This window comes from Rhizobium sp. 01N424 (assembly GCF_056399485.1).
The window spans coordinates 1-57,671 of record NZ_JBFTRK010000015.1; the positions used below are offsets into that span (position 1 = coordinate 1).

Annotated in this window: 51 protein-coding genes; 30 read left to right on the forward strand and 21 right to left on the reverse strand. The window is 56.6% G+C overall.

What is annotated here, in order from left to right; all coding sequences use genetic code 11:
• On the reverse strand, nt 1-1,298 hold a 1,298-nt coding region (locus tag AC1DNK_RS26395; protein WP_477944057.1), incomplete at its 3' end, for a mannose-1-phosphate guanylyltransferase/mannose-6-phosphate isomerase.
• 31 nt (nt 1,299-1,329) lie between these two features.
• Nucleotides 1,330-2,751, reverse strand: a complete 1,422-nt coding sequence (locus AC1DNK_RS26400) for a phosphomannomutase (protein ID WP_477944058.1) — start codon at nt 2,749-2,751, stop codon at nt 1,330-1,332.
• Between the two features lie 536 nt (nt 2,752-3,287).
• On the opposite strand from AC1DNK_RS26400, the gene AC1DNK_RS26405 reads away from it, so the two are divergent.
• Complete coding sequence (locus tag AC1DNK_RS26405; RefSeq protein ID WP_477944059.1) at nt 3,288-3,524, forward strand: hypothetical protein; 237 nt, start codon at nt 3,288-3,290, stop codon at nt 3,522-3,524.
• 203 nt (nt 3,525-3,727) lie between these two features.
• Here the strand turns inward: AC1DNK_RS26405 and AC1DNK_RS26410 are convergent, their stop codons facing one another.
• Entirely contained in the window at nt 3,728-4,972 is a 1,245-nt protein-coding gene (locus AC1DNK_RS26410; RefSeq protein WP_477944060.1) for a polysaccharide biosynthesis/export family protein, read from the reverse strand.
• 414 nt (nt 4,973-5,386) lie between these two features.
• The gene (locus AC1DNK_RS26415) at nt 5,387-6,178 is read right to left on the reverse strand and encodes a metallophosphoesterase family protein (protein ID WP_477944061.1); all 792 of its coding nucleotides are present in this window, start codon (nt 6,176-6,178) and stop codon (nt 5,387-5,389) included.
• 63 nt (nt 6,179-6,241) lie between these two features.
• Here AC1DNK_RS26415 and AC1DNK_RS26420 point away from each other — a divergent pair, with 63 nt between their 5' ends.
• The 16 genes from AC1DNK_RS26420 to AC1DNK_RS26495 all read left to right on the forward strand — a co-directional run bounded on the left by AC1DNK_RS26420 (nt 6,242) and on the right by AC1DNK_RS26495 (nt 27,438).
• On the forward strand, nt 6,242-7,396 hold the full coding sequence (locus AC1DNK_RS26420) for a hypothetical protein (RefSeq protein ID WP_477944062.1): 1,155 nt from the start codon (nt 6,242-6,244) through the stop codon (nt 7,394-7,396).
• Nucleotides 7,397-7,710: 314 nt separating this feature from the next.
• Nucleotides 7,711-9,684 carry a hypothetical protein gene (locus AC1DNK_RS26425; protein WP_477944063.1) on the forward strand — a complete coding sequence of 658 codons (1,974 nt, stop codon included), beginning with the start codon at nt 7,711-7,713 and terminating at the stop codon, nt 9,682-9,684.
• Nucleotides 9,685-9,838: 154 nt separating this feature from the next.
• Complete coding sequence (locus tag AC1DNK_RS26430) at nt 9,839-12,157, forward strand: GNVR domain-containing protein (RefSeq protein ID WP_477944064.1); 2,319 nt, start codon at nt 9,839-9,841, stop codon at nt 12,155-12,157.
• 63 nt (nt 12,158-12,220) lie between these two features.
• A complete protein-coding gene (locus AC1DNK_RS26435) occupies nt 12,221-13,096 on the forward strand; it encodes an exosortase/archaeosortase family protein (RefSeq protein ID WP_477944065.1) in 876 nt (291 codons plus the stop codon).
• Complete coding sequence (locus AC1DNK_RS26440) at nt 13,074-13,604, forward strand: hypothetical protein (protein WP_477944066.1); 531 nt, start codon at nt 13,074-13,076, stop codon at nt 13,602-13,604. Before AC1DNK_RS26435 ends, AC1DNK_RS26440 begins: the two co-directional genes overlap by 23 nt.
• A gap of 346 nt (nt 13,605-13,950) precedes the next feature.
• Nucleotides 13,951-15,054: a GDP-mannose 4,6-dehydratase gene (gene gmd / locus AC1DNK_RS26445; RefSeq protein WP_477944067.1), complete on the forward strand. Its 1,104-nt coding sequence runs from the start codon at nt 13,951-13,953 to the stop codon at nt 15,052-15,054.
• Nucleotides 15,047-16,003: a GDP-L-fucose synthase gene (gene fcl / locus AC1DNK_RS26450; RefSeq protein WP_477944068.1), complete on the forward strand. Its 957-nt coding sequence runs from the start codon at nt 15,047-15,049 to the stop codon at nt 16,001-16,003. Before gmd ends, fcl begins: the two co-directional genes overlap by 8 nt.
• Nucleotides 16,003-17,283 carry a WcaI family glycosyltransferase gene (locus AC1DNK_RS26455; protein ID WP_477944069.1) on the forward strand — a complete coding sequence of 427 codons (1,281 nt, stop codon included), beginning with the start codon at nt 16,003-16,005 and terminating at the stop codon, nt 17,281-17,283. Before fcl ends, AC1DNK_RS26455 begins: the two co-directional genes overlap by 1 nt.
• Before the next feature lie 129 nt (nt 17,284-17,412).
• Nucleotides 17,413-18,753, forward strand: coding sequence for a lipopolysaccharide biosynthesis protein (locus AC1DNK_RS26460; protein WP_477944070.1), 1,341 nt, complete (start codon nt 17,413-17,415; stop codon nt 18,751-18,753).
• 63 nt (nt 18,754-18,816) lie between these two features.
• Nucleotides 18,817-19,935, forward strand: coding sequence for a glycosyltransferase family 4 protein (locus tag AC1DNK_RS26465; RefSeq protein ID WP_477944071.1), 1,119 nt, complete (start codon nt 18,817-18,819; stop codon nt 19,933-19,935).
• Nucleotides 19,936-20,072: 137 nt separating this feature from the next.
• Nucleotides 20,073-21,161, forward strand: coding sequence for a glycosyltransferase (locus AC1DNK_RS26470; RefSeq protein ID WP_477944072.1), 1,089 nt, complete (start codon nt 20,073-20,075; stop codon nt 21,159-21,161).
• A gap of 13 nt (nt 21,162-21,174) precedes the next feature.
• Nucleotides 21,175-23,361, forward strand: a complete 2,187-nt coding sequence (locus AC1DNK_RS26475) for a glycosyl hydrolase family 28-related protein (protein WP_477944073.1) — start codon at nt 21,175-21,177, stop codon at nt 23,359-23,361.
• Between the two features lie 190 nt (nt 23,362-23,551).
• Nucleotides 23,552-23,980 carry an LbetaH domain-containing protein gene (locus AC1DNK_RS26480; protein ID WP_477944074.1) on the forward strand — a complete coding sequence of 143 codons (429 nt, stop codon included), beginning with the start codon at nt 23,552-23,554 and terminating at the stop codon, nt 23,978-23,980.
• Between the two features lie 110 nt (nt 23,981-24,090).
• On the forward strand, nt 24,091-24,999 hold the full coding sequence (locus tag AC1DNK_RS26485) for a glycosyltransferase family 2 protein (RefSeq protein ID WP_477944075.1): 909 nt from the start codon (nt 24,091-24,093) through the stop codon (nt 24,997-24,999).
• Between the two features lie 379 nt (nt 25,000-25,378).
• Nucleotides 25,379-25,981, forward strand: coding sequence for a transglutaminase-like cysteine peptidase (locus AC1DNK_RS26490; RefSeq protein ID WP_477944076.1), 603 nt, complete (start codon nt 25,379-25,381; stop codon nt 25,979-25,981).
• A 104-nt stretch (nt 25,982-26,085) separates the two neighbouring features.
• A complete protein-coding gene (locus AC1DNK_RS26495) occupies nt 26,086-27,438 on the forward strand; it encodes a TIGR03790 family protein (protein ID WP_477944077.1) in 1,353 nt (450 codons plus the stop codon).
• Between the two features lie 90 nt (nt 27,439-27,528).
• Here the strand turns inward: AC1DNK_RS26495 and AC1DNK_RS26500 are convergent, their stop codons facing one another.
• Entirely contained in the window at nt 27,529-28,257 is a 729-nt protein-coding gene (locus tag AC1DNK_RS26500) for a sugar transferase (RefSeq protein WP_477944078.1), read from the reverse strand.
• A gap of 358 nt (nt 28,258-28,615) precedes the next feature.
• On the opposite strand from AC1DNK_RS26500, the gene AC1DNK_RS26505 reads away from it, so the two are divergent.
• Nucleotides 28,616-28,822: a KTSC domain-containing protein gene (locus AC1DNK_RS26505; protein ID WP_477944079.1), complete on the forward strand. Its 207-nt coding sequence runs from the start codon at nt 28,616-28,618 to the stop codon at nt 28,820-28,822.
• Between the two features lie 201 nt (nt 28,823-29,023).
• Here the strand turns inward: AC1DNK_RS26505 and AC1DNK_RS26510 are convergent, their stop codons facing one another.
• From AC1DNK_RS26510 to AC1DNK_RS26530, 5 genes are all read right to left on the reverse strand, one after another.
• Complete coding sequence (locus tag AC1DNK_RS26510) at nt 29,024-29,875, reverse strand: DUF6030 family protein (protein WP_477944080.1); 852 nt, start codon at nt 29,873-29,875, stop codon at nt 29,024-29,026.
• A gap of 144 nt (nt 29,876-30,019) precedes the next feature.
• Complete coding sequence (locus tag AC1DNK_RS26515; RefSeq protein ID WP_477944081.1) at nt 30,020-30,571, reverse strand: hypothetical protein; 552 nt, start codon at nt 30,569-30,571, stop codon at nt 30,020-30,022.
• A 246-nt stretch (nt 30,572-30,817) separates the two neighbouring features.
• Complete coding sequence (locus tag AC1DNK_RS26520) at nt 30,818-31,549, reverse strand: carbohydrate binding domain-containing protein (RefSeq protein WP_477944082.1); 732 nt, start codon at nt 31,547-31,549, stop codon at nt 30,818-30,820.
• Between the two features lie 793 nt (nt 31,550-32,342).
• Nucleotides 32,343-32,843, reverse strand: a complete 501-nt coding sequence (locus AC1DNK_RS26525) for a hypothetical protein (RefSeq protein WP_477944083.1) — start codon at nt 32,841-32,843, stop codon at nt 32,343-32,345.
• A gap of 374 nt (nt 32,844-33,217) precedes the next feature.
• Nucleotides 33,218-33,799, reverse strand: a complete 582-nt coding sequence (locus AC1DNK_RS26530; RefSeq protein ID WP_477944084.1) for an NUDIX domain-containing protein — start codon at nt 33,797-33,799, stop codon at nt 33,218-33,220.
• A 221-nt stretch (nt 33,800-34,020) separates the two neighbouring features.
• Between AC1DNK_RS26530 and AC1DNK_RS26535 the strand changes: the two genes are divergently transcribed.
• Nucleotides 34,021-34,884 carry an L-type lectin family protein gene (locus AC1DNK_RS26535; RefSeq protein WP_477944085.1) on the forward strand — a complete coding sequence of 288 codons (864 nt, stop codon included), beginning with the start codon at nt 34,021-34,023 and terminating at the stop codon, nt 34,882-34,884.
• A 530-nt stretch (nt 34,885-35,414) separates the two neighbouring features.
• Here AC1DNK_RS26535 and AC1DNK_RS26540 read toward each other — a convergent pair.
• A complete protein-coding gene (locus tag AC1DNK_RS26540; RefSeq protein ID WP_477944086.1) occupies nt 35,415-35,954 on the reverse strand; it encodes a hypothetical protein in 540 nt (179 codons plus the stop codon).
• A gap of 483 nt (nt 35,955-36,437) precedes the next feature.
• Here AC1DNK_RS26540 and AC1DNK_RS26545 point away from each other — a divergent pair, with 483 nt between their 5' ends.
• Nucleotides 36,438-37,544 (forward strand): PAN domain-containing protein, encoded by a 1,107-nt coding sequence (locus AC1DNK_RS26545; protein WP_477944087.1) that lies wholly within the window; start codon nt 36,438-36,440, stop codon nt 37,542-37,544.
• A 633-nt stretch (nt 37,545-38,177) separates the two neighbouring features.
• Nucleotides 38,178-38,861 (forward strand): hypothetical protein, encoded by a 684-nt coding sequence (locus AC1DNK_RS26550; RefSeq protein WP_477944088.1) that lies wholly within the window; start codon nt 38,178-38,180, stop codon nt 38,859-38,861.
• A 114-nt stretch (nt 38,862-38,975) separates the two neighbouring features.
• Here AC1DNK_RS26550 and AC1DNK_RS26555 read toward each other — a convergent pair whose 3' ends face one another.
• From AC1DNK_RS26555 to AC1DNK_RS26570, 4 genes are all read right to left on the reverse strand, one after another.
• Nucleotides 38,976-39,164: a hypothetical protein gene (locus AC1DNK_RS26555; protein WP_477944089.1), complete on the reverse strand. Its 189-nt coding sequence runs from the start codon at nt 39,162-39,164 to the stop codon at nt 38,976-38,978.
• Nucleotides 39,165-39,681: 517 nt separating this feature from the next.
• Entirely contained in the window at nt 39,682-39,990 is a 309-nt protein-coding gene (locus AC1DNK_RS26560; protein WP_477944090.1) for a hypothetical protein, read from the reverse strand.
• A 534-nt stretch (nt 39,991-40,524) separates the two neighbouring features.
• The gene (locus AC1DNK_RS26565; protein ID WP_477944091.1) at nt 40,525-41,553 is read right to left on the reverse strand and encodes an endonuclease/exonuclease/phosphatase family protein; all 1,029 of its coding nucleotides are present in this window, start codon (nt 41,551-41,553) and stop codon (nt 40,525-40,527) included.
• Nucleotides 41,554-41,783: 230 nt separating this feature from the next.
• On the reverse strand, nt 41,784-43,022 hold the full coding sequence (locus AC1DNK_RS26570; protein ID WP_477944092.1) for an ROK family protein: 1,239 nt from the start codon (nt 43,020-43,022) through the stop codon (nt 41,784-41,786).
• A 287-nt stretch (nt 43,023-43,309) separates the two neighbouring features.
• On the opposite strand from AC1DNK_RS26570, the gene AC1DNK_RS26575 reads away from it, so the two are divergent.
• The 6 genes from AC1DNK_RS26575 to AC1DNK_RS26600 all read left to right on the forward strand — a co-directional run bounded on the left by AC1DNK_RS26575 (nt 43,310) and on the right by AC1DNK_RS26600 (nt 49,876).
• Nucleotides 43,310-45,862 (forward strand): ATP-binding cassette domain-containing protein, encoded by a 2,553-nt coding sequence (locus AC1DNK_RS26575; RefSeq protein ID WP_477944093.1) that lies wholly within the window; start codon nt 43,310-43,312, stop codon nt 45,860-45,862.
• Complete coding sequence (locus AC1DNK_RS26580; protein ID WP_477944094.1) at nt 45,859-46,869, forward strand: ABC transporter permease; 1,011 nt, start codon at nt 45,859-45,861, stop codon at nt 46,867-46,869. Before AC1DNK_RS26575 ends, AC1DNK_RS26580 begins: the two co-directional genes overlap by 4 nt.
• Nucleotides 46,870-46,923: 54 nt before the next feature.
• Nucleotides 46,924-47,928 (forward strand): rhamnose ABC transporter substrate-binding protein, encoded by a 1,005-nt coding sequence (locus tag AC1DNK_RS26585; RefSeq protein ID WP_477944095.1) that lies wholly within the window; start codon nt 46,924-46,926, stop codon nt 47,926-47,928.
• A gap of 57 nt (nt 47,929-47,985) precedes the next feature.
• Nucleotides 47,986-48,750: a glutamine amidotransferase gene (locus AC1DNK_RS26590; protein WP_477944096.1), complete on the forward strand. Its 765-nt coding sequence runs from the start codon at nt 47,986-47,988 to the stop codon at nt 48,748-48,750.
• 66 nt (nt 48,751-48,816) lie between these two features.
• Nucleotides 48,817-49,167, forward strand: coding sequence for a hypothetical protein (locus tag AC1DNK_RS26595; RefSeq protein WP_477944097.1), 351 nt, complete (start codon nt 48,817-48,819; stop codon nt 49,165-49,167).
• A gap of 496 nt (nt 49,168-49,663) precedes the next feature.
• Nucleotides 49,664-49,876 carry a hypothetical protein gene (locus AC1DNK_RS26600; protein WP_477944098.1) on the forward strand — a complete coding sequence of 71 codons (213 nt, stop codon included), beginning with the start codon at nt 49,664-49,666 and terminating at the stop codon, nt 49,874-49,876.
• 639 nt (nt 49,877-50,515) lie between these two features.
• Here AC1DNK_RS26600 and AC1DNK_RS26605 read toward each other — a convergent pair.
• A complete protein-coding gene (locus tag AC1DNK_RS26605) occupies nt 50,516-50,710 on the reverse strand; it encodes a hypothetical protein (protein WP_477944099.1) in 195 nt (64 codons plus the stop codon).
• A 126-nt stretch (nt 50,711-50,836) separates the two neighbouring features.
• Here AC1DNK_RS26605 and AC1DNK_RS26610 point away from each other — a divergent pair, with 126 nt between their 5' ends.
• Entirely contained in the window at nt 50,837-50,959 is a 123-nt protein-coding gene (locus tag AC1DNK_RS26610; RefSeq protein WP_477944153.1) for a helix-turn-helix domain-containing protein, read from the forward strand.
• A 133-nt stretch (nt 50,960-51,092) separates the two neighbouring features.
• On the opposite strand, the gene ku (AC1DNK_RS26615) is transcribed toward AC1DNK_RS26610, so the two are convergent.
• Nucleotides 51,093-51,911, reverse strand: a complete 819-nt coding sequence (gene ku, locus AC1DNK_RS26615) for a non-homologous end joining protein Ku (protein ID WP_477944100.1) — start codon at nt 51,909-51,911, stop codon at nt 51,093-51,095.
• Nucleotides 51,912-51,925: 14 nt separating this feature from the next.
• Nucleotides 51,926-52,804: a non-homologous end joining protein Ku gene (ku, locus tag AC1DNK_RS26620; protein ID WP_477944101.1), complete on the reverse strand. Its 879-nt coding sequence runs from the start codon at nt 52,802-52,804 to the stop codon at nt 51,926-51,928.
• Nucleotides 52,805-52,880: 76 nt separating this feature from the next.
• Between ku (AC1DNK_RS26620) and AC1DNK_RS26625 the strand changes: the two genes are divergently transcribed.
• Nucleotides 52,881-53,132 carry a hypothetical protein gene (locus AC1DNK_RS26625; protein WP_477944102.1) on the forward strand — a complete coding sequence of 84 codons (252 nt, stop codon included), beginning with the start codon at nt 52,881-52,883 and terminating at the stop codon, nt 53,130-53,132.
• Nucleotides 53,133-53,686: 554 nt separating this feature from the next.
• Nucleotides 53,687-53,953 carry a hypothetical protein gene (locus AC1DNK_RS26630; protein WP_477944103.1) on the forward strand — a complete coding sequence of 89 codons (267 nt, stop codon included), beginning with the start codon at nt 53,687-53,689 and terminating at the stop codon, nt 53,951-53,953.
• Between the two features lie 319 nt (nt 53,954-54,272).
• Here the strand turns inward: AC1DNK_RS26630 and amyA are convergent, their stop codons facing one another.
• From amyA to ligD, 3 genes are all read right to left on the reverse strand, one after another.
• The gene (gene amyA / locus AC1DNK_RS26635; protein ID WP_477944104.1) at nt 54,273-55,760 is read right to left on the reverse strand and encodes an alpha-amylase; all 1,488 of its coding nucleotides are present in this window, start codon (nt 55,758-55,760) and stop codon (nt 54,273-54,275) included.
• A gap of 527 nt (nt 55,761-56,287) precedes the next feature.
• The gene (locus tag AC1DNK_RS26640; RefSeq protein ID WP_477944105.1) at nt 56,288-56,527 is read right to left on the reverse strand and encodes a hypothetical protein; all 240 of its coding nucleotides are present in this window, start codon (nt 56,525-56,527) and stop codon (nt 56,288-56,290) included.
• Between the two features lie 96 nt (nt 56,528-56,623).
• Nucleotides 56,624-57,661, reverse strand: a complete 1,038-nt coding sequence (ligD, locus tag AC1DNK_RS26645; RefSeq protein ID WP_477944106.1) for a non-homologous end-joining DNA ligase — start codon at nt 57,659-57,661, stop codon at nt 56,624-56,626.
• Nucleotides 57,662-57,671 lie beyond the last annotated feature (10 nt).

Here is a 57,671-nt window from a genome sequence, read left to right on the forward strand (position 1 = left end):
ATATAGACCGACTCGTTTTCACGCAGCATCTGCACATTCTCGCCGATCGTCACTTCGGCAGTGCCCTTGACGACGATCCAGTGCTCGGAGCGGTGATGGTGCTTCTGCAGCGAGAGTTTTTTGCCCGGCGTGACGAAGATGCGCTTCACCTGGAAGCGGTCGCCATTGAAGATCGAGGTGTAACCACCCCACGGACGGTAGGAGGTTGGGTGCGTTTCGGTGAGCTTCACGGTCTTCGGCCGTGCGGCCAGCGTCTTGACGATATCGCCGACGCTCTGGCTGTCCTGCAGGCGGCCGACATAGACGGCGTCTTCGCTGGCGATGACAGCGATGTCGTCCATGCCCTGGACCGCGAGGTGGACACCGTGGGTCATGACCAGTGAGTTCCGGCTGTTCATCAGCGTCGTGTTGGCGGTGGCGACATTGCCATGCTCGTCACGATTGCCTGACTTCCACACGCTGTCCCAGCTGCCGAGATCCGACCACTTGAAGGGCGAGGGGACGACGGCGGCGTTGGCCGTTTTTTCCATGATCGCATAGTCGATGGAGATGTTCGGCGCCTTGGCGAAGGACGCAGCGTCGAGACGGATGAAGTCAAGATCACGGACGGAGTTCAGAACCGCTTCCTCTGTGGCCTGAGCCACTTCGGGGGCACGACTGCGCATTTCGGAGAGCAGAGCGGACACCTGAAACATGAACATGCCGGAGTTCCAGTAGAAGCCGCCCGCAGACAGCATCTCCTCAGCCTTGGCCAGCGGTGGCTTTTCGATGAAGCGCTTGACGGTCAGTGCGCCGGTCGGAAGCGTCTCACCACCTTCGATATAGCCGTAGCCGGTTGCGGCCTCGGACGGTTCGATGCCGAAGGTGACGAGCTTGCCCTTGACGGCGGTCGCTTCAGCGGCGCGGACGCTATCGAAATAGCTCTGGTCCGCGACGATCTCGTAGTCGGAGCCGAGGACATGCATCAGCGTGTCCTTGCCGAAGAGATCGGCGATCAGCACGGCGGCGGCGGCAACGGCGGGAGCGGTGTTGCGGGCCGACGGCTCGAGCAGGATCGCCTTCAGTTCGTGGCCGAGTTCGCGGGCCTGTTCGGCCACCAGGAAACGGAATTCCTCGTTGGTCAGAACAACGGGCGCCTCGTAGAGAGCGGGATCGGAAACGCGCGCCAGCGTCTCCTGAAACAGCGTCCGGTCGCCAATGAACTGGATAAATTGCTTTGGCGCCGATGCGCGCGACAGCGGCCAAAGGCGCGTGCCCTTGCCGCCGGCCATGATCACGGGAACGATCTTGCTTGCCATAAAACTCTTCCTTGTGTCTTTTTTTGTCGGTTCAGTTTGCCATGACCCATTGCCTGATGCGGCTTAGCCCTGAGCGCAACAATTCATTGACGGCCGCGTCGTCCACTGCTTCCACGTAGCACCGCATTTCCGGTGCGTTACCGGAGGGCCGAAAGTGGATGACGCGTTCATCCTTAAGCGTTACCCTGAGGCCATCGATGTTGCTGGTTGATGCAGGCGCGCCGATCGGGCTCAGGAATTCGGACAGGTTGTCAGGAGAATGGCGAAGATAGGCCATCAGCTTGGCGCTGGTCTTGACCGGGAAATTCTCCAGCCGGTCCGCAGCGGCAACGGGAAGCGCGAAGGCGCCGGCGACTGCCGAGAGCGGCTTGCGCTCGGAGGCTGCCAACGACAGAACCGCCAGCATCGGAAGGAAGCAATCGCGCGTCGGTAGTGGGGCGAGCGCTGCTCCATTCACTGTGAAAGTCGAGCCAGTCAGCGTGCCGCCATTGGCCTCGAAGCCGATCACCCGGTCCTTGCCTGAGGCGCGGGCATCGAGCATGCCCGAGATGACGAAAGGTGAGCCGACTTTGGTGCGGGTGACGGAAAATGCGCCTGCCGCCTCGATGCCGGAATTCGACGTGATAGGTGTCACCACGACGGCGGCATCGACGAATTTTGCGGCTATGAGACCAAGCAGGTCGCCGCGCAGCGGAGTGCCGGTTTCGTCGGTCACAAGCGGCCGGTCGCCGTCGCCATCGGCGGAAACGATGGCATCGAGCTTTTCGGCCGGAGCCCAGCGCTTGAGAAGCGCGATGGTCTCAGGCGAGACGGCCTCGGTATCGACGGGGATGAAGCTTTCAGAACGGCCGAGCGGGACTGCGGTGGCGCCGTAGTGAGCAAGGATATCAATCAGCATGTCGCGGGCGACGGTGCTGTGCTGATAGACGCCGATGCGCAGGCCTTGCAGCACATTCGCGGGCAGGATCCTGGCGTTGCGGGCATTGAACAGTGCGGCGCAGGCGGCTGATTGGTCCTCGGCGGCTGCCGTAGAGGCCGGCATGGTGAAGGTAGCGTCAAGGCTCGCGGCGGCGGCCGAGATTGCCGTTTCGTCCGCCTTATCGATCTCGCCGTCCGGCCGGTAGAACTTGATGCCGTTGCGGTCAGCGGGAATGTGCGAGCCGGTGATCATCAGGCTCGCGGCCTTGTGCTGCAGGCCGAAGAGGGCGAGGGCCGGCGTCGGGACGGTGCCGCAATCGGCGACGCAGAAGCCGAGCGCGGTCAGCGCGGCAGTGCAGTTGTCCGCAATCTCGGGACTGGAATCGCGAAAATCGCGGCCGAGCAGGATGAGGTCACCGTTCCCGGCGCGCCCGCTTTCCAGTAGGTAATGGCCGAAGGCCGCCGCATAGAGCGCCGAGGCCCGTCCCTTGAGATCGGCGGAGAGGCCGCGCAGTCCACTTGTTCCAAACTTCATCGAACTTTCCGACTTGATATACTTGCGACATAGACAAACCATGCGCTGCAGTAAATCTGGAAAAATTCGGTATAGTTAAATTCCATGGATTGCTTCGACGTCTTCTAGTGAAAGAAATACAATTAAGGTTGAGAACAGCCGGTAGCTCATCTGTAAACGCTTAAGTCCTTCTCTCCGACTCCGGATCATGGTCCTGAACCTTTTGGTAGCATAAACTCGTTCTAATATTTGTGACACTTCTTTAGGCGTGCGCTTAGTCATCTAGAGGGCGAATATATCAGATTAAAGTCTCTCGCCGCCGTCGGAGCCCTGATGCTCGCGACGACCTCAATTTAATTTGCTGCAACTCCCATCGAAATAGGTCCGGTGCAAGGTCAGGTAGGTGGCCACCCTGGCAATGGTGTCAACCCACCGAACGGCCTTTCCGATATTTTCAACTGCCCTCCCTGGCCTCACGATTTCACGTTGACCGTCGGCCCCCATTCGTCGAGCAACGTCGGCGGGACAATGACGGCCGAATTGTTGAACTCGGTGTCGTGAGCAAGCTGGTTGTTTCGATCAGCGGTGGTTCTACGAACCTCGTGACGCTTGCGGCCGGGGACTACCGGATCAGATGGTCGGCGAGTGGCGTCAACAACGGGACGATCGAAGGAACGGCTTCAATCGCAGCTGTTCCCGGGCCGGAGGCTGGTGCTGGCCTCGGAGCGCCTGCGGCCGGCGGCCTTGTCTTCTGGATGAAGCGACGCCGCAAAGAAGATGCACCGTCTGCTTAAGAGCGATCGACAGTTTACTGCAGGTGGAGGCCGCAGCATTGCGGCCTCGCTTTTTTGGAGTTCGCGTTAGCCGCCGGGCTCGCGCACTTCGCCGCGCTTTCGTGCGAAGGGTTCCGCAATGGAAGATGGGGGTTCGCGCGCAACACGAACAAACAAAAAAGGCGGCTTTAAGCCGCCTTTCCGTACCAGACTTTCTGCGACTATCAGTCGAAGTTGCGAATTGCATCGTGACCACTGCGAACAGCCGTAACCGCGTTGGCGCCGCTCGTGACCGTCGATGTAACGTTGGTGATGAGCGAGAGGAACTTCGAAAGCTCATACGAGCCCGAGTTGTCGACGTAGAGGATGTCCTTGTTAGACAGGTAGAAGTTCTGGGCTGCGAAATAGGCGCTCGGATTGCGGAAGTCGATCTGGAAAATGACCGGGATCTGGTCCTGCGTAGCGGCAAAACGCTTCAAGTCGATATGTGCAGCGGCAAGCTGCTTGCGGTTCATGACGCGATAAATGAATACCTTCTTCGCGTCGGCGCGCGTGTCGTCGAGGCCGCCCATCTTTGCGATGCCCTCAGCCAGCGAGATCTTTGAGGATCCGAAATCGATCTTCGTAGACGCGCCAGTGTTGCCCGAATTGGTAGCGCCGAAGGCAAGGAAGCTCATAGCTTCACGGTAGAGGTAAATTGTGTCGTCCGGGTGGATGTAAATGTTTTCCTTGGCATCGGCGAGGATGTCGTCGAAGAACATGGTCGACTTGCTGCGGCCACGTTCAAGCGTGACGTATGTCTCGTAGCCAGGGCTTGCGGGACCTCCTGCACGCGCTAGGACGTCAATGATGCGATCGCCGGCCGGATTGATGTCTATACGGGAGGCCGCGCGTACATCACCAACGACAGAGACCTGGCTCGACCGCTGGTTGGCGAGCGTTATCATAACTTGTGGTTCGATGGCGCGGTTCGACAGCTTATCAGCAATTTCGTTTTGAACGTCGGTGACTGAGCGGCCAGCGAAGCGAATCGGGCCTGCGTAGGGCACGTTCAGGTCGCCCTGGCCGTCGATTTGCTGCGACGGGAATGTCACGAAATTGCCAGGGCGTGCGCCGGCGTCTGTCGGAATGAACAGGCCGCCCGTCTGGGCTTCAAAGACGGTAACCTGGACGATGTCGCCTACGCCAAGTTTCAACTGCGGCGCGATGCTGCGCGCGTTGCCAAACGTTCCGAACAGAGAGGTTTTGGGTGGGGTTCCGAACTCGTTTACCGCGTTGCCATCGACGTCGATCAGAACATAATCGAAGATAGTCTTAGTGTTTGCCCCGGGGACTGTGACTGCAGCTTTTGATTTAATCTCTTGTGCTGTCGGGCCTTCTTTGGAAAACCCCTGGCAGCCTGCCAGCGCGACACTCGTCATGAGAACCACGCTCGCCCGTGCTGCGTATTTCGGGAGATAGAACACCATAGTCCCCTTCACTTGCAATGCTTTAACCCTGTACACAAGCCTGCACCGCGAAACTGGTTATGTCCCTCAACCAGCAGCAACGAGCGTTGACTTGTACTGCCTCATTATTAACAAGCCTGGTCGAATCCAATCTAATTTGAAAAGGCTTCGAACAGTTCCCGCGACTTTTTCTGGGCGGAAAGCAAAAATGTCACGCATTTAAATTACGACCGCTGTGGCGTTTAAATCAAAACGCAAGTCGTGTCTTCCGGCCCTGAGTCAAAGATGCTTTGCGTGGCAGATTTGACACAGTTTCTCGCTGGAAGATTGTACAAATCTAAGGCCGTTCGCCATCCTGCGCGAGATTTGTTAACACTCGCCGCGCAGTCGGAGATCGCGATTATCAGTGGCGACCAGATGAACTTCAACACGATTTCAGTCGAGTAGGCTGGTTTCGCCACGGTAAAGCTTGAGAACGGCGAGCTTGCCGCTGGCATATGCGCCCGTATCGATGCCTATCCGTCCAGGACCGTAGGAGGCGGCATGGCCGGGGGTGTGCCCGTGGACGAGGGTTATCGGCAATTGCGGACCACGAGAGAGAAACGGTTCGCGGATCCACATCATGTCCTTGTCGGACTGGGCATCGAGCGGGACGCCGGGGCGAATGCCGGCATGCACGAACAGATAGCTTCCAATTTGAAGACTAACGGGCATCTGCGCCAACAGCGTGCGGTGATTTTCCGGAACCACAGATGCGAGCTGCTGTCTGATTTGATCGGCGTCATCCCTGCCATCGATCGAAACGTAAGCACCTGGAATACCGTATGAGGTCAGCGTTTCGCGCCCGCCCATCTCAAGCCAGGTTGCATAGGCTTTCGGCTCATCAAGGAACCTCAAGAACATATCGTCGTGATTGCCGCATAGCGTGATGCGGCGGATGTCGGAATCCGGTGCCTTCGAGAGGTGATCAAGTACACCACGCGAATCAGGGCCGCGATCGACATAGTCGCCAAGCATGACGATGAGACCTGCCACCTTCGTTCGCTGCACCTCACGGCTGATCTTATCCTCGGCGGCGCGAAGGAGATCCAGACAGCCATGGACATCGCCGATTGCATAAATGGCGAATTCCGGTTCTTCGGTGCCAAGCTCCATTCGCCATCGGCGCTGCTCTGCCGCAGCAGGTAGCGAGCTCTCCCGGCGTAAACCACCAAGCAACCATTTCATTGCCCGACTCTGTCCTTCTGTTCTCTTTTAACCTTTTTTTGTCGCTGCCAGCCTGGCGGTTCGATGTTAAGAAAGGCTGAGAATAGCGCGGTAATTTATCTTATGGGCAGTCCAAATGCCGGTCTTGCCGCAACTGACCTTTTTTGGGTTGGTTGGAATCTTGCCGGTGCAAAACGGATTGTGGCATTAACCTCTCCGTTAAGACCTTGTTTACTTTTGATGACAAGCCCCATACAAGCCAAAAGAAGTAACCTGTATTGCGTATTCTTTAGAGGGCTTGGGATGGRTCATTTTCGAATTGGCGCGATTGCTTTGTCGCTAGGGCTGGTATTTTCGCCGGGTGCTCATGCTCAAACGACGCCTGCTGCTGATCAGACCACCCCTGTTACCCCATCGTCTGCTGCGCCAGCGGCTGTTGCCGTACCTGCCGCGACGACCGAAGTTCCGGCTGGATGGACTTTGCCTGCCGAGCTTATATCAAAACGCTTATCCGATGATGCGCTGAAAGCTTCCAACGGCAATTTCGAAACGCTGTTGAAGAATACGCCAGGTGATGCCGGTCGCATTCCGGGCGTGACCCAGGGTTACGTGCTGACGAGCCCGACCGGACTTCCGCAGGTTATCAATTACGCGGTGCAGTCGACAACCAACGAGGAAGCCTCTGCAGTGGGCCTGGGGCTCTGCACGACGACCGCGTCTCTGATGAATGCTGCCAACAATCCGGCGTCACCGCCGGCGCAAGGGCAGGCGGCTCGCGATCTTGCGCGGACGATCCTGAGCAGCGTCGCTGCAGCATCGGCTACGAGTGCGCGGACCAACCAGGCCATTTCGACGAGCTTCGGCGTGTCGGTCAACGCAAATGGCGGTGTGGCAGTCACATGCAAGGCGCTGAACGGCGAAGTCGTTGCGACGACCGCCGTGTCGCCGGCGGCGGCCAGTTCAAGTGCAGGCCTTGGCTCTCCGGTCAACGGTGATGCTGATCCTGTTGCTACCGCCGGCTTGAACGGCGAAGCGAGCGGTGGAGGAGGCGCAGGACGCCATATCAGCTTCCCGTCGGCTGCGAGCGCTCTGCTATTTGCAGCCAATAATATTTCCGGTGCATCGCGCATCGCGGTCCCCGGGCCAGACGCCGGCGCAGGGCTTCTTCCCCTCTTTGCGCTCTGCAGCTACATCGCTTTCCGGTATCGGCGCAGGTCGACAGGGGCAGTCGCCTTTTAGTCAGATATTTCTGAGCACGGCCCGTTAAGCTTGCGCAGGCGCCCGCATCTCTTGATGCCGGGCGCCCCGTTTCGACTTACAATCTTCAGATTGCTTTGTCGCTATACTTCGTACTGGCCTGAATTAACTTAAAAAAGCCAATTTCAAGCACCATCGAAAAAAATGAAATATAAGGCCGCTACCTTATGACTTAGGCGTGAAGCGGTATCTCGATTGGTCATACATTGAACGAAGCAGTAAATGTCCAAGCATCTTGTCGATCGCCCATGTTGGGCAAGAGATGCGATTTGACATGCGGGAACCTGGAGTATCGGATGCGCTTGCTGTCAACTGTGGTACTGGGTTCTATGCTGGCGGCGCCGCTCGTAGCGATATTGCCGTCGATGGCGATCGCGCAGCAGTCAACTTCTCAGCCGTCGAATGGCGAGGCTGATTTTCGCAAATGGCTGAAGTCGTTCGAAAACGACGGTACAAAAGTAAGCTTTGGAGAGATGAAGTTCGATCCGGCGTCTGAAGCGCTGACCGTCAATAATCTCGTGATCACTTCGAAGCCAGCAGCGAGTGCGCCCAACGCCCCAAGTGCTGAGATCAGCCTCGCCAAGCTGTCGCTAACCGGGTTCGCAGCGGCCAACGATGGATATCAATTCAGCGCTGCGGCCGGTGAGGAGCTCGCATTTGGCGTCAAGGGAGCCCCGAGCGCGCTAACATTCGCACATATTGAGGCGGGGAAGAGCTACCTCCCGAGTATCGGCGGCTTCAAGGCCGACCCTGAGCGCCCGATCACAAGTCAGATCGGTTTCCTGACCATCCTGTCGAGGGCTTCGATTGAAAGCATAGTCGCCACGGACATTGCCGCTGGCGCAGGCGTTAAGGCGCAGAAGTTCTCGCTTTCAGGTGTTGCAGCAGGCAAAATATCTGACCTCGATCTGAGCGGATTTTTCTACGGCGCAGGACCGGCCACGCCGAATACACCGCCTGACAGCATCGGTCTTACCGCCAACGAGTTTGCGGTGAAGAATGTCGATATTGCTGCCTATATCAGGCTCTTCGACGAAAGTGCCTATCTTGCAGCGGGCGCAGCAAAGCCCTGGAGCAATTTTATTGAGGCCGTGACTTTGAAAGGCCTCGTGTTCAAGAATGGGCCCGTGTCAATTTCAGTCGACAGTGCTGATCTTGGAGCCCTGAAGGTTCGGCAGTTCCCGCAAAATATAACGGCGATCTTCGATAACGTCGCCCGTGATCCAAACTACCTGCGGGCCAATCCCGGGGACGCCCAGACGATATCTACCGCCGTCCGCCAATCTTTCGTCTTCGAAAAAGCGAGCCTTGCAAATCTGGCGGTCAATGCGCCGAACAAAAACGGCAATGTATCGATCTCCGCCGGCTCGGCAGCATTTTCCAACCTGACCGCGACGCATGTTGACCAACTAGGCGTCAGCGCATTCAAGATCACCGACGCAGGTGGAACGATCGACGTTCGCGCCCTCCAGCTTGGCGATATAAACCTTCCATTGCCGGCGCCTGGTGCCAGTGCGGACGCAGGTCCGCTTCCCATTGCTATCCCGACAGTTGGAAGCGTCAAGGCGGACGGGCTTGATGTTAACGCAGGCGGCATGACTTATGGCTTCGATCAGCTCGATGCCTCGATGTCCTATTTCATCGGAACGACGCCAACGAACGTCAAGGCGAGCATTCAGCATGTTCGCTTTCCTGTTGCACAGATCACCAATGCCGGTCTACGGCAGCTGCTGAGCGACTTCGGCTACACTAACGTCGATCTGTCGGTCGATATTTCCGGGGCCTGGCAGGATTCGGCCTCAGCGCTGGCCTTCGACACTATACAGATTGCAGGCGCCGAGATGGGAACGATCAATCTTTCCGGCTCGCTGACCGGCGTAACCCGCAATGGTATTGAGCATCCGGGAAGTGCGCTTGGCCCGGAGATCATGGCAGGCGGTTTGCAGAACTTCCGTCTGTCATTCGAAAACGCCTCAATCTTCGATCGCTTTCTAGTTCAGGCAGCCAAGGCAAACAATAAAACGCCCGACGAACTCAAGAAGATTTTATCGGCGAACATGCCCGCTATCCTGGCGCAGATTCCGTCGCCCGCAATCCGAAACAAGTTCGTCTTCGCTGCCGTCTCGTTCATCAATACGCCAAAGATTTTTGATCTCGTTGCGACGACATCAGATGTTACGCCAATCCAGGATATTATCGCGGCGACACGTGAGCCCTATAAGCTCCCGGTTGTATTGAAGCTCGATGCAAGTGCCAATGATAGAAAATGACGAATTTGATTTTGGCATTGGACAACGTAACTCTGACGCCACTATCATTCAGCTACAGCTATGCTGACGAGATTCTTACTGATCGCGGGAGGCGCTCGGGTTTTTTCTCGCAGATCGAAATGGTCGAAATCACGAACCGGGGTGCCTCCTAGCGATGCTTAACCAGCCGAAATTTCAGTTTGGAACCAACCTCGAGGATTCAGACCGTCCCCAGCGGGCGTTCCAGAATCCACTTTCTGGATTCGACCTTCTCGGCGCTGCAAGGCGTCAGGTTTGGGTGGTAGCCGGATGTGTGATTGCGATGGGCCTTATTGGTCTCGTGTATTTGATGCAGGCGATCCCTTCCTATACGTCTTCGGTGAGCATCCTGATCGATGCCAAGAAGGTCGGCATGACGGCGACGACCGCGCTTGAAGGCTCACTGACCTTCGAAACGGGGGCGGTCGACAGTCAGTTGCAGATCCTAACCTCCGACAAGCTCGCGGCAAACGTTGCACAGCGTCTTGGACTTCAAAACAACCCTGCTTTCATCGATCCTGCCGGTTCAGCGCTTTCGGAAGGAGTGCAAAAGGTAACCGGCGCCGTCCGCACCGTAATCCGCAAGGTTACGGGCGCTGAGAAGCCGGTGGAAATCAAGGATCTGCCCGAAAACCTCCGGCTTTTGATTGCGACCAACATTCTCCAAAGCAGAATGAATGTTCAGCGCGTCGGCCGCACCTACGTGTTCGCGTTGGATTACACCGACCCTGATCCCGTGCTTGCCCAGTCGATTGCCGGCCAGTACGCAAATGCCTATCTCGAAGACCAGCTCGATTCGAAATTCGACTCTACCCGCCGGGCGACGAACTGGATGGAAGAGCGCATTCGCGATTTGAAAGCCCGCTCGCTGGCCGCCGACGAGGCTGTGCAGAAGTATCGGGCCGATAACAATCTTATTGCTGCATCCGGCCGCCTCATCGATGAGCAGTCGCTGACCGACGCCACGACCCAGCTTACATCGGCCCGCGCCGCACTTGATACCGCGAGCGCCCGTTATCAGCGGCTGAAGCAAATCATCGATACACAGGATCTCGACGGAAGCCTGACAGAGTCCATGAGCAATCCAAATGTTGCCGCTCTCAGGTCCAAGTATTTGGAGTCCTCCAAGCTTGCTAGCGAAATTACCGCGCGATATGGCGCCACCCACCAGGCAGCCGTCAAGGCTCGCAAGGACATGGACGAATATACAAAGCTGATCTTTGGGGAACTTACGAATCTTCTTCCCGGTTATAAGAGCGATGTGGCCATTGCCCAGGCGCAAGTTGCAAGCATCCAGAACACGATTGACCAACTTCGCCAGGCGAGCACTGTCAATGACAGTGCGATGGTGAAGATGCGAGCGCTCGAGCAGGAATCGGACACGCTCAAGACACTTTATTCGACCTTCCTGCAGAAATCGCAGGAGCTCCAGCAACAGCAGTCGTTCCCAGTAACCGATGCGCGCGTCATCAGCGATGCATCGATACCGCTTGTCCCAAGCAGCCCCAAGAAGCTATTGACACTTCTTGCAGCGATTATCTTGGGGGGGCTTCTCGGCTGTGCGATCGGGCTCTTCAGGGAATGGCGTGACCGTGGTTTCCGTACTGCTGCACAGGTGCGTGACGAACTCGGCCTCGATTTCATTGCCAATGTTCCGATCTTGCGCGCAACAGAGGCGGTTAGAAAGGTGCCCGACAACAAGCTTGCAGCCGCTGACACGCGGCGCTTGACGCTTGGCATTGACGGTTTCCTTCAGAAAGTCGTCAACGAGCCTTTCTCGCAGTTTTCTGAAGCTATTCGCGCCCTGCGAACGAAGATCGGAGTTGAGTTTCCGCGCAAGAAGGGTGTTGTCATCGGTATGGTCTCGATGTTCCCAGACGAGGGCAAATCGACCATTGCCAAGAACCTCGCTTCGTCGCTCGCCCTCCAGGGAGCTTCAACGATCCTGATCGATGGCGACTTTCGAAATCCCAGCCTGACGCACAGCCTGCTCGGCAATCCGAAATTCGGAATCATCGATGTTCTGAACGGCCAGGCGAGCGGAGGCGATGTGGTCGCATACGAGCAGGAGAGCGGACTGCAATTCCTGCCAGGCGCCACTAAGCGTCGTCAGGCCAATGACATTTTCGGCAGCACCCGGGCTCACGAACTTATCGAGCTCCTTCGCCGACAATACGACGTGATCGTCATCGACTTTCCACCCGTCGGCGCCCTAACGGATGCGGTCGCCGCAGATTCGATCGTTGATGGTTACTTCTTCGTGGCTCATTGGGGCAAGACGCCGCGCAAGCTCGTTCGCGAGTTCATACAGAACCATCCGCAAATGGCGGATAAGACCCTTGGCGTCGTGCTCAACAAAGTGGACCTTCGACGGCTCGGACGATACGGCGCATATCAGGGCTCGTCGCAATATGCGAAATATAGCGACAAGTATTTCTCTGGCGCAGCCAACTAAGACGCGCGGCCGGCGGTTGCTGCCGGCTCCTTACCCCTAAGCTATATCGAGAAGGTTTGAAAAATGGCCACAGCTGGTCAGATCCAGGGTGATGCGAGCGCAGTGGGCGGGATCCGTCGGGCCGATGGTACGACCTTCGGACTCGATCGTGCGCAGGTCCTGACGCTGACATTTTCGCTTCTTGCAGCGAACGCCTTGCTGTCGAAGATCTTCAGCGGCATCGCTCGCGACGGTCTCATCTATTCGATACTGAATACATTCGAAGTGAGTGTCATCGTCTGGGGAGGGCTGTATCTTGGGCTCAAGTTTGCCCGTAGCGTCGAGCCCGAGCCGCTGACCGCAACTGACAAAGCTGTCACAGTCGCGGCGATTGTCGCCTGCTTCCTGCCGCTCAGCCCGCTGACCTGGCCGGTCATGAGTGCAACTGCGATCTACTTTATCTGGGCGAGCAGACAGCGCGCGCAGACGCATATGGGCTGGGTGATGCTGGCGGTGACAGTACCAATGTTTTGGAGCAAGCAGCTTTTCAGCGTGTTTTCGAATTTCTTTCTGGCGATCGATGCTTCGATCGTCGCGAGCATTACCGGCACTACGCGCGTGTCAAACGTCGTCGCGATGCCGAATGGCGCGGGCTACATGCAGATCGCTGCTCCGTGCTCCTCCATGGCCAACGTGTCACTTGCACTTTGCTGCTGGGTTCTCTTCACGCAAGCAACCGATACGCGTTGGAAGCCGGGCAATACCCTCTGGTGCGCGCTCGCTTGTCTGGCGGTCATGTCGATCAACATCTTTCGCATTTCCTTGATCGGATATTTCCCGCAGCATTTCGATCTGCTTCATGGACCGATAGGGTCTTCGGCCGCTTCATGGGCCTCACTCATCGTCGTGGTGCTCATCTGCAATTACGGGGTTGGCCGTGGCAAATCTGCGTCAGTTTAGCATTGTACTTGTCTCTGCGCTGGCGTTGACGTTGTCGATCAAGACATTCGTAGCTGCGTCCGTCATGCGTCCGAGCGGGAATGAGATTGCGCTCACAGCCGGAAAGCTCATTGAGGGGCAGGGGTTCCAGCTCGCGGGACTGAGCACCTTCGCCGGCCGCACTGCGGTGATGGCCCAGAAGGATAGTTGCCTCCTCTATGTGATCCCGGTGTCAGAACAAGGCTGGCATCAGGAGACCGTTCGCACGAGCGTCGTTGCTGGCCAGAAGCTCTATTTCGTCTTTGACAGCAAGGTCTATTACGACAACCAGCCCCGGTGGAAGCCGCTCTTCGAATTCTACTCCAGCTTTGCCTTGGCCCATGCCGGACTTGGGCCCGGATATAGCCCGGTCGTTGCGGTGGTTGCCTCAGACGAGTGCGACGTCAAAAGCATCGACTGGAGCGGCCTGAAGCCCGTTCCTTATTCTCGGGTAGCAGTTCTAATGCATCAGGAAAACGAGGACTATTGAGTGGTTCCCAAACGTCCTCGCCAGTCATTCCTTTCGAAAAAGGCCTCTCCAAAGAAAACCTTTGATGCGGCCCCACGGATAGCAACGTCCATTTCTGGGCCAATACGAACTGAGTGCGACGCAGTTGATTAATTTGTCACGTTTACCACGGGGTGCGCGTCATTATTCTGATCAATAACTGTGCAATTAACTAAAGCGAGCATTATTGGCACAAAATTGTTGCCCGATAACCGGTGGTGGGCTAGGTAAAATTCATGCAATGCAGCAATTAGCGCTTGAGCTGCTCACCGCGATCTTGAATCGCACGTTCAAAGATATTCAGAAATAGCTTCAACCGAGGGATGTGATGACTGATAAAGTTGCGAGCAATGGCAAAGTAGCGCTTATTACTGGCGTTACTGGCCAGGATGGAGCCTACCTCGCGGAATTGTTGCTCAACAAGGGCTACACCGTCCACGGCATCAAGCGCCGCTCATCGTCGTTTAATACCAATCGTATCGAGCATCTCTACGAAGACCCGCATGTCGAAGACCCGCGATTTATTTTGCACTTCGGTGACATGACAGATAGCACCAACCTTATTCGTGTGGTGCAGGAAACCCAGCCTGACGAGATTTACAACCTGGCAGCTCAGAGCCATGTCCAGGTTTCGTTCGAAACGCCGGAATACACGTCGAACGCCGATGGCACCGGTACCCTGCGCCTGCTTGAGGCGATCCGGCTGCTTGGGATGGCCAACCGGACGCGTTTCTATCAGGCTTCAACCTCTGAACTCTACGGTAAGGTCCAGGAAGTTCCGCAAAGCGAAACGACCCCATTCTATCCGCGTTCGCCCTATGCGGCAGCCAAGCTCTACGCATACTGGATTGTCGTGAATTACCGCGAAGCATATGGAATGCACGCGTCCAACGGGATCCTTTTTAATCACGAAAGCCCGATCCGTGGCGAGACGTTCGTCACGCGCAAGATCACGCGTGCAGCCGCAGCAATCCATCTCGGCCTGCAAGATCGGCTTTATCTCGGCAACCTCGATGCCAAGCGCGATTGGGGGCATGCACGGGAATATGTCCGCGGAATGTGGCTGATGCTGCAGCAGGACCAGCCTGACGATTACGTTCTTGCGACCGGTGAGACGCATACGGTGCGATCTTTCGTGGAAAAGTCCTTCAGCAAGGTCGGGATCCAGATCGAATGGCGTGGCGAGGGTGTGGATGAAAAAGGCTACGACGCCAGCAGTGGTGCGTGCGTCGTTCAGATTGATCCGCGCTATTTCCGTCCGACCGAGGTCGATCTTTTGATTGGCAATCCAGCCAAAGCCCACAAGCATCTCGGTTGGCACCATGAGACAACACTCGATCAGCTTGTGGCCGAGATGGTCAGGGAAGATCTCAAGGTTATGGCCCGCAACGTGCCGACCTTGAACGGTCTCAAGAGCTTCACTCATGCCTGAAGCGGTCTATAGTCTGAAGGGCAAGAAGGTTTTCGTTGCAGGCCATCGCGGTATGGTCGGCTCTGCTCTTGTGCGGCGCCTTGCTTCGGAAGATTGCGAAATCCTGACTGCGTCTCGCAGTCAAGTCGATCTCAAGCGTCAGGCCGAAGTCGAGTCATGGATGGAGGATCACCGTCCTGATGCCGTTTTCCTTGCCGCTGCCAAGGTTGGCGGTATCCTGGCAAACCAGACCTATCCGGCTGACTTCCTCTACGATAACCTCATGATGGAGGCCAACGTCATTCACGCGGCGAATGGCGTCGGCGTCGAAAAGCTCCTGTTCCTTGGATCGTCGTGCATCTACCCCAAATTTGCTGACCAGCCGATCGTAGAGGAAGCCTTGCTGACCGGCGCTCTCGAACCCACGAACGAGTGGTATGCGATAGCCAAGATTGCGGGTATCAAGCTCTGCCAGGCCTATCGCCAGCAGCATGGTGCAGATTTCATATCGGCTATGCCGACGAACCTATACGGTCCAGGCGATAATTTCGATTTGAACTCGAGCCATGTCATGCCGGCGCTAATCCGTAAGGCCCATGATGCCGTCAAGGAGAAGCGAAAGGACATGACGATTTGGGGTACTGGCACGCCCCGCCGCGAGTTTCTGCATGTGGATGATTGCGCGGATGCGTGTGTGCATCTCATGAAATCATATTCGGACTACACACATGTCAACGTCGGCTCTGGGACAGACATATCGATACTCGAGCTCACTCGCCTTGTCTGCGCCGCTGTCGGCTTTGCCGGCGAGATAAAGCATGACCTCACCAAACCGGACGGGACGCCGCGCAAGTTGATGTCCGGCGAAAAGCTGGCAGCTCTGGGGTGGTCCGCCAAGATCGGCCTTGAGGAGGGAATCGCGCATGCCTACGCCGCATTTCTAGATGGCGAGTTTCGGGAGGCGGTATAATGAAGGTCGCGTTGAACCGAAGCGAGCCTGTCGAGGCCGAACTTTCAAATCGTACGGCTGGCGAGCGTCACGGCAAGGTCCTTATCTACGGGATGAATTTCTCGCCGGAGATCGCGGGCGTTGGAAAGTACACCGGCGAGATTGCCGAGTATCTTGAGCAGGCCGGCGCAGATGTCACAGTTGTGACGACGCCGCCTCACTACCCTGGATGGCGCGTGCAGCCAGGGTACAGGAACCGGTATTCTTCGACGATTTCTGCTGGCATGAAGGTCATTCGTAGCCCTCTCTTGCTCCGGCAGAAGATGGGTGGAGTCTGGCGCCTCATCGCCCCAGTGACTTTCGCGATCACGTCTGCACCGGTCGTTGTCTATCAGATACTCGCCAAGCGCCCCGACACTGTTTTTTGTGTCGAGCCAACGCTCATTGCCGCGCCGGTAGCGCAATTTGCAGCAAAGCTTGTCGGTGCGCGGACCGTTCTTCACGTCCAGGACCTGGAAGTCGATGCTGCCTTCGCGGTTGGCCACCTCGGGTCGAAACGATGGTTGAAGGCGCTGGGCTATGCCTTCGAGCGATTTTCGCTACGCCGCTTCAACAAGGTCATTACCATTTCCAACCGGATGGCCGAGAAGCTGGTTGATAAAGGTGTTGCTCCAGAACGCCTTTCCGTTGTGCGCAACTGGGTGGATTTGTCGCATATCTATCCGATGGACAGCGTCAGCTCATATCGCGCCGAGCTCGGATTCTCGGGGAGTGACTTTGTGGTTCTCTATTCCGGAAACATTGGCGCCAAGCAGGGCCTGGACGTTCTTCTCGGTGCTGCCAAGGAGCTCACCGGAAACAGACATGTTCACTTCGTGATCGCTGGTGACGGACCCGCCAAGCAGGATCTGATTACAAAGGGCCGCGATCTTGCCAATGTTCGTTTCCTGCCATTTCAGCCCTATGCTCGTTTGAACGAGTTCATGAACCTCGCCGATTTGCATGTCCTTCCCCAGGAGCGCGGGGCAGCAGATCTGGTTCTGCCCTCCAAGCTTGGGGGTATGCTTGCGAGCGGCAAACAGGTGTTGATCACCGCTGACGAAGGAACGGAGCTTGCGGAGTTTGTGGACGGGACCGCAACCGTCATTCCTCCTGGAGACGTTGGCGCAATGTCGGCGGCGGTTACTCGCCTCAGCGCCGCAGGGGTCGATACGCAAAAATCGTCGCGTGCCCGCCTCGTGCAACAGATTTCCAAAGATGGCGAAATCGAAAAGTTGTCGGCGTTGCTGATGCCGGCATGACCGCCGTGACGTCCGCGGTCGCCATCTGAAAAGCAAATCTGGCACGCCCTCACGCGATGGCTGCCGAAATGTTGACATCTTCGACCCCGGCTACAAGCGTTGGCGGCGAAGAGTGCATAGGGGCTTGAAATGCTTCAGACTTTGCCTGGACTTTGGTCCACTGCCCGTTCGCAGACGCCGCGTGGGCGGCTGCTGCGCGGTGTGGTGGCCAATCTCGGCGATAAGGTCTCGATCCTTGTGATCCAGTTGCTGACCATTCCCGTGCTGACTGCGCACTGGGGTGCGGAGGGTTATGGGATATGGCTGATGTTGTGCACTATCCCGACCTATATTCAACTCAGCGATTTCGGGATCGGCACTGCTGCTGGGGTCGAAATAACCCAGCGCACCGCGAATGCGGAGTACGGCGAGGCGCTTGAAATCCTGCACAGCGCCTGGGTCTTCCTGATTTCGGTTGTTTCGGCCATCGCGGCTGTAGCTGTCGCGTACTCGGCTTATCTCTATCTGACGGCCAGTTCGACGGACACAGGTGATTTCGGCCAGAAGAACCTTGCGATCTCGATTTGTGTCTTTGTCATCTACTCGATCGTGGCGACACAGATGAGCCTCCTGTCGGTCGTCTATCGCGCCACGAACAAGTTTGCGACCTCAACGGTCATGAGTGGGACGCTGTTTTTCCTGGAAGGAGCTTTCGCGCTCGTTGCCGTCTTATGTGGCGGTGGGTTGCTGGCTGTAACTGCAGGCTATCTTCTGATCCGTCTGACGGGGTATATCGTCTATCTTGGCTATTTGAAGCGCCTCGAGCCTTGGGTGACATTCGGGTTCGGCTCCGCCAGACGCACAACATTGCGTCGCCTTGCAAAGCCTTCATTCGCTGCCTTGCTTTTGACCCTGTCGAACGCACTCATTCTCCAAGGCACGCTGTTGACGTTGGGCTGGTTCTACAGTCCGGCAGCCGTTGCTGTGTTCGGCGCCGCTCGAACGGTTTCACGCATACCTTTGCAGTTCTCGGGCCTCTTCATCAGGCCGAGCATTCCTGAACTGACCCGAGCAATCCTCAGTGGCAATCATTCGCTCGTGAAACGCATAACAACACTCAATATAGCCATTGCGCTGCTGACGACGATCCCATTCGCCGTTGCGGTCGTCTCCCTTGGCCCAACTGCTCTTGCCTTTCTTTCCCACGGAAAGCTCGATGCGCCGGCACACCTTTTCATTTTCCTTCTCGCCGCCGTTATTGCCAACGCGGTTTGGACCGCGGCCGCTACCCCACTTGTCGCAACAAACCGGCAGTCGGAGTTTTCACATCTCTATGCAGCCGTAGCGCTTTGCGTCGTGCTAGCGCCGACGCTCCTGCAGACCGATCTGGCATCGGTTGGGGCGGCGATCGCCGTTGGAGAGGCAGTGCTTCTCGTTGCAGTTCTTCGAAAACTCATGGTCAGGACCGTCAATAATGGCGGGGATTCCTAGGCCTTTGAAGGAAACGATCGTTAGAAAATGGCTGCCTCGGCGCCAGGAACGGAGAGTTGAAGTTTGAAGGGCCTTGGATTTGTATGGGAAAATTTTGGCCCGATGCATGCAGACAGGTGCGATGCGGTTGCCCGGGAGATCGGCGCGCACGCAGAAGTCATCGGTCTTGAACTCTTTGCCACAAGCAAAGACTATGCTTGGGAAAGTGAGAGCCGGCACAGCTTCCGCAAGGTAACGCTTTTTCGCGACAAGAGCTTCAGTGACGTCCCCGCTCTGACGCTGGCTCTCACCATCGTGCGCGCTTGCAAGAAGAACAAAGTAACAGACGTGTTCTTGTGCAACTACAACGAACCCGGGATCTTCTTGGCCGGGCTTATGCTTCGTGCACTGGGCCGGCGGGTCTATGTCATGGGGTGCTCAAAATTCGACGACCTTGACCGGCGCCTGTGGCGCGAGGTTGCGAAAACGGCGTTTTTCCTCCCGTACCAGGCTGCCATTGCGTCGGGCAAGCGCTCGCGCGACTATATGCGGATGATGGGAATTCGCGAGGAGCGGATATTCACGGAGTATAATACACTTTCGATTGAGCGCATTCGACAGATGGCAGGCAATGTGCCAGCACCGGCGGGGGTATCGTTCGCCGACCGTCACTTCACGATCGTGGCACGCTTCGTTCCAAAGAAGAACCTGTTCGTCGCTCTTGAGGCCTACCGGCTATATTGCGCGCAGTCGGAGCAACCGCGCCCCTTGCACCTTTGCGGGTCGGGCCCCCTGGAGGCGGAGCTTCGTGAGAAGGCCGCGACAATTGCGAGGGGGAAGGTTGTTTTTACAGGTTTCCTTCAGAGCCACGAGATTGCTGGCCAACTATCCTCAACGCTTGCTTTGCTTCTGCCGAGCGTCGAAGAGCAGTTCGGCAACGTCGTAATCGAGGCGCAGGCGATGGGCTTGCCGGTGGTTTTGTCAGACGTATGCGGCGCACGCGACAATCTGGTCAGGTCAGGAAAAAACGGGTTCATTGTCGAGCCCGATAATCCTGAAGGAATGGCCTTCTTCATGAAGTTGCTTGGGACGGACGAGGCTCTGTGGACCAGATTTTCACAGGAAGCCAGCCGCTCGGCCGAGCTTGGAGACGTCAGGCAGTTTGCAAAAGCATCGGCAGCAATTGTGCGCCCCGCTGCTTAGTTGCGCTTATGGAAGTTACAGCTCGCGCAAGCGGGGAATGATGGCATAACGTGGATGGAATAGCGCAGTTGAACAGTCAGTCAAAGCCATTGGACGTCTTGATCGTGGTCCCCTCGATCTCCAGGATTGGAGGTGGGGTGTCCGAAGTCGTCCGGCTCGTCAACTCTGCGCTGCGCCAACATAGTGAAGTCACGACCGAGATCTGGGCATTCGCCGACGCCGAAAGCGAAGCAAGTCTTTCGCTCTACGAGGGAACGCAAATTCGCTTGTTCAGGCCGGTGATCTCACAACGGTTTGGCTTTTCTCCGGAGATGATCGCAGCACTCATCCGCAGACGCCCCGGCTTTGTCTACGTGCACGGTGTGTGGATGTTCCATTGCCTTGCGGTTTACCTGTGGTCGAGGTTGACCGGCGGGAAATATGCCGTCGTGCCGCACGGCATGCTAGAGGGCTGGATTCTTGCACGGTCGCGGAAACTCAAATCCGTCATTTCGCGGACCTATCAAAATGCCTTTCTGAAGCGCGCCGCGTTTGTACAGGCCCTGACAACCAAAGAGATTTCAGATGTGCATGCGGCAGTACCGGGCTGCCGGGATATTCTTATCCCTAATTTCGTCGATATACCAGGCTCGGAGCCCGAGCTTCCAACCTGGTATGATGACAGTCTCAGAGGAAAGAAAATCTATCTCTATTTTGGCAGGATCCATCAAAAGAAAGGCTGTCTTGAACTTTTGCAGGCGTGGCGCAGGGCCTGCGACACGTCGGCTGCGTTCAGGGAGGAGTGCGCGCTGGTATTTGCCGGTTGGGTCGATCAGCTCGACGGCTTTGAGGCGTCCGTTGCTGAATTGTCTTCCAGCTATGGCAACGTGCGCTATGTTGGCCCCCAATATGGAAATGACAGGTTAGCGACGCTGTCGGCTGCCACCTTCGTCATTCTGCCCTCCCACAGTGAGGGGCTGCCTATGGTGATCCTGGAGGGTTGGGCAGCCGGCCGGCCGGCCCTGATGACGGCTGCATGCAATCTTCCCGATGGCTTCACAAAGGGTGCCGCTATAGAAATTACCAATAACGAGGACGAGCTCGCTCACGCGCTAGACGCCTCCTCACGATTGGCGGCCGAGGAAGTGGCAGTGATGGGAGCTGCAGCTCGCGGCCTTGTCAGTTCAAGTTACTCGCGCAGGACCGTCGCAACAGCGCTGGTCAACGCGTTCGGCTCGTATTCATAGCGAGGTGGCGAGGTTGAAAACAGGACATCCCTCCGGCGCCCATCTTTTCTTCCCTGCGGGAAGGAGAAGGGCTTGGTTTTTCTATTTGCTCGCAAGTCTTTTCTTTTCGCTAACGGGTCAGGCCGCTTGGGCTCGAACGCCGGAAATCCATTGGGCGAGCGATCCCGTAAAGCCTGGCGAAACCGCTATGATCATTGGCGAAGGTTTCGGCCGCAGCCCCGTTGTTTCGATCCGAAACTTGAATGACAGACAGGATGAGAGGCACGCGGTATCCATCGTTCAGGGAACAGATACATCGTTGAAGTTTCAAGTTCCGGGGAATTTTCTTTCCGGACAATACGACGTTGAGGTCAAGACGACAGATGGCGCGTCAAATGTGACACTCAATGCACCAGCAGTTTACTGGTCCCGCGCCGAGATTGGCGCCGACGGTAGAGGACTGGTCAGGGTCTTCGGCCGCAACATCGCCCGGACGGCGAGTGCGGCACTTGTTCTCGAAGCAGCAGATGGGCGCCACACCCGGTTGCCGGTCTCGCAGGCAGATCTTTGGGACGGTCGCTTCACTGTCGATAGTCCGATCCCGGCCGGTCTTTACCACGCCAATCTGTGGAATGGTGATGGGTCTGAAGCGGCCGCGCCTGCCATCGCAGACATAAGTATCCAACCACAGCCTGCCATCTCACAAAGGCTCATCACAGTGCCGGCCCGCGACGGAAAGACCGACGACACAGGGCGCATAAATGATGCACTTGCCGCTATGGCACGCGCGGGAGGAGGGACAGTTAGGCTGACGCGCGGGATATTTCTCGTTTCGCAGACCGTTTCAATACCGTCCTTGGTCACTCTGCAAGGCGAAGGAGAGGACCTGACCTCGATCCTTCTTGACGACAAGCAGCCTGCGCCTGATGTCATGATCTCGGGGCGGACTGACTTTGGCATCAGTAATCTTTCGATCGCGGCCGGCCTGCACAACCACATCATCGCAGGTGGCTTCGACGGCAAGCAGCCGATTGCCGACGCGCGAAACATTCAGATCGATCGGATCCGCATTCGCGCCAATCAATATTACGGTCATTTGTCCGGCGAAGATATCAAGCAGCGCCTGGCAACCGCGCTTCGCTGGAGTTCCGGCGGCCCTGATGCCATCAGGCTAAGCGGCAGCAACCTCAGCGTCACAAACTCGGACATTCTGTCCTCCGGGCGCTCGCTCTACCTGAATTCGGCGCGCGACAGCCGCGTTGCCGGCAACAAGCTCTATAATGGGCGCTACGGGTGGTACTCTATCTCGGTTTCGAACAATCTCGTCTTCGAGAACAACGCCGTGATTGGCGCCGATCTGCAAAGTACCGGCGGTGGCATCAACACGTTGTTTTCTGCCGGCCAACCTTTGTCAAAGAACATTATATTTAAAGACAACAGCTTCACGCGGTTAATGGGATGGGACCGAGAGGCGATGACATCAGATGGGCCGGGCGGCTGCTATGCCGGGCCAGTGCAATCCGATGGACCAGACCGCTTGCAGATTTCCAGCGCCAGCATCGATCCGGCAAAGCTTGCGCAGTGTATCGGCGGGGACGTCATATTTTTGACTGGTCAGGGACGCGGAGTTGTGAAACGGATAGCCGCCACAGATGAGACCGGTGGAATAGTGCTTGAAGAGGGCGTCCCGGCGACTGATCAAAGTACTCAGGCCGTGGTCGGGCCAGCGCAAGAAAACTATCTCATCATCGGAAATCACTTCGAGGACACCGGCGCGCTCCAGTTCTTCGGCACCTCGATCAACCACGTCATCGCCGACAACACATTTGAGCGAAGCGATGGGATCTTCCTGCGGGGTCTGAAATATCGAGAGCTCCAACCACTGATCTATGTTCAGATTTTGAACAACACAATTGCGAGCGCCCCTATCGGGCGGCGAGGTCTGATTCAGATCAGGACGCAACCGCCGAGGGATGCCAGCGCGCCGTTGATCATTGGCGTCGTCGTTCGTAACAACAAGCTTTTAAGTAATGGCTCCATTCAGCTATTGGGATCTGACAATAAAGGGTCCGGCCTTGAGGATATTCTCATCGAAGGAAATTCGATCGCGCAGTCGGATGTGGGCATCCTCGCTGACCAGTCGGTCTCGCGCATGCTTCTGGCCGGAAACCTGTTCGACCAAGTTAAGAACAAGATTGTAGACAAGTCACAAAAGCCATGATGATCAAGCGTTCAGCGACGGCAGGCTGGGCACCCCATAGTTACCAAATAAAGGGTTTACAGTGTCACCTTTAGATGCGTCAGTGATAAACGCCCGTGAGGGTGGTCCGAGCTTCCCGCTTCGCCACCGGATGACGAGGCTTATCTGGATTGCGGTTTGGGTTGTCTTCGCTCAATGGACGCCAGCACCCATGTTCGCCTGGCGGCGATTTATCTTGCGCCTGTTCGGCGCGAAAATTGCTTCGACCGCAAAAGTCTATCCTGGCGTTAAAGTCTGGTACCCATCAAATTTAACAATGCACGATCACGCCTGCCTGGCACCGGACGTGATTTGCTACTGCATGGACATGATCGAACTTGGGCCCTATGCCCTCGTCTCTCAGGGTGCGTATTTATGCGGCGGCACCCATAACATCGACGATCCAAACTTTCAGTTGCAAACCAAGCCGATCGTGCTCGGGGCGAACTCCTGGGTCGCTGCGCAAGCGTTCGTTGGTCCTGGAGTTCGGATCGGCGAACATGCGGTCCTTGGCGCGCGCGGTGTGGCTTTCAAGGATCTCGAGCCTCATATGGTTTACGCTGGCAACCCTGCCGTTCCCCTTAGAAAGCGGAAATCCTAACATCTGGGCGGAGACGTTGGAAAAAGCGTTTCTGGACAGTTTGCCTGAAAATCGTTGCATCATATTTCACAAATGGCTCGAAAGTGCCGAATCTTCCGGAGACTGCTAGAATGGCCGACATCGCTGTCGTCATACTGACCTACAACGAAGACCAGCACATCGAACGCGCAATCCATTCGGTGAAACGGATTGCTCGCTCAATTCACGTCATTGACTCCTTTTCGACCGACCGGACAGTAGAAATTGCGGCCAGTCTCGGAGCAGAGGTGTTGCAACACCCCTTCAAAAACCAAGCGGATCAGTTCGAATGGGGCCTGGAGCATATTGCAACCGAAGCCACCTGGATTTTCCGCATGGACGCGGACGAGTATATTGAACCGGACCTGGCCGCTGTGATTGAAGCAGATCTTGTAAAGCTGCCTGGGACCGTCAACGGCGTTACCTTTGATCGCAAGCACATCTTCCTCGGACGGTGGATCAAGTGGGGCGGGCGTTATCCTCTGCGATTGCTCAGGACGTTTCGCCGGGGGTTTGGGGTGACTGAGCAGAGATGGATGGACGAGCACATATTCGTCACAAGCGGTGACGTCGTTCATTTCAAAGGCGGTTTCGCAGACCATAACCTGAACGACATTGGCTTCTTCGTGGACAAGCACAACAAGTATGCAACCCGTGAAGCGATCGAAATACTCAATCAGAAATACGACTTTCTCGGTTCCGGCGCGGCCGGCGCCGGCTCGACCTCGAAGCAAGCCGCGTTGAAGAAATGGGTCAAATACAAGGTTTATAACCGCTTTCCCTACACGCTATCGGCATTGAGCTATTTTTTGCTGCGATACGTTGTGCAGTTGGGTTTCCTTGATGGGAGGGAGGGTACGACCTATCATTTCCTGCAGGGCTATTGGTACCGGTTCCTGGTCGGTTCCAAGGCGATGGAGCTCGAGCGGTCGATAGCGAACCTCAGGGACAAACAGGCGATCAAAGGTGAACTTAGGAAGCTCACGGGCCTTTCACTTTAGTTGTTGGATGTCGGATAAGTCCGCCGGTCATTGCACTTTCGCAGGCGCGTAGCAACAGATCACAAGTTTGTGCTTCACGAGCCCATCGCGTCGCATCGGCAATGAAGCCACGCGTGTGAGACCTAAGCTAGGTTTTTTAAACACGCGTTTTCCTAATACAACAAGATTAGCGATTGGCCCTAAGTGGCTAATTGTTGCTCTGCGCCCCGGGGGATTATCCTGTTCGATGCAGCAGAGGGAGGCTGCCGGGGCTGGATCTCGCTGATCGAACAAAAGTGCATCAATTCACAACATCGATAAAATTGTCGCCTTTTGCTTCAGCCGATTTCAAGCAGGCCCCGTTACGTTCGATCCAACAGAGATGAACAGGGGTAATCAAATGGCAGCTTTGTTTCGGAGTGCGCTTGCAACAGGACTGATGATTGCCATGATGGCGTCGACGGCAGTGGCCTTGCCCCGCCTGCCTTCGCCCAAAGCCAACCTCCCGGTCAAGCCGGCAAGCCGACTGCTGGAAGCGAATGAACAGCCGACCCCGATCGGTTACGTCATGTTCTGCATGAATTACGCGGCGCAGTGCAAGCGCGTTGCGGGCGGCCGGCGACTTACACTAACCGACCGCACCTGGAGCCTGATCAGTGGCGTGAACCGAAGCGTTAACGAACGCATCGCACCTGACGCCCAGAAAGGCACAGTCGATTGGTCTTTGACTACGACATCGGGCAACTGCAATGACTATGCGGTCCAGAAGCGCGACGAATTGATCCGTCTCGGTGTCGCGCCCGCGGCCTTGTCGCTCTCGGTGGTCGTCACCCCACGCAATGAAGGCCATCTCATTCTCACGGTCAGGACGGATCAGGGCGACTTTGTACTCGACAACCTCCGCAACAGCATCGTGGCATGGAACCGCACCGGCTATCGCTGGGTCAGCGTCCAGTCGAGCAGCAATCCGAACGAGTGGGTCAAGGTCGTCTCCGAGACCTGATTGGATCGCCAGCGCCGCCTCAGATGGAGAGGGCGATTGTGCCTCCTCCCGCCATGGCCTAATCTGCTTCTCAATCGAGTCTGATTTTGAGGGCATCCAATCGAATGCGTTCGGCCATATTGGCATTTCTTGCCGTGTCGAGTTCCCTTTCAGGTGTTCCGGCTTTCGGCCAATCGGACCTGCCCGTCCTTCCCCTAGCGTCTCCACAGCAGCGTGTCATAGTGCCCGCCACGATGGGGGTGATCGTCAACGGTAATGATCCGCAGTCAGTCGAGCTCGGAACCCGATATGCAGAGCTGAGAGGCATTCCGCCCTCAAATATCATCACGCTAGCTCTACCGCGTGTAAACTATATCGCGCGCCATCTGTTTGTGCGCGAAATCGCCAAGCTGCAGAGCGCGCCCGCCTATCCCGGCCTTGCAGCCTATACCTTGGCTTTCGACAAGCCTTACCGCGTCGATTCCAATCAATCGATCACCTCGGCTTTCTCGCAAGGGATCGAAACAATGTCCTGGAAAGGCAATTGCAATGTCACGCCGCGCAATGCGGACGCGGGCGCTGCTGCGGGGGCTTCGCTTCAGGCAAGGCCATCAATGCTTCTTTATGGCGGCGGCGGGGCCAGTGATAGTCTGGCCCTCGCCGAGCGCGGCGCAGCGGCAGACATGACTGACCCCGAAGGCACTGTTTTCCTGGTCAAGACAGGCGACAAAGCCCGCTCCGGTCCTCGCGAAGCGTCCATGGATCGTACGTCGGCCGAACTCGCCAACGAGGTCGCGATCTCGGTCGTCAAAGCGCAGACGCTGTCGGGAAAAACGGACGTATTAGCCTACCAGACCGGGCTGGCCGTTTTGAAGGATCTGGAGACTCTTCGCTTTCGTCCAGGCGCCTACGCAGACCATCTGACATCATACGGGGGAGCTATTGCCGATGAGCGGCATCAGACCCCCATCACCGCGCTCATAAGGGCCGGCGCCACGGCGTCCTTTGGAACCGTTCGGGAGCCGTGTAATTTTCCTGGCAAGTTTCCCGACCCTGTTCGCGTTCTTTCCAACTACCTCCGTGGGGACAGCATTCTGGAGGCGTATTGGAAAAGCATCGACATGATGACGGAAGGGTTGCTCGTCGGCGAGCCGCTCGCGCGTCCTTTCCCCGTTGCTGACGCAAAGCTCAAAGGCTCGACCGTCACGCTTATCGCCAACAGACATAGCCGATCCTACCTGGAAGAACGTGAAGCGATTGGGAACAAGGATGGCGGCGAGGGCATTGTCCAGTTCGGCCTTTACGCCGTGGAAAGTGGGACGCCGCAGTTTCTGGCGGAGTTTTCCTATGCTCGCTCAATGAAGCCTGGCGATGAAATCGGTCAGGTCAACCTCGGACCGAGCAACCATAGTAAGATCATGCTGGCGATCATGCCGCTTCCAACTGGGGCTGGGCCAAGGCCTGGAAATGGCGGCTAAGTTTGCAGCCCTGTTCACGGTCGTCGAGATCGCCGGTCTGTCGCAAACACCGAGGATTGATCGGAAGATCGTCGACGTCAGCGCCAGATCTCAGAAACCCTGGCCGCGCGTAAGCTCGGAGCGGATGGTTCCAAGAAGGATCACCACGTCGAAGAGAAACGAAAAGTTTTCGACATAGTAGAGATCAGCATGAACCCGCGCGCGAGCCTTTGATGCACGATCGGTCGGCCCGCGCAGGCCGCGCATCTGGGCGAGACCCGTCAGTCCAGGCCGCATGACGTGCCGGCGATGATATTCCGGCACGAGATCCTCATAAAGCACGCCGCTGGCAAGCATGCCGATAGCGTGGCAGCGGGGACCAACGAGCGACATGTCGCCGCGAAGCACGTTGAAAAGTTGCGGAAGCTCGTCGAGGTTCGTCTTCCTGAGGAACGCGCCTACCCGGGTGATACGGGGATCGTTCTTGACGGTCTGCCGCACACCGGTTGGATCTCCGGCGTCGTTGCGCATTGAGCGGAACTTGTAGATCTTGATCTTCGTGCAGCCGCGTCCCCAGCGAAGCTGCGTGAATAGCGGAGAGCCCTTACTTTCGAGCCGGATCAAAAATGCAATAATGATCAGCACCGGTGCCAGGATAAGCAATGCTGAGCCAGAGACCGCGACATCGAGCGCCCGCTTGAGAGCAAACTCAATCTTGCGAGCGGCCGGGACACTCGGTTTTCCAGCATAAGCGAGCGAATTCTCGTTCGCATGCGGGTAAGAGATTTTGTCAGCCTCAAATATAGTGCTTTGGCTATCTTTGGTCGCAGCTGTCAGCATTTCGGGTATACTCTGCTCCTCTTACGGCTGCAAAATCCATACTTTAACTGAAGCTTCGCGTCACCCGTTAAATTAACAGAAGGTTAATTCGCGCCGTCTATTTTTGGGAACGTTGTTGCGTTGCAGCAACCGTGGGTGCGCAAAAGCCCCTGCAAGGGCAGTAACTTACCGCTAAAGTGTTAGATTCCCGGCATTTGCATGACAATCGCACCACGGCACGAGCGTGACGCTGGCGAAAGGCTCACGTTACGTCACCTGTGACTGCCAGTGAGCTTTTGAAGGATAATTAACTACCTCGTTTCAGCAAATATTGGAGGTTCCCTGCCACAACTTTTGGAAACAGCAGCGAGGTTTGGACATGAAAGAAGTCGCGATTTCCTCAAGGATCATCCAGTCCGTGTTTTTCGATCCAGCGGATGGCCAACTGCGTCTTGCGTTCAAGAACGGCGAGACGAGATTGTTCACGGGCGTCACCGAAGAGGCGGTTTCGGAGATGGTGACTGCCGAATCTCCAGGCCAGCATTATATCGACCACATCAGGACACAGTTTCGGCGTGTCGCGTAAGTGTCATCATCTGGACATTTTCGGATAGGGGAATATACTTCTTATAGCCGATGGAGGTCGGCTGGGGGGAACCTATGACGGATCGAGCATTCAGTCTTATGGTCGCGACTGAACTTTCAGCGATGTGCTGGGTCGGACTGATATTCGCTATCATCAGGTAGCGGCACAGGATATGTGTGGGAACGCCACTGTTCTGGCGTACTAAAGCGCCTGACCGTCGGCGAGAGGGTGGCGTGAGCTCTGATAACTGAGCGGTAGCCAGTTTTCCCTTTCAAAGTAGGCAGAAGTCTTCTTTTGCAGATCGGTCGCCGGCGAGGTGGCTAGGATCAGGTTGAAGCTTGCCCTGCTGGTGGGCTCTCGCGAAAAGCTCAGGACCGCGCCGAATGCCTCGAACTTGACATCCTGTAATTTCGCGATCGACCCTGCAGTCTCTTCGCTGAGATCCGTCCATCCCGCGGCGGCGACGAAGGAAGCCAGCGCAGCCGCCGTATCAGTAGCGAGCTCGCCGTTTGGCGTTGTTTTCGGATTAACAAGCTTTGCGCGGATCGTGCTGATCGCCCCTGAAGAGTTGCCGCGCACCAGGTAAAAGACGGAGCGTTTTTCGGGACCATCGGACCAGGATCGTTCAAAGGAACACTCATATGTCCCAGTCTCGAAAAGCTCTGAGCCTTCCCATTCAGAAACATCGATACGGGCTCGGCGCACCGCATCGCAATATTGACGGCCATCCCGTCGCCAAGCGCGTAGAAAGGCGCCTGCAAGCGCTGGCTCGGGAGCAGCAACGAGACGCGGAAGCAACTTGACGACACCCGGCTTGAACACTCTTCCCTGACGGAAGAGAGGCGGGGGCTGGATACTTGCCACGGAAGGCTTGTATCCGAGCTTTACCATCAGCGACTTCAAATGCTTCATGTTGTTCGACAAGAGAACGGTCGACAAGACAATCGATATTGAGAATGCAATCATCAGCCACATCACGCGTCTCCTGACTGGAGCGGGCGCAGCTTTGTCATTGCTGATGGTTTTGTTGTTCTCTGCGTTCAATTGCGCCATTCGACGTTCTTGTCACAGTGACGTTAGCGATGCTTTGCCAATTTGAAAAGCTTGGCAGGCAAGGCAGTGCTTGCGGCTTGTTCCATCAAATGAAAGAGGCCCCACGGGGGAGCCTCTTCTGGTACCGGTGTCGAATGAACGATATTAAGCAGCGTTTGCCGCTTCACGGCGACGGCGTGCCATCCAAAGCGCTGCTCCACCCATGGCCAGAGCTCCAACGCCCGCGCCAGCCTCAGGACCAGGAACAGCCACCGCTGCTCGCACGGAGACGTTATCGACCTTCGCATTGAGGCTGCTGAACGAGATGGAGTAGAGGTTGTCCGCGTCGAGTGATAGCGAAGTGGTGAACTTCCCGGCGACACCGCCAATGATGCTGTTCGATACGACGGCCATACCGGACGCAACGTCGGTGATCGAAAAGTTCAACTTCTGGATCGACTTGAAGTCGAAGGCTAGCGTGTATAGGCCGTCGGCAGCGACCGAAAAGTACTGTGCAATAACGCCGAGCGCGGTGCCATTACCGATCTTCGCTGCGTTCGAGCCATCGAGCGTGCCAATAGAACTCTTGACCTTCGACCAGTCACCCCAGCCGCTTTCGAACTTGCCATCGTTGATCTGATTTGGGGACGCGGCATTTGCCGACGTCACCACCGCGGCGACGAGCGCAGCGGCCAATGCAATTGATTTGATGCTCATGTTACTAATCTACCATGTTGGGAGCTATGGTTATCAAAGTCCTAATGCTCATAAAGGATTAGCATTGTCTAGCTATACAGGGTGACTAATGTTGGGCTAATTGGTGATTTAACAGCAACTTGAAGGCATTGTGACATCGTCACGCAGGACAGCTTTATAAAACCGCGCCACGCTCGTCGCCAGCATACCTGATATTATGAAAAAGGCCCCGAAAAGGGGCCTTTAAAAGTTAGATGAAATCCCGTTTCAGACCGCTGCAGCAACGTCCGAACGCCGCCGACGCTTCATCCAAAGTGCCATGCCGCCAAGAGCGAGAGCGCCCAGACCAGCGCCGGCTTCGGGGCCAGGAACCGCAACAGGGCCAACAACCTTTACGTTGTCAAGCAGCAGGTCGGCGCTAGCTGTCGCGCCCGAACCGATAAAGCTCAGCAGCGTCGAAGTCGAAGTCGCGGTAAAGGTAAACGCACCGGCCGAGGTCATCACGTAGTTCAGAGCCGATGTAAGTTGTCCAGTGCCGACGGTGAAGGATGACGATGAACCAGCAGCGGTTGCAGTCAGCGTCTGGGCGTTGCCGCCCTGCGAACCGAAACCACCGTAGTTGAACGAAACCGTGTAGAGCCCGCCGATAACCGTAGACAGCACCTGGGAAAGGGTGCCGCTCGGATTGTCGCCGGCGCCGAAGGCAGCGAATAGACCGGTGCCGCTATTGCCGGAGCCACCAGCGTGATCAACATAATCTTGGCTGCTCTGCGAGGTGACCGTCCCGCCGCTCACATTCCAGTCGCCAAGGCCGGAACTGAAGTTGCCGTTCTTTACGACGTCGCCATTCGCAGCAAAGCCAATCGAAGCGGATGCGAGCAACGCACTGGCCGCAACCGCCGTCATAACTGTTCTCTTCATAGGAATACCCCAATCTACAACAAAAATCTTTCGCACCGCAGCATATTTAAACAGCACCGTTAAGACAAAGTCAACCATGTTCCTCTGCATGCACTAATACATAGTTATTACGTTATTCGTGATTGTTGCTTCTTTACAAGCATATCACAAAGCATCCGATGCGTGTACTGGATTGTCACAAAGCATCGTTACGGTAGGTTTTTGAATGCCGATTAAGGCATAGTAGATCTGCTAAACCAGCCTTGCCACGTAGTAATACCTCCTACCCAATAAGACGCGAGAAATCGTGTGACTAACCACAAGGTAGCATTGCTGACAATTTGATAGCGTGCTTACATAAAGTTGGCAGCACCGCAGCCGCCAGCTTGCCCCAAAGCAGGCAGACAACCCGCCGGAACGAGACCTCCGGCGGGTTTGCTGTTCGAGTAGCCCGAATGGGTGAAGCACGCGTGCAACATCTCACGATGAGACCTTGACGAGATGAACGAATTCGCGGCGTGACAGGGTGGTCGCATCGCTCTGAGCGGTGAACAGCCAAACTATGGCCACCTCGAGCTCCGTTCCGAACATGCGCGGGCGTGGTCTCTCGCAGGCGCGGTCATCCTGCCTGCAATTTTCGCTTTCCCGGCTCATCAAATGGTAGCATTGCGCAGAAAATGGTAGTGTGCTTACTTGTTTCGTGGCAGCACCGCAAAAGCAGCCAGCCTGTACCCCATTCAGGCGCGAAGACCCGCCGTGGCCTCCATGCGCGGGTCTTTTTGCTTGCGGGCGGGAATTGGGCTGGGATGTTACTGCACCCCGTGCCAGGTAGTTGCTATAAAAAAGGGCCCATCAGATGGACCCTTTGAATATTCTAGCAGGCTCCTCAGCTTCAGGCTGCGAGCGGCTCGTCCTTACGGCGGCTCTTCATGAAGAGAGCCAATCCACCAATCGCAAAAGCGCCGAGGCCGGCACCGGCTTCTGGACCCGGAACCGGGGTGATGTTGGAAACCTTCGCTGTCGCAGTGGTGGTCACTTTGTTCGACGAGCCTGCCCATACGAGCGTGTAGGTGCCACCAGTAAGGGCCGTGAACGAGGTCCAATTCGAGGCGTCCGGCTTGCTTTTATTTGTGGTTACGCCGACGTCGGCGACGTAGTTGTTGAAGCTGTCGAAGATCGTGGCAGCCACCGACGACGTCCCCGTTACCTTAGTGAAGGCTGACGAGATGGCGCTGAGGTCAACCTGGTAGATGTTGTTTGCAATGACGCTGAACGTCCACTCAGCGTCAAAAAGTCCATTTGTCACCGTCTGCGTGTCGCTTACGGGCGCAGCAGCGAAGGCTGGCGTCGAGACCGCCAAGGCCACCGCTAGGGCAAGATACTTCGAGTTCATATGTAGTCCCCATTAGAGTCGAAAAAATACACCGCACTGCAGCAAAGCAGTAAAATTAACGAGCAGTCAACTATACAGAAAGAACTAAGTTAAACCGTATGTCGAATTCGGATTTGATCGCCGCGCTTAGGTTTCATCATATCTGGATTGCTCAACCAAAGCGCAGCGCTTAATTTCAAGAATGCCGAGCGACCGATGAACGTTGGCAAAGCGTCGAGCGTTGTGGCAAACCGGCCGGGCCGCAGCGGCGTGCTGACCGGCCTGTCAGAGTTGGACTTCCAGAAGATTTGGCCTGCACACCTAGAAGGACGATCGTTTAAGGTGCCTGCCCGAAGCAACGTGAACGGCCCGATCCTCAGGAAGTGCTAGAAAGCTCAGCCCCGGCCGGCGTCGACCATTCGCTCTATCTTCATTGCCTGCAACAGAATGACCGTCTTCATGTCAACGATTTGGCCTGAGGCAACCATCGAGAAAGCTACGTTGAACGGCATCTCGATCACCTCGATATCCTCACCTTCATCAACGAGCCCGCCGCCGGCAGTTCGTCCAATGTCGGTGAAAGTCCCGATATACATGCTGACGACCTCCGTGAGTGCCGCAGGGTTGCCGTAGGATGCCGAAACCAGGCGCAGATCGTTCACCACTATGCCGGCTTCTTCCAGCGCCTCGCGCCGTGCGCAATCTTCCGGGGGATCGCCGTCAAGAACGCCGGCGCAAGCCTCCAGAATGTAGGGATCGCTATTGTTGATAAGCAGGGGCGGGCGAAATTGGCGAACGAGCACGACAGTATCGCGTTCGGGATTATGTAAGAGAACGGCCGCCGCCTGGCCTCGATCATATACCTCTCGGGATATTTCGGCGCTGCTTCCGTCGGGACGACGATAGCGTAAGGTGTGTTCCGTTAGCGTTCCCCACGCTTTGCAGAGTAACTGCGAGGAGAGAATGGCTGCCGACAAGGACTTTGCTCCAATTGAATTCTTGGGCACGCTAGGAAAGATAGACGCAGAAATAGTCAACAGCCAACCGCATCAAGCCCGCTTGGGTTTTAGTCGTGTTGGCGCGTAAAAGCCGGTTTTCTCTCTGTCTAATCGATAAAAGCCCAGAAAAGGGCGGCTGCAAATTAACTTCAACTAATGGTTTGCGTTGACACTTTGTTAAGCTTCAGGCTTTGCTAATTTTGTGCGGATCGATCAACCTGCGTATCTTGGGGAATAAAGTGACACGGAAATTTCTTGCCAAAGCAATCTTGGCCACAGCGCTGTTCGCAGCGGCGTTGCCTATATCTGGCGCTTATGCCGAAGATATCGATCTGAGCACGCTGCACCTGAACAATGGCGCAACGTCGAGCGCGAATGACCTCAATGTCGGCAACGGCACAGGATTCACCTCGATGTCAGCCTTTGTTCCGACACCTTACGCGACCGAAGGCCTGAGCTTCAACGGCTCCTTCGATCTCAATCTGTCACGTGTCGGCACGAGCGGCCTACAGGCGGACGGTGCGTCCTTCATTATTCAAAACGACGGCGCCGGCGTTAACGCGCACGGCGGCGAAGGCGGTAACATTGGTGCCTATTACTTGGCCAATGCACTTGGCATCGGCTTCCAGAGCTGGGCGAACGACGCTGTGTTTATCTTCACGACGGCGACCTTTCCGTCCGCTGCAGAGGCGGCGCAGAACGAAAATGGCGGCAACGGCAACTTTTCGCTTGGCGCAAACCAGACGAACCTGATTTCGGTTGCGTTCAGCTACGCAAACGACCTTTTCAGCTTCACGGCCACGAACGCCAGTACCGGACAGTCGATTTCCAAGAGCCTGAATTTCGATCTGACTGATCTCGGTCAGAACGTCTTCATTGGCTTCACCGGTGGCACCGGCGGTGCTTCTGCTTACCAGAACATCTCGAACTTCAAGCTTGATACAAGCTATGCGCCGACGGCTGTTCCTGGTCCGGAAGCCGGAGCGGGCCTCGGTGCGCTGGCCATAGGCGGCATCGCTTTCTGGGCCAAGCGCCGGCGCAAGATCGAAGGCGCCACGGCTTAGGCTTCTGACTGAAATCTCAAACTTGGCTCCAGCAATGGGGCCATTTTTGTTTTGGACCTCGTGTAATGTTGCGACAATTGAGCTTCCGCCCATTTACGCACGGGACGAGCGCCGGCCGGCCCCAATCGGGGCCTTGACCGCCAACTGCCTCGACCTGCGTCGAAGGATAGGGTTGGCGATGGCGTTGAGCGAAATGCTCAGCTCCAGCTTCGATGTCAGGGATAACGGATCGACCGCTAAAACGGGCGCGGAAAAATAAGAAGGTCTTCCGCCACCCGAACATGACCCGGTAACCTAGACAGAATTACCAGTGAGCCAATGGAACCACTGATGCTTGAGCGAGATGCTCCGAGCGGCGAGCGCCGTTTCCATCCGGCCTAGTCCGGGCATCATCCGTTCTTTATCGGTGGAAGGACTTCGAAACGGATGAGCGTAGAGATGCCATCTGACAGGACGCCATCGCACAGGACTGCAAATGAAGGAAGGCCCCGTCACCGGAGCCTCCAAATCATCCCACTGCAGCAATTGCCTTAGGCAGTTGCGCTCTCGTCCTTACGGCGACGCTGCAGGTAAAGGGCCACGCCACCGAGGGCAAGGGCACCAAGGCCAGCACCAGCTTCAGGGCCCGGGACCGGAGCAACACCGTTGTAAATCGCAGCGGCGGCCCCCGAGGACGAGCCCGTTGAGTAGCCGAGAATTGAGATCTTGTATGTTCCTGCGTCAAGGTGAAAATTGTTCACGGCGTCGAACAAAGTCGGCGATAGCTTATCGGTGAGGAGGGTCAGTTCCTGAATCGTTGCGCCCGAACTGTTTATCAGCTGGGCAGTAAAGCTACCAAAATTGAAATTGGCGCCTAGCGCAGTAGCCGCAATACCGAATGTGTACCAGCCATCACCCAGCGTATACGTATGCTCGTTTGACGCGATCCCATTCTTGGCCGGCTTGATAAAGACCTCTTGATCGATCCACGTTCCAAAGGCCGGAACCGTGCTGGGATCGGAGCTTGGTGCAGCGAAAGCAGGCGCAGAGAACGCCATGGCCACAGAAAGCGCCAGATATCGAAGTTTCATAGTGTTCCCCATGGAGCGAAATGATTTACCGCAGGGTAGGAAAGCCTCAGATTTAACTTTACGTCAACTATAACAGTTAGCTGAAGTTAACGCTGAAGAGGCTTTTACTGGGGTGTTGCCAATGTGCTTCACCCAAAAGGGGTAGAATTGAGTGTCGCCGCGGGCGAGGTTGTTGCGGCGAACTTCAGTGCGAGGCTGGACCGAGCCTGCGACAGCTAAATGGCGTGGCGTGGCGCGAAACAACATGCTTGGTGAACTTCAGCATCCGAGATTCCTCAACCCCAACGTGTGCACAGCCATCAGAGCAGCAATGTCAAACTGACATTCAATTGAAATGGTGTTGCGCGGCGGTCGACATGCTCTGCCACGCCGTTAACCTCCTGACAGTTTCTACTTTGACTTTTTAGTTGCGTAGACGCTAACTCGCCTGAGGGTGGCAAGGGGTCAAGTGTCGTGCGTAGTCTAAGTATTGTAGTCGCGGGGTTGTTTCTGCTGCCAGCGTTGCAGGCCGCCGCGGCAGATATTCAAATCGAAAAGCTGAAGGATGACTTGTCCCTGATTGCCGTCACTGGCGAGTTCGCCGAGGGTGACGACATCAGGTTCAAGAATCTCGCTATATCCACCGACAATGCGGTCGTCTTTCTGAGCAGTCCGGGCGGCCTGGCTGGTGTGGGCATGGAAATTGGTCGGACCATTTCGATCAAGGGGTTTTCGACCGCGGTTGGCGAAAATGCGATTTGCGCATCCTCCTGCGGGTTCGCCTGGCTGGCAGGTAAGCATAGGTTCATAACGTCCACCTCAAAGGTCGGGTTTCATGCTGTCTTCACGGACACATTGGGCCAGCAGGATGTCAGCAGCGCAGGCAACGCGCTCGTTGGTTCCTATCTCCAGCAATTGGGGCTCGGTGCAAATGTCATCGTCTATGTCACGGACGCCGCCCCCGCATCGATGCAATGGTTGACTGCGGAAGATGCCAAGAGGATTGGGCTCGATATCGACCTGCTCGATGGTGCAACTTCAAGCCGCGAAAACGATCCGGTGCCATTTGGGGGCAATGCGGCCGCAAGCTACGCGCCCACCACGGTCACGGTCACTCCCGCACCACAGCCCCAGGATCCGCCATGGCGGCTGTTCGAGCATACGGATCTCCCGGGCTATGATTTGCCTGACATGCCGCTTGACCTCTTCACGGTCGAAGATTGCCAAATGGAATGCGACGGCAATGATCGTTGCCGCGCCTTCACATTCAACGAGGCGCATAACAAATGTTTCCTCAAGGGTATGGCGACGGAGGCGATGCAGTATTCGGGCGCGGTGTCCGGCTACAAGGGTGGGACGACGGACATCAGGCGTGTCGGCCGGGATTTCGGCCCTTCTCTGGCGTTCCGCACGAGCAAGAATGTCGAGATCGTCGGCCGTCCTTTCGCCAAGCTGAGTGGCGCAACGCTCGATTCCTGCCAGGACCAATGTGTGCTGACGCCATCCTGCCAAGGCTTCAACTACTACCGCAACGGTATGTGCCTGATGCTACCCGCTCGCAAGCCGACACGGAGCAACTTGCTCTCTACCGCAGGGAGCCGATCGAATTGAGAGCCGTGCTGACCGGAATGTCGATCCTTGCAGCCGCGGGACTGCTTGCCACCCCCTTGGCTGCAAACACTCCGTGCAGCGGTCGAATAGGCGGTATTGACCACTGCCAAGGCTCAACGTTCATCTGTCGTGACGGATCAGTGAGCGGGAGCACAAAGTCGTGCGAGGCGACGATAGGCTCTTTCGGGCTGCTCAGTTCCGAGGCCGAAGAGATGGAGCCGGCTTCCGCGGGGGACTGTTCCTGCCGTGGCGGCGCGTATTGCAGCGGTCCGAGAGGAGGGCACTACTGTCTGACGGACAGCGGGACGAAGAGCTATTTGAGGAAGTGATCGCAGGATCGCGCTGATATCCTGTCGAAAAATCGACCAAGCTCTTCCTGAGCTTACGCCCACGTAACTGTATTCTAGCCATGGTGTGCAAACTGCGCGTGGACGGAGCCACCTTGTCGTCCTCAACACATAGTGCAGGCAGTCGATTTCACCCTTTCAACGGCGCGACAGCCTTCGCGGTCCGTACAGAAGACCTCCGAAATGGCCGGAACGATATTAACTTTAGAAATAGCTTATGGTTGACAAAAGCTTAGTCCGGGCGTCTTTGCCATCAGAAACAAAAGCATGCTGGGGAAGTCTTTTTATGCACAAGCTTGGTCTATCGATCGCTGGAATTATCGTTGCTCTGAGCCTTGGGGGCACGGCAGAAGCCAGCTGTAGCGGAGGCGTGGGTTCAACGGACCTTTCCTGCACATCAAATGCCGGCACGCTCAATGATTTCAAGACCTGGGCACAATCGGTTTATCTCCCAGCGGCCATTGCCAAGGCAATGTCGACTTTTTCGATCGCCTTTGCAGCGGCGAACGACCCCAATATGTTTGGTTATAGTCAGGTTGCTGATGAGTGGGGATCGTACTCCAACAGGTCGATGTTCACATCGAACCTGAATTTCAGCAGGTCGCCATGGTATGTTGCGAACAGCACCACAACGACAAAGGGGTCACTTTCGGATTTCATCGTTGACGGGCTGACTGCAAACAACTTCGGGGCTAACGCGTGGCTTGAGCTAAATTGGACTGGTACAGTCTCTCAGGTGATCGACGGCGCTACGAATTATCTTGCTCAGTACAACTATACTTTCCACGCCGATTCCTGGGCCGGTTCTTTCGCGAATGGAACGATCAGTCTCAACGGTAATGGCACCCACAACCTCACAAAGAGCGTGCAGGCAGTACCCGGGCCTGAGGCGGGAGCGGGGATAACCGGCCTTGCTTTCTGTGCAATGACCCTTTGGGTCAAGCGACGTCGCGCTATACATATAGCCTGAAACGTTCGACTGTGCTTCTTAGAGGCCACTTAGGCAGCCAAGTGAAACTCTTAGATCTTGACGACACGTCGGCATAATCGCGTTCCCTCCTCCGAACTCCCAGCCGTCAACCAGCTACCGGATCTGGCCGCGGGAGCGAAGATGAAACAGGTTCTTCTGATCGGTATCCATCCCGACGCTTGATACCGCAAAATCGAGGATTCCACCCCCTTTGGCGATCGAAATGACATTGTCGATATGCGTGCGGGCCGCAATCTTTTCGTCGCGCAGTCCAGCCAGTAGCGACGGATCCGACGCTGTCACGCCCACGACTCCCCGCGTGGACGTGGAGACGTCACTTGGAGGCCGCTGCGACTGTATTGTGATTGACGGGTGGAATTCGGATCTTACCCAACAAGCCCGAGCTATTCGAGCTGATCGTGCACACCGTGATCCGCGTTGCAACAGGGACGCCGATCTCTATCAATACCGCGGCTGAAAACAGCGCCGAAGCCGCAGCCCGATGCCTGGATTAAGCCGAAGACGACGGCGACAGAGAAAGTGCAATATATTGCCAGATTAGCGAGTGAACGCGTCACCTAACTGGATAACTCCAACAGAACACGCCTACCGCAGGATCTGCGGCGAGGGAGCGACGATCATCCGGCGTAAGGATGGGTAACGCCTCAAACCTCAACTATACGCGAAGCTGGAAGTGCTGGTGGAGCGTTGTCTTCTAAGACAGGCGGAGGTCCGATCTCCTCGTCAGACCGGACCTTCCCAACTGCCTTTCATTGAAGCGCAGCTGCGGACTTTTATGCGGCCGGTAACTGACCGCCAACTAGGGTTGCTCGCGTGTCCCCGGCGAAGCTTCGCGCTGATCAGCATCCTCAAGGTCGGTTGCTACGACAAAGGCGTCGGTATGTTGGCGTGACGCCTCCCGCAGTGCTTCAAGGCTCGGGTGATCGTCTGGGAAGGTTTCGTTAGCGTGCTCTACAGGCGCGTCGATTTCTCCGCGCGGGCGCGGAGCCTCGGTATCCGTTTTGGTTTCGGACGTTTCGGTGCTTCCGACAAGAGGCTCAATCCTTGGCTGCTCCCTGGCTGGCGCAATGTCAGGCATCCCGGCGATTGTCGTGGTTCTCTCGGTCATCAAAGATCTCCTTTCCATGATAACGACGGGTCTCCAGATGGGTTCCGGGCCTGCAGCACGATTGCGACCGTGGCCACGACGCGTTGAGCGCCGCTTCCAAGACAAAACCAGCTGGTGGAAGCACCCCGCGCCAAGTCCTCCGCTGATGGATACGCTGATGGCGACCGACAGCGACTGGAAAGCGTGCCGCAAGGCTCGGAGAAATATGCTCCTTCGGGCTTGGCCTTTGATCAAGGAAACATATCTCTATGGTTGAGCGGAGCTACAACCCCCTCGTTGCTCAGTTCCCTTGTGCTCACTCCCTAGCTTCACCTTAGCGCCATCTCTACTGGTGCTATTTTTGAGCACAATCCCGGCAGTCGCTCCGCAAATCCTGCAAGTCAACTGCGGATACTTGAGCCGGGCAAGGTGTGCGACGGCCTCGGCCCCGAATGCGTTACAGATGTTGCTACCTGATTATGTGCCGGCTTGCGCATGGCAGGGCAGTTGAATTGCAGAAAATCCTCACCCGGGCTTTCATTAGCGCCTTCTTCCTTAGCGCGCCGATGCGCAGGCCGATGATCGATCTGTCGCCCCGTCGGGACGCGGATTCTGCGCGCCATCCGGCGCCGAACGTCCAATATCGGCAATGACCGGAAGATGGTTTGATCCATACATCGGACCCGTCCGTCGATCACTGACGGCTAACGCAGCGGAAACCGCGACATGGTCGATCGTCGAACCGAGGTAGAAATAAGGATACAGTTTCAGGCTGAAGCGGCTTGTTATCCAGGGATCACCGTCACCCGCAACGGCAAGGCCCGTTTTCTTCAAAACATCCCTGTAGAAACCGGAGGCGCGTGGTGTGTTCCAGTCGCCTGCGACGACGACGTCGGAAGCAGGAAGATCTGATCTAACGCTGCTTGCCAATGTTTTCAGATGGAGATTCCGCTCATGCCATTGCTGAAGAGATCGCGGTGTGTCCGGATGGATTGCGTAAAGGACGAGAGGGCGGTTCCAGCCACCGAGCTCGAGGCGCACGGGGTGCTTGTGGAACTGCCCGCCAATCGCGGGGCCCGATACCATGCTCTCACGCAGGATCGGAAACCTCGAGAACACCTTGACCCGATCATAGGTCATCAGGTCCCGGGTCGTTTCATATGGAAAAAGGCCAAGATTGCGGATTGGGTCCTGCCATGTGTCCAGCGTCTCCTGCAGCACCAGAAGATCCGGTTGTTCCTTTTTTATAAACGCTAGAAACTGATCCGGACCGTCTGTGTTTTCGATGAAAAGGTTGGCCGTCACAACACGAAAACTGCATCGAGCGGCCGTTTGGGCCACCGGGACAGCAGCATAGGGATAGATCGATATCACGAGAGCCGAGAGAGTTATCGCAACCGCGAGCTTCGCTTTCGTTAATGACGCGGCAACGAGAAGCACCAGTCCTGCCGCCACAACATATTGCCACGCAAATGTCAGTAGATCGAGTAGCCAGTACTGCTCGGAAAACGCAACGACGGCAATCACCATGCCTGCGTATAAGATGGCGGACGCGAGTACCGTCACTGTCAGTGCCTTGCGCATTCAAGTCCCATGGGTTTGAGAACGTGCCCATCAGCTATCCGAAAGGCGGCAGGAAGTAACGGACTGTCTCACATTTGGTGTAAACGAAAAAGCTGGGAGCAGGCGTCTTCGCGACGGCGCCATGGAAGAGGTCGTTGGGCGCATGCACTGACGCCAAACCTCGTCAGGTCTTCTCGGCTCGAAGACGGATCGCCCGCGCGGTCCAGGCTCAGACCACACCGTGGCGGCCATCATGACGGTGAGCCGATCATCAACGGTTTCTTGTCGAGCCCCTTCTTCATCAGCACCCCGGTATCCGGCCCAAACTGTGCATAGATCGGCATGATGCTGGCGCCGAGTGCCGAACCCCGCGCACCGAGATTGCCGGCTGTAATCTTGGGAGCAATGAGCCCGGGGGGAAGCATCTGGGTGAAACAGGCCCGCACGCGGCTGACCGTGTCGAGAAGGAGAGGTGAGGGGAGTAACCCGTCAATCACGATGGCTTCGACATCGACGACGGCGATACTGCCGATGATGGCCTGGGCAAGCGCGTCGGCACAATCGTCCTGCCATTCTTCGACGAACCTTCGGGCTTGTGCCGGCATCGGGTCCAGGTCACGGACGCGGCTGATGTCGATGCCATTGGTCTTCAGGTGATGGATCAGCGTGTAGATCGAAGCGCGGTGGAGGAGCACTTCAAACCTGCCAGCGGGCTTCGGAACGGAACTCAGGTTTGAATGGGTTACCGGAAATGGCCCAAAAGCAGCAGTGTTGCCGTTCGGCCCGGTCTGCAGCGTACCGTCAAGAACGAGCCCGGCGCCGACGAAGGTGCTAAGCGATATATGCAGGAAGTCGGTAAACTGCTGTCCGAGCCCGAAGACGAGTTCGGCGACCGCCGCTGCCGACGCATCGTTTTCGATCATCACGGGCAGTACATAGGTTTCGACGAAATGCGCCTTCAGGTCGAATTGGCGCCAGGCCAGCTGAACATCGCCTGGAAAGCCAAGTTCTTCATCCCAGCCGCCGATGAAATATGGCGCCGAGACGCCGATACCCGTGAGGCGGAGGCTTGGTTGCGGCCCCAACTGCTTCTTGAACCTGTTGACTGCACTGGCTGCCAGCCGCTTGACCGTGTCCGGATCCGGATGGTCGTAGTCATGTGTTTCATAGGCTACGCTTTTGCCGGCAAAATCGATCAGGATGGCATCCATCGACCGCCTGCCGATGTGAAAGCCGATTGAATAGGCACCATCGCTTGCCAGAGCATACATGGCAGATGGCTGCCCTTTGCCGCCGTAGCGCCGCCCGTTCTCCACGAGATAGCCACCAAGAACCAGCGCATCGACGATGCCCGCGACAGCAGGGGGGGTCAGATGGGCAAAGCGGGCAATTTCTGCCTTGGAAGCCTGGCCGAAGCGGCGCACCGCGTCCAGAACAACACGCTCGTTGTAGTGCCGTAACTGTACCGAGTTGCTGCCTTTGCCCGCCATGTTCCCCACCAGTATCGATGTTTCAAAAAATGCAGCCTGCTTTATCTAAGAAGCCCTATCCGCCACCCTTGATTTGCACAAGGCCTTGACGGCTAGCCCGCGCGGGTGACCTCCGACAGATTGCCCTTGACGTGTTCGCATTACAATTATATTAAATTGCTTTAATTAATCCCAGTGGGAGTTGGGATTTCTTTTGACGACTGAGAGGAGACGCCACCATATGCATGATCGCTATCCATTCCATGATCTGAACGGACTGGCCGGCGGCAATGCTTGACGTGGCAAACATGACTGCTTCCCAAGCCGCTGGGACGGTCGTCGCATCGCTCGAAAACGTGACCAAGGTTTTCGGGGGAACGGCAGCCGTCTCCAACGTTTCGATCGAGCTGCGTGCCGGCGAAGTGCTGGCGCTTCTGGGCGAGAACGGTGCAGGCAAAAGCACCTGCGTAAAACTGCTGGCTGGCGTCCATCATCCTGACCATGGCCGCGTTCTGATGCGGGGAGAGCCCCAGGCATTCTCTTCGCCGCTGGAAGCGCAAAAAGCCGGCATCGCGGTGATGCACCAGCATCCGGGATTGTTTCCTGATCTCAGCATCGCCGAAAACCTGTTCATTGGGCAGACCGGACTTCGCTTGAGGCTCGATCGCCGGCAGATTGAGGCAGACGCCCGCCGGTTGCTGGCAATCGTTGGTCTCACCGTCGATGTGACGGCCCCGCTGTCCGGCCTCAGGACGTCTGAACAGCAACTGGTCGAAATTGCCAGGGCGCTTTCTCTTGACGCGTCGGTGCTGATCATGGACGAGCCGACCGCAGCGCTGTCGCAAAGGGAAGTCGAGCGGCTGTTTTCCGTGGTCGACAGCTTGCGAGCGCGCGGCGTCGCCATGATGTTTGTTGGCCATCGCATGGACGAGATCTATCGGATTGCCGACAGGATCGCCGTTTTGCGCGACGGAAAGCATGTTGGTACAGAACCGGCATCGGACCTGTCGCGCGAGCGGGCCGTACAGATGATGGTCGGCCGGTCGCTCGATGGTCTTTACCCTCGCCATTCAACGGCGCCGGGTGCAGTCGTCCTCAGCATCAAGGGTCTTGCCAGGGACGGCGCATTTCGTGGTGCGACGTTCGATGTCCGGGCAGGCGAAATCCTGGGTCTGGGCGGCCTTGTCGGCAGCGGCCGGACCGAAATCGCCCGTGTTCTCTTCGGTATCGACCAGCCGAGCGCAGGATCTATCGAAATCGACGGACGTCCGAGGCAGTTTTCCTCGCCGAAGGATGCGATGGAACAGGGGATTGCCTATGTCTCCGAAGACCGGATCGGTCAAAGCCTGGTCATGGATTTCCCGATCCTGACCAATGCGACGCTGACGGTTCTCGACGAAACCACCTCGACACGCCTGATATCCCGGCGAAAGGAGATCGGGATCGCCGAGCCTTTTCTGTCGCGCCTGCGCCTCAGGTTCAGCTCCTACGATCAGCCGGTCAGCGCCCTGTCTGGGGGCAATCAGCAGAAGGTGGTTCTGTCCAAATGGCTGGCGACCAAGCCGCGCCTGCTCATTCTCGACGAGCCGACCCAGGGTATCGACGTCCAGACGAAGGCAGACGTCCACGCCATGATGGCAGATCTTGCCAGCCAGGGCATGGCAATCATCCTGATATCGTCGGAACTTCCAGAACTCCTTGGAATGTCGGACAGGATCGTGGTCCTTAGGGAAGGTAGCGTCACGGCCGAGTTTTCCAGGCAGGAAGCAAGCCAAGAAAAGATTATCGCCGCCGCAACCGACGCTGTCGTCAGCAAGGTCGATGGCGGCATCGTTGCGCGTCCATCTCAGGACGGCACCTCACAGCCTGACCATCGCGAGACTGCGTCCCCAAAGAGCATGCTTGCGCGCCGAGAGCTTGGCCTTCTGGCGGCTATTGCTGCCGTTGTCATACCGGTCTCGATCCTGAACGTGCGAATGCTGAGCGGAGCCAATCTGTCCGCACTTGCCATGGATGCCGGACTGCTTATGATCGTGGCACTGGCGCAGATGCTTGTGATCGTGACCCGCAGCATTGACCTTTCGGTTGCGGCGATCATCGGTCTGGCTGCCTATGGCGCGGCCTCGACGCTTCATGCCCATCCAGAGATCGGTGTTTTTGGCGGCGTCTTGCTGGCATGTGCGATCGGCCTGGCGGCAGGGCTGTTGAACGGGCTGATCGTCACCTACGGACGGGTCCCTGCAATCGTTGTCACTCTCGGGACGATGTCCGTCTTCAGGGGCGTGAACAGTCTCTGGGCAGCCGGCACTCAGGTCAGTGCGGACCAGGTGCCACAGTCATGGCTGGACATGACGGCAACCGAAATCCTCGGCATTCCTGCCGTTCTCATCATCGCCGTCCTGACCCTTGGCGCAGTCGGCTATTTCCTGAGATCGACCTCGATCGGGCGTGAGTTCTACGCGATCGGATCCAATCCGGATGGTGCGAAACTGATCGGCATTCCAGCGCGATCCCGTGTATTGCTTGCCTTTTGCATGTCAGGTCTGCTTGCCGGTTTCGATGGCGCGCTCTGGGCATCGCGCTATGCCACCGTCGATGCGCGCGTCGCATATGGATTTGAGCTGACGGTCATTGCCGCCGTTGTCGTTGGCGGGGTTGCCGTTCGCGGCGGCTCGGGCACGGTCCTAGGCGTGGCTGCAGGAGCATTGATGCTTCTGGTCATCAACAATGGATTGACGCTGGTGCGTGTCGATCCGCTTTGGCTTCAGGGTGTCTACGGTCTTGTCATCCTGATTGCCATCGGCATCGACGCCTATGTGGCACGTCGGGCAACCGGGAAACATCAGGGGGTTGGGCAATGAGCGAGAGCCGCACGCAGGGACCTGACTTTATCAGCCGCTTTGCAAACTGGGATAATTTCCTCGCAGTACTGACGGTGATCGTCGTTGTCTACGCCGTAGCAGGCGTCGACAATTTCACGTCCGCATTCAATATTTCGCAAGCGATTGCCGGCATTTCCGAACGCGCGCTCATCGTCTTGCCAATGGTACTTTTGATCATTGCGCGCGAAATCGATCTGTCCGTCGGAAGCATCCTGGCGCTGACAAGCGTTCTGTTCGGCCTTCTGGTCCAATCAGGCATGCCTCTCGTTTTTGCAATTCCGTTGACACTGATTGCCGGCGGGCTGTGCGGGGCTTTCAATGGCATTCTGGTGACGGCGCTCGGGCTGCCATCGCTGGTGGTGACCCTTGGCACAATGGCTCTCTTTCGAGGCATCGGCTATATTCTCCTGGGGTCAGGATCGATCAACGAATTTCCGGATAGCTTCCTTGATTTCGGGATAGACACGCTTGGCAACTCGCCGATCCCGGAAACGATCGTCCCATTCCTGATCCTTGCCCCGATCTTTGCCGTGATCCTGCAAAAAATGCCGCTTGGACGACGCATCTATGCGGTCGGCGGCAGCCCGGATGCTGCCCGTTACTCCGGCATTCGCCTCGCACGGTTGGTCTTCGGTCTTTTTGTGACATCAGGCGTCGTCTGTGCCGCAGCCGGCATGGTCTACACGGCACGCCTGGCCAATGCGCGGGCAAACAACGCGCTCGGGATCGAGCTCGATGTGATCACCATCGCACTGCTCGGAGGCATCAGTGTCTTTGGCGGGCGGGGCAAACTGACGGGCGTGCTGTGGGCGCTCTTATTGGTCGCCACCATCAGAAACGTGCTCGGCCTTCTGCAGATCGGCGGGGATGCACAGGGCACTGTCATCGGCCTGCTTCTGATCCTGTCGCTCGTTGCCAGCAACGCGGCCGAACGTGTCTTTGCCAGAGCCAGACTTCGCAAGTTCGACATCAAACCAGGCAAGTAGTTTCCGGGACTGGCCTGTCCACATCGTACCGGATCCATTGGAGGAGGAAACAGCATGACATCCCAACTTATTCGATCGCTTCTTATCGCTTCGTGCCTGGTTGCGCCGTTTGCCGCAGCGCAGGCCGCCGAATGCGCCAAGGAGCCAGTGACCGTCGGCTTCCTGCCGAAGCTCGATACAGATCCCTATTTCCAGGTCGCCCAGACCGGTGCAGAAGAGGCGGCCAAGGAGATCGGTGGCAAGGCGGTCAAGCAGGCCCCGTCGCAAGCGACCGCTGAAGCCCAGATCGATTTCATCAATAATCTGGTCTCCCAGAAGGTTGGTGTGATCGCAATCTCTGCCAATGACGCGAATGCGGTCGCACCCGCATTGCGCCGCGCCGAAAAGCAGGGCGTCAAGGTCGTCTCATACGATTCGGACGTTTCGCAGGCAGCAAGAACGCTCTTCCTGAACCAGGCCGCCGGCGACAGCCTGGCGGAGATGATGCTGGAATCGATGGGTCAGATGATCAACTACGACGGAGAGTTTGCAATCCTGTCATCAACGCCGACAGCAACCAACCAGAACGCCTGGATCGACTTCATGAAGAAGCGCATGGCGGGCGACAAGAAATACGAGAAGATGAAGCTGGTCCAGGTCGCCTACGGCCAGGAAAGCGAGCAGGTCAACCAGCAGCAGGCGCTGGCGCTTGCACAGGCCTTTCCCAACCTGAAAGGTATCATCATTCCCGCTGGCATAGGCCTGCCGGCAGCCGCACGCGCTATGGATCAGGCGGGCCTGCTTGGCAAGGTCAAGCTGACGGGATTGGCACCGGCGACGCTCATCAAGAAATACATCCAGAACGGATCGGTCCAGGACATCTGGTGGAACGTCAAGGATCTCGGCTACCTGACCTATTACGCAGCGCAGGCGGTGGCGTCTTGCAAGGTGACGGGCAAGGAGGGCGAGAGCTTCGAGGCAGGACGCCTGGGCTCCTACAAGGTCGGTGCGAAGGGCGAAGTGCTTCTTGGGCCAGCCGAGATCGTCACCCCGAAGAACGTCGATGAATTCAAGTTCTGAAGCCTGACGGGTGGAGCGCTATCAGCGCTCCACCTCCAACAAAAATCGGAGAACGAAATGAAGCCGGTCCTTCTCGCTGGCGAGACTTTCCACGTGACCTCATTTGCGTCGAAAGGCTATGAGGTCAGCGCGTCAGCTCGCTTTTCCAATGGAGGACTTCGCTGGATCGAAGCCCTGACAAGACATGGGTTTGACGTGACCCAGATCGGTGGAGAGCGGTGCGAAAGCGAGTTCCCGACGACAAAGGAGCAGCTTTCGGAATACGCAGCCGTCGTACTTTCGGACGTCGGAGCGCTCTCGTTGCTTTATACGCCGGAGACCAGGAAAGGCCGCCGCTCGGTCAACCGCCTCGAGCTGCTGCGCCAGTGGGTGCTGGAGGGCGGTTCGTTGATGATGGCGGGAGGCTATTGCAGCTTTCAGGGGATCGACGGACTGGCCCTGTTTCATGATACGGCCGTGGACGATGCGCTTCCCGTCAAGATCTATGCCGGACCGGATGGCCTCGAGGCGCCTGAGGGTTTAGATCCCCGCATCACGGAGCCAGACCACCCAATCCTGCGTGGCATCACAACGCCGATACCCTACCTGTTGGGCATGAACAGGGTGGCAGAACGCGCGCAAAATGATTCAACGACCCTTGTTCATTGTGACCGGCGCGGAGAAGGGCTGCCTCTTCTGGCTGTCCGGGACTTTGGCAAAGGCCGATCACTGGCGTGGATGAGCGATATAGGTCCTCATTGGCTATCGACAGAGTTTATGGAATGGGACGGGTATGACCTGCTGATGGCGAACATGGTCAGATGGCTTGTCCGCCAGATCTGACGGCGCGCTTTCATAAACGCCAGGGCAGTGGTTTGGTCTAGTATCGCCGCTGTCTGGCCGTTGCCAATGCGGTCGAGCACCATCGCGGGTGTTGCCATCCTGCTACTGCAAGAGGCGATCACTTCTGGCATCTTCCAGCTCCAGCGAATCTTGGATCCGAACATGATTGAACATCGGCGCGCCGTAGCCACCAAAGCATTGGCTAGGGCTGCCAGCATGGGCATAGCAGTTGACAGCGATCCGAAATTTGCCGAACTCGTTGAGGAGTGGACCGCCGGTCACATCACAATGCGGGAGGCGCGGGCTCAGTACATTGCGCATATTCGCGAGCGCGAGGGCGCTCGTGGGGACTGGCGCGCGCTTTCGATCCAGTCCTCGAATGCACAGATCAAATCGAAGCTGCGGCCGGCCGGCTAAATGCCGCAAGTGAGAGCCAATTTTCCTGGATAGGGTGTGTCAGGTGCTTCAAGACCGAGAGGTCGCTGAAGTCCCGGACGAAGCCGCCGGCGTCTGCGTATGTGACCTATCCGCACTGGGCCGAGCGTCACGAATAGAGCCGACCGACATGAGGGCTCGACAATGGAGCGGGATCTTTTGATCGGCGTCCATCCTGACGCGGTCGATACCTCCGTTCCATCCTTGCCGGCCGCCCATCTCTTTCTCGGCGGACTGGATAGCTTCCACGGCCTGGCTCGGCACGGTTCGGCTTGACAGCTTGAACAAAAGCTGATGATGGCCGCCGATAGCTTATCAGGCGTCTAATGCCGATCTTAGGCGGGATACGCGATTGGCAGCAACGCTATTGGCAAGGCTCGGGAATTTTCGTGGAGACTGTTCCGAGGGGAAACGAGCGGCAACTGGAACCGATCTCGGGCTGATGCGTTCCAGACCCGCATTACTTGGAGCGAGACACATGATTCAGCGCAATGATATCAGCGCAAGCCCGCGTTTCGACCTCCATGCCGGCGACGCAAACCTCCGTCGACGGCTTCAATCGTTGTACAGCCCCGAAGATTCCTGTCACGATCCCTTCGCCGATCTGCTTTCACGAATCGATCGTGTCGAGGATCGGGGAAGAAAAACTGATTTAGAAATCGATACGGCAGACTTGCCCGAGCGTTCGTGAAATCTGGCCGCGCCTCACAGTTGCTATCCGGTCAGACGCCGGGGAAGTCCATGCGAGGCGCGTGGAACCCGTAGGTTCGGAAGACAACGGTGCCACCCGCAACTCGTTCCAGTGCCTCCGAAACTAAAGGTCACGTTACACCATGCTTATCTCGGAACTTCGTTTAGCAACTCCATCTTCAATGCGTTGAAGGAGTTGATCGCGACGACGGCGCAGTGAATGGTTCAATTCCGGGCGCTGGTGGGCACCTCGATCCCCGTCGACGACGCTGTGGCGTTCTGTCGACGGGGAACCATCGATGATCATAGAAGTGAGCGTACGCTGCAATGCTCAGCCAGTTGCGCAGCCGCCGAGAAGTGGAAGGCTCGTTTCTCAAGCCAGGGCGAGCCTTTAACGTTCACTGCTGTCGACGGGCAAAATGGCGAGATGGCACCCGGACGGGCCAGCGTCAAAACTGTGAAGATGCTGCGGCGTGACCCTGGGCCTCCTCCGAAAGTCAGCCTCCAATGATTTGCCCGTATGACCAAGCAAAAGAAAGCCCCGCTTGAGGGTGGGGCTAATCGCGAGAGTGACATAGCTGAGATAGGAACAAGCCAGCGCACCATGAACGCTGCGCCTGTGATGGTTCCTCAAAAGGTTCTAAATCGAATCGCGCCAGAATTGGCTGACGAACCGCAACCCGAACTGCGTCAGGGCGATGATAAGAGCGAGAACGCCCAAGACGTACGGAATTCCCGTCAGGCTGTAGAGGATGGCGATTTTCACGGCGATCATGCCGGCGACCGCGCCAATCACAAGGCTGGCCGCGCTAGGTATCTCGGGCTGTCCATCCATGACCAGGGCCTTGCGTTGCGAGTGTCATGAGAATGCGCACATTCCTTTAATTAGACCTTTCAAATATAGTGCCAAGTCGATCCAAGCGGTCGTTTTTGGTGGCACGACCATGAAATCTGGGGATCCATTCAAGTCCTCGTCTTAATGTGCGACGGGAAGAGCGCGCAAGAAATCGCCGATATTCTTGGGATCTCCGTCCACACCGTGCGAACGCATATCGACAGGTTGAAGGAGACCTTTTCCGTCTAGAAGGATACGGCGCTTGTAGCCGCGGCACTTCGAGCGGGCACGATCTACTGAGGAAGGGGTGTGGGGTTGCTTGAAGTCGCATTCACATGCCGACACTCAAGCCGCTGTCGCGCACCAACTGCAGCGGGACCCGTCATCCACTTTTCCTGCGACCTTTCAGGTCGGCCTCAACGCTCTTCTTCAACGCATCCATAATGTTGATGACATTGGACGGCTTCTCCGACTTGTCCTTTTTGCTGTCGGTCTTCCGTGTGGGTTTCACCCCTTTCTTCTTCGAGGCGATAAGCTTCAGCAGACTTTCCTGTATTGGATCAGTCACCATCGAGGGCGACCATTTCTCCATCCTCGGCTTGATCATCTTCTTGATGACCTCGACGGTCTTAGGGTCGGCTTTCTTGTCAATTTCCTGGAAGTATTCTCCCTCAGGACGGACCTCGTCGCCAAAACGGAGTGTCCAGACGACAATGCCCTTGCCGCGAGGCTCCAGAACGACGGCGCGTTCTCGCCTGCCGATGACAACCCTGGAGATACCGAGGACGTCGTCGGCTTCCATGGCATCCCGGATCACCGCAAACGCCTCATTCCCGATCTTGTCGTTTGGCATCAGATAGTGCGGCGTCTCAAGATACACCCACTCGATGCTTTCACGGGGAACGAACTTCTCGATATCGATTGTGCGAACCGTCTCCAGCTCGACTGATTCCAACTCCTCATCGGTGAGCAAAACATAATCGTTCTCGCCGCGTTCGTACCCCTTCGCCTCGTTCTCCTCCTTGACGGACTTTCCGGTCACCGAATCCACGTATTGTGACACGACACGGTTTCCGGTCTGTTTGTTGAGCGTATGGAAACGGACCTTCTCGCTATCGGAAGTCGCGGGGCTCATGGCGACAGGGCAGGTGACCAGCGAAAGTTTGAGATAGCCTCTCCAGTAGGGGCGACGCGGGGCCATGGGTGATCTTCCTCCTAGCTGGCTTTCTTCTGTGGGGTTTTGCCGTTCGATTTGTCCGCGACCGCCTTTTTGGACCTCCGGGCGTTGGCGTTGGCAGCCTTCTTAGGCTTGGCTTTTCCCATGCCGGCGCTTTCGCGAAATGCCTTGAGAAGATCGTTTGGCTTTGAAACCGCGACGGGCTTCGGCTTGGGAAGCGTCTTGCCCTCGGCCTTTGCCTTCACCAGGTCTGCGAGCGCTTTCTCATATCGGTCCTCGAACTGGGCAGGGTCGAAATCGCCCTTCTTGGTGCCGATGATGTGTTTGGCGAGATCAAGCATTTCACCGTCGACTTTGATCGACGGCATCTCTTTGAATGCCTCTTCAGAGGAACGGACCTCGTAATCGAAATTGAGGGTGGTAGCGATCAGGCCCCGTCCGTGGGCTCGGATCAACACAGTCCGCATCCGGCGGAACAGAACAGTCCTGGCGATTGCCGTGACGCTCGCTTCCTTGAGCGCTTCACGAAGTCCGGCGAACACATCCTCAGAGACATCATCCGTCGGTACGAGATAATAGGGCTTGTCGAAATAGACATCGTCAATGTCGGAGCAGGGCAGGAAGGCTTCAATTTCCAGCATCTTGTCAGAATCCGGAATGACAGCCGTCACCTCTTCCGGGTCGATCATGATGTACTGGTTGTCTCCGACGTCGAAACCCTTGACCTGTTCGTCACGCTCGACAGTTTCTTCGGTTTCGCTGTCGATAAACTCCCGGCGGACCCGATTACCCGTGGCCGCGTTCACGGTATGGAAGGTGATGCGATCCGACGTGGAAGCCGCCGTATAGAGACCGACACCACAGCTGAGCTCGCCGATCTTGATGTGACCCTTCCACTGAGCGCGATGAGCGGCCATGTCGTAACTCCCTCTGGAACCTTTTGCTCAACTCCCTGTTCATGCTTTCGTTCCTAGCCATGATCGAGGGAAAGAAATGTCGCGGCATCAAGAAGACAATGGCGAAGCTGGCAGAAGCGGTCCGATCCTGTTGAACGCGGTCGTGACCTGGTTTCGCGTCCACCAGGTTGCGTTCGACCACAAGGTGGCCGACGTTCTCTGTACAGCCGCTATCGCGCTGTACTCCCTTGGTTTTGACGAGAGGCAGATCACCGATCATTTGATCCAGAACTACAATGGACCGATGGTGACGAAGGCAACCGCTCCGTCATCGTCGGCATACCACTGAACGACAGCGTCTTTGTCGCAAATGCACTCCGTACGGCAACGGACGGAGCAATCGATTATCGGAACAACATCGTCAGATTGTCATTACTTTTGCGAGATCGCGACCGTGTCAATCGGACGTGACGGGGATGGTGAACATGGGAATTTTTCCGATTTCTTCCTATGGCCAACGAAACGGCAGTCGAGCGCCCCACCCGTCCGGCGCGATTTCATCCCAACCAAGCGCGTCCGAACAGAACTTGGACATGCGCCTCTGGCGCATATGAAAGTGTGATTTCCATGGACGAACACGTATCGAGACGGCGACAAGCGAGTTCACAGCAGGCGCGTATCGAGGCCCGAGAACAAACGGATCGCATTGCAATGCAGACGCTGCAAGAGGAGAGGCAGCTTCGCGCCATCAAGACTAAAAGACTGAGGCAGGCGAGGGAGGCGTTCGTCGAAGGCGAGACCGCTCCCCACAATGTGCCTGATTAAAGGCGCGGCTGTCGCGGCCCTGTACAAGACGCTAGTTGCACGGGTCCACCGATGCGGCAATTTAACAGGAGAATTCACATGCAGTTGCTCAATACGAATGTTGCCAAAACCACCGAAGGAACCTTGACTGTCGAATTTCACGGTGAGGGAAATGAGATGATCTCTGTCCGTATGGCCTCCGACGCGGCTGGAGGTGAGAGCGCGGCGATATTGCGCGCCAAAGAGATGATGGTACAGATCGCATCATTTGGTGGGGACGATCTTTCGCCTAGTGTACCAGGCGAAGGGGTCAGTATCGACGACACGCTGGCAGGCGAGCTCGATGACACGGCTGAGGTGGTCTAGGTGCAGCTCGGTTTGACCTGATGCGCTGTAGAGCCTGCGTGGTGAGCCTGTCGGTTGTTTCGTGAAAATTGGCAGTAGCATCCAGGACCCCGGATTTGAAGTGCCGGGCAATATTCGCATGCTTTATGCATCCATCTCGCCGAAGCAATGCGACGCACTGAACATCTCCAGGGTCTAAACGAGACAGTTACAGCCAGATTAGGACGTGATGGATTTCAGAATCCGATTGATGAGCGCGCGTTTTGCTGAACAATCTGATCACAGACGTACGTTGAATTCGGCGACCGACGACATCGGCTGGGGAAAGTCGTCAAGAGGGTTATAAAGCATCCCGTCGGACCCAAACGCTGACACTTGCTCCATTGGTTGGGAAATCGCCGTGACCTCTGTCATCAGTTGTTATCTCGCCGTCACGATGACCCAGAAAGTCAACAAAGGAGGTGCTCGAATGGCCTAAGCCAAGATCAACGGATATTTTTCCTTCTCCGCCATTGGACATGACAACCACGCAACCCGGCTCGCTTTCTGTTCCGTGACGGACGAAACCGATCACATGCGCGTCGTCGAAATGTTCACTCTGCGGGCCATTGCCGAACCGCTCGCGCGCTTCTATCAGCTTGGACAGGCAGCTGACTGCCGGCATGTTTACCGTCTGCTGGCTGCCGCCTACGGCCTCGTCACTGTATTCCGCGCCATACAGATCCGGATAGAAAACGCAGGGCGTGCCGTGTTCGCGCAAGAGGATCAAGGCGTAGGCGAGGGGCTTGAACCACGGCTCGACTGTCGCTTCCAGCGATTGCAGGGGCTGTGTGTCGTGATTATCCACCAGAGTGACGGCGTGGTCTGGAATTGAAGATACGAGCGATCCATCGAAGATAGTCCGCATGTCGAATTCTCCACCAGCCTTTGAGGCATCATGGAATCGGTGGTGGAGCGCAACGTCGAAAAGCATCAGCTGCTTGTCGACGAGTTCCAGATAGTTTGTAAGCGTCGTCATATTCGGGTGCCAGTATTCGGCGACGACGAATAGGTCGGTCCCGACCGCGTCGCGCATATGGCCGACCCAATCCTTAAAGAACCACGCCGGGATGTGTTTTGCCGCATCCAGGCGAAATCCTGCAACAGGCACCTGCTCGGAAAACCAGCGCCCCCAATATTTCAGTTCTTCGTAGACTGCGTTATTACGGAACTCGACATCGGCTCCCATGAGGTAGTCGAAATTGCCAAGCTCGTCATCGACTTCATCGTTCCATTGGCCTTCGCCATATTCGTTCACAAGCCGGAAGACGCCGGCCTCATCTGGCTGCTCAATCACGTCGACGCCGCTGAAGCACTGCCTGTCCCAGATGAATTCGGAGTACTTTCCCGCTCTGCCGGGGAAAGTGAACCGGGTGTAGGCGAGGGCTTTCACGTCGTCGTCCTCGATCTGCGTTCGATCGTCGGAGTTCACCCGTCGCACGACCACGCTTTCCTTCTCGTCCGCTCCCATTTTGTGGTTCAGCACGACATCATGGATCGGCCGCAAGCCATGTTCGACAAGAGCCTTGCAAGCGTTCTCAAAGGCTGCCTTGACACCATATTTGGTGGTCACGCTGCCCTTCTGGTCAAATTCGCCGAGGTCGAAAAGATCGTAGGTGTCATATCCAACCGATGAAGCGCCAGACGCGCCTTTATAGGCGGGCGGCAACCACACATCGGTGATTCCGATCTGCGAGAGGTAAGGAGCCTTTTCAGCTACCTCTTTCCAGAGGTGCCCATCTCCTGGAGAGTACCAATGAAAGAATTGGAAGAGGGTACGTTTGCTCATCAGGTTCCTAAAAATAGATGTTGAGACACTAGGCCGACTATCGGCTGTCTCGGGGGAGACGGCTGTTTATGAGCAGCTCGTGAAGCGTGGCGAATTGCCCGAACAGGGCCACTAGATCGCGTCTTTGCTTTTCGTCCAGATTGTACCGGTCAGCAAAATCGTCGACCCGAAAAACCTGTCGGGTTCCGCTCTTTATCATTGATTTTGTTTGGAAATGGTTGCTCACATGAAGGCCCTCGCTAATCGCGCGGGAAGAATGCCCTTCGCGAACATTTGTTCCAGGATGCACGCGATAATCTAGCAGATTAGTGAGTAGAGCCGCCTTGGCCCGACGGCTAATTGACGATATAGCAAAAAGTGACCTTCGTGAACGTCCCTCCTGAGAGGTCCCTCATGGCATGGACCGCGCAGTCGACGTCATCGGGAAGTCATCGTCCGACGAGCTATTTCTCCAGAGTTTGGCGAAGGCAGATATGCACGGCGAGTTGTCATCAAAGCGGTGCGGCTCAAGCGGGCCGCACCGACCATCACCCTACCACCCTTAGTTCAAGCTTCCACATGTTGCCTGCGGCCGCAGTGGACTCGTGGATTGCGATATCGCTTCCTTCAATATCCATCTGCATCGTCGCAACGAGCCAGTCGGGCGGCAGGATGCACGGCAGGTCTTCGGCGACCAAGACATCTATAAGTTCGGCTTCCGTGGAAAAACCGCTACGGGTTTGCCGGTCGCTTCGGTCCAACGTCCAGAGGTATCTCTGCATCATCATGTTCAGTCCACATTTGAGTCGAGCGAGCTGACTAGTCGGGGGACGATGTGAAGTAAAGAACAAGTGCGTAGCGGACTGACCGAGTGGCCGGCTTTCTCATTCCTCGTTCAGAAATTCATAGACCGAAGCATTGTCCTGTTTCTCACGCAGCCCTTTGTACGACGCATGTCGAAGATGTCCGTCTGTGGTCCACCCCCGGAAGTCAATTTCTGCAATCAATGTCGGCTGAGAGAAAACCAGTCGTTTTCCTTGCATTGGGACCGCCGGGCTCTTTGTTGCCAGCTTGTCGAGCATCCGCTTCAGATCGATGGCATCACGCTCTTTGAAACCTGTTCCGACGGAGCCGACATACTTCCATTCGTTCCCTTGGCGCGCGGCTAAGAGGAGGCTGCCAATTCCACCGCGCGCAACGCTGCTTTGCTCATACCCGACGACGATGAAGCTTTCGCTCTGGACACATTTGATCTTGAGCCAATCGCCAGTTCGCCCAGATCGGTATTTGCTCTCCCGGTTCTTGGCAATGATGCCTTCCAGGCCCTGTGAGCGGGCCGTTTCGAGGAGCTTGTCGCCATCACCATCGACCTCTTCAGAGATCTGTATTGCACCCGTTGCGCCGTCGAGGAAATCTGTCAGCAAGTGACGACGAACCGACAGCTCGGTGTTTGTCAGCAGGTGACCGTCAAAGTATAGAAGGTCGAAGGCGAAGAAAACCGCTTCCGTCGAGACACGTTTACCGCCCCGACCGCCAAGGGATCGCTGCAATGCGCTGAAGTCCGAGCGACCCCGGTTGTCGAGCACGACAGCCTCGCCATCCAGTATCGCCGACCCGACACCCAAGTCTCTTGCCGCCTCGGCGATCGTGGGAAATCGAGACGTCCAGTCATGGCCACCGCGCGTCAGAATGCGAATGCCGTTAGGCTCGATATGGACCGCTACCCTATAGCCATCGAATTTGACCTCGAACGTCCAGTCAGAACCGCTGGGTGCCTTCGACCTAAGCAAGGCGAGGGCGGGCTCGATTCGATCGGGGATCGCATCGAATGGCAAATTTGGTTGAGCAGGGTCTCGCGTTTTCCGGGGAGCCGACTTCGCAACCTGGTCGTCTCGCAACAATGGTTTGGATCGACTACGCATAAGATCGGGC

Bases quoted from the DNA above. Each gene is read 5' to 3' on its own strand.
- AC1DNK_RS26550 (WP_477944088.1), top strand. From the start codon at position 38,178: ATGCACAAGCTTGGTCTATCGATCGCTGGAATTATCGTTGCTCTGAGC.
- AC1DNK_RS26605 (WP_477944099.1), bottom strand. From the start codon at position 50,710: ATGGATGGACAGCCCGAGATACCTAGCGCGGCCAGCCTTGTGATTGGC.
- amyA (WP_477944104.1), bottom strand. From the start codon at position 55,760: ATGAGCAAACGTACCCTCTTCCAATTCTTTCATTGGTACTCTCCAGGA.
- AC1DNK_RS26560 (WP_477944090.1), bottom strand. From the start codon at position 39,990: ATGACCGAGAGAACCACGACAATCGCCGGGATGCCTGACATTGCGCCA.
- AC1DNK_RS26595 (WP_477944097.1), top strand. From the start codon at position 48,817: ATGCGGTCGAGCACCATCGCGGGTGTTGCCATCCTGCTACTGCAAGAG.
- AC1DNK_RS26515 (WP_477944081.1), bottom strand. From the start codon at position 30,571: ATGAGCATCAAATCAATTGCATTGGCCGCTGCGCTCGTCGCCGCGGTG.
- AC1DNK_RS26490 (WP_477944076.1), top strand. From the start codon at position 25,379: ATGGCAGCTTTGTTTCGGAGTGCGCTTGCAACAGGACTGATGATTGCC.
- AC1DNK_RS26410 (WP_477944060.1), bottom strand. From the start codon at position 4,972: ATGGTGTTCTATCTCCCGAAATACGCAGCACGGGCGAGCGTGGTTCTC.
- fcl (WP_477944068.1), top strand. From the start codon at position 15,047: ATGCCTGAAGCGGTCTATAGTCTGAAGGGCAAGAAGGTTTTCGTTGCA.
- AC1DNK_RS26580 (WP_477944094.1), top strand. From the start codon at position 45,859: ATGAGCGAGAGCCGCACGCAGGGACCTGACTTTATCAGCCGCTTTGCA.
- AC1DNK_RS26400 (WP_477944058.1), bottom strand. From the start codon at position 2,751: ATGAAGTTTGGAACAAGTGGACTGCGCGGCCTCTCCGCCGATCTCAAG.
- AC1DNK_RS26570 (WP_477944092.1), bottom strand. From the start codon at position 43,022: ATGGCGGGCAAAGGCAGCAACTCGGTACAGTTACGGCACTACAACGAG.
- AC1DNK_RS26625 (WP_477944102.1), top strand. From the start codon at position 52,881: ATGTCGCGGCATCAAGAAGACAATGGCGAAGCTGGCAGAAGCGGTCCG.
- AC1DNK_RS26510 (WP_477944080.1), bottom strand. From the start codon at position 29,875: ATGGCGCAATTGAACGCAGAGAACAACAAAACCATCAGCAATGACAAA.
- AC1DNK_RS26505 (WP_477944079.1), top strand. From the start codon at position 28,616: ATGAAAGAAGTCGCGATTTCCTCAAGGATCATCCAGTCCGTGTTTTTC.
- AC1DNK_RS26430 (WP_477944064.1), top strand. From the start codon at position 9,839: ATGCTTAACCAGCCGAAATTTCAGTTTGGAACCAACCTCGAGGATTCA.
- AC1DNK_RS26525 (WP_477944083.1), bottom strand. From the start codon at position 32,843: ATGAACTCGAAGTATCTTGCCCTAGCGGTGGCCTTGGCGGTCTCGACG.
- AC1DNK_RS26495 (WP_477944077.1), top strand. From the start codon at position 26,086: ATGCGTTCGGCCATATTGGCATTTCTTGCCGTGTCGAGTTCCCTTTCA.
- AC1DNK_RS26585 (WP_477944095.1), top strand. From the start codon at position 46,924: ATGACATCCCAACTTATTCGATCGCTTCTTATCGCTTCGTGCCTGGTT.
- AC1DNK_RS26485 (WP_477944075.1), top strand. From the start codon at position 24,091: ATGGCCGACATCGCTGTCGTCATACTGACCTACAACGAAGACCAGCAC.
- AC1DNK_RS26460 (WP_477944070.1), top strand. From the start codon at position 17,413: ATGCTTCAGACTTTGCCTGGACTTTGGTCCACTGCCCGTTCGCAGACG.
- AC1DNK_RS26600 (WP_477944098.1), top strand. From the start codon at position 49,664: ATGATTCAGCGCAATGATATCAGCGCAAGCCCGCGTTTCGACCTCCAT.
- AC1DNK_RS26565 (WP_477944091.1), bottom strand. From the start codon at position 41,553: ATGCGCAAGGCACTGACAGTGACGGTACTCGCGTCCGCCATCTTATAC.
- ku (WP_477944100.1), bottom strand. From the start codon at position 51,911: ATGGCCCCGCGTCGCCCCTACTGGAGAGGCTATCTCAAACTTTCGCTG.
- AC1DNK_RS26500 (WP_477944078.1), bottom strand. From the start codon at position 28,257: ATGCTGACAGCTGCGACCAAAGATAGCCAAAGCACTATATTTGAGGCT.
- AC1DNK_RS26630 (WP_477944103.1), top strand. From the start codon at position 53,687: ATGCAGTTGCTCAATACGAATGTTGCCAAAACCACCGAAGGAACCTTG.
- AC1DNK_RS26480 (WP_477944074.1), top strand. From the start codon at position 23,552: ATGTTCGCCTGGCGGCGATTTATCTTGCGCCTGTTCGGCGCGAAAATT.
- AC1DNK_RS26455 (WP_477944069.1), top strand. From the start codon at position 16,003: ATGAAGGTCGCGTTGAACCGAAGCGAGCCTGTCGAGGCCGAACTTTCA.
- AC1DNK_RS26575 (WP_477944093.1), top strand. From the start codon at position 43,310: ATGACTGCTTCCCAAGCCGCTGGGACGGTCGTCGCATCGCTCGAAAAC.
- ligD (WP_477944106.1), bottom strand. From the start codon at position 57,661: ATGCGTAGTCGATCCAAACCATTGTTGCGAGACGACCAGGTTGCGAAG.
- gmd (WP_477944067.1), top strand. From the start codon at position 13,951: ATGACTGATAAAGTTGCGAGCAATGGCAAAGTAGCGCTTATTACTGGC.
- AC1DNK_RS26590 (WP_477944096.1), top strand. From the start codon at position 47,986: ATGAAGCCGGTCCTTCTCGCTGGCGAGACTTTCCACGTGACCTCATTT.
- AC1DNK_RS26640 (WP_477944105.1), bottom strand. From the start codon at position 56,527: ATGATGATGCAGAGATACCTCTGGACGTTGGACCGAAGCGACCGGCAA.
- AC1DNK_RS26435 (WP_477944065.1), top strand. From the start codon at position 12,221: ATGGCCACAGCTGGTCAGATCCAGGGTGATGCGAGCGCAGTGGGCGGG.
- AC1DNK_RS26425 (WP_477944063.1), top strand. From the start codon at position 7,711: ATGCGCTTGCTGTCAACTGTGGTACTGGGTTCTATGCTGGCGGCGCCG.
- AC1DNK_RS26540 (WP_477944086.1), bottom strand. From the start codon at position 35,954: ATGAAACTTCGATATCTGGCGCTTTCTGTGGCCATGGCGTTCTCTGCG.
- AC1DNK_RS26520 (WP_477944082.1), bottom strand. From the start codon at position 31,549: ATGGTTGACTTTGTCTTAACGGTGCTGTTTAAATATGCTGCGGTGCGA.
- AC1DNK_RS26415 (WP_477944061.1), bottom strand. From the start codon at position 6,178: ATGAAATGGTTGCTTGGTGGTTTACGCCGGGAGAGCTCGCTACCTGCT.
- ku (WP_477944101.1), bottom strand. From the start codon at position 52,804: ATGGCCGCTCATCGCGCTCAGTGGAAGGGTCACATCAAGATCGGCGAG.